Origin of the sequence: Pseudomonas azerbaijanorientalis (assembly GCF_019139795.1) — a bacterium.
Taxonomy (GTDB): domain Bacteria; phylum Pseudomonadota; class Gammaproteobacteria; order Pseudomonadales; family Pseudomonadaceae; genus Aquipseudomonas; species Aquipseudomonas laurylsulfatiphila.
This window is the reverse complement of sequence record NZ_CP077078.1, coordinates 492,732-550,402: the sequence shown is the minus strand read 5'-3', so window position 1 is coordinate 550,402 and position 57,671 is coordinate 492,732. Positions and strand designations below refer to the sequence as shown.

The following is a 57,671-nucleotide window of genomic DNA, read 5'->3' as shown; positions in this document are numbered from 1 at the left end:
CCTGAGCCCCCACAACAGTTTCGTCCAGTACGCCCTGAAAAACGGCCTGCAAACCTTCATGATCAGCTGGCGCAACCCGGATGTGCGTCACCGCGAATGGGGGCTCTCGACCTACGTCGAAGCCGTGGAAGAAGCGATGAATGTCTGCCGGGCGATCACCGGCGCACGCGAGGTCAACCTGATGGGCGCCTGCGCCGGCGGGCTGACCATTGCCGCGCTGCAAGGCCATTTGCAGGCCAAGCGGCAGCTGCGCAGGGTGTCCAGCGCGACGTATCTGGTGAGCCTGCTCGACAGTCAGCTGGACAGCCCCGCTACGCTGTTCGCCGACGAGCAGACGCTGGAGGCTGCGAAGCGCCGCTCCTACCAGAAAGGTGTGCTGGATGGCCGTGACATGGCCAAGGTCTTCGCCTGGATGCGCCCCAACGATTTGATCTGGAGCTACTTCGTCAACAACTACCTGTTGGGCAAGGAGCCACCGGCGTTCGACATCCTCTACTGGAACAACGACAACACGCGCCTGCCGGCCGCTCTGCACGGCGATCTGCTGGACTTCTTCAAGCACAACCCGCTGACCCACCCGGGCGGACTGGAAGTGTGTGGCACGCCGATCGACTTGCAGAAGGTCACCGTCGACAGCTTCAGCGTCGCCGGCATCAATGATCACATCACACCGTGGGACGCTGTCTATCGCTCGACGTTGTTGCTCGGCGGCGAACGGCGCTTCGTGCTGTCCAACAGCGGTCATGTGCAGAGCATCCTCAACCCGCCGAGCAACCCGAAAGCCAACTACATCGAGAACGGCAAACTGAGCAGCGATCCCCGTGCCTGGTACTACGACGCCAAGCATGTCGACGGTAGTTGGTGGACCCAATGGCTGAGCTGGATACAGGAACGCTCCGGCGCGCAGAAGGAAACCCACATGGCGCTCGGCAACCAGAACTACCCACCGATGGAGGCAGCACCCGGTACTTACGTGCGCGTGCGCTGACGTTCAACGAGCCACGGCCGCTGCCGGCCGTGGCAAGACCCGATCATTAAGAAGACTGGATGAAAACCCGCGACCGGATCCTCGAATGTGCCCTGCAGTTGTTCAATCAGAAGGGCGAACCGAATGTCTCCACCATGGAAGTTGCCAATGAAATGGGCATCAGCCCGGGCAACCTCTACTACCACTTCCACGGCAAGGAACCGCTGATACTCGGGCTGTTCGAGCGCTTTCAATGTGAACTGCAACCGCTGCTCGACCCACCGTCCGACGTCGAATTGGGCCCCGAAGATTACTGGCTGTTCCTGCATCTGATCGTTGAGCGCCTGTCCCACTACCGGTTTCTGTTCCAGGACCTGTCGAACCTCGCCGGACGCTTGCCGAAACTGGCCAAGGGCATTCGCAACCTGCTCAATGCACTCAAGCGCACACTGGCGTCGTTGCTCGCACGATTGAAAGCTCAAGGGCAATTGGTCAGCGACACCCAGGCGTTAGGGCAACTGGTGGAACAGATCACCATGACCCTGCTGTTTTCTCTGGATTACCAGCGGATTCTCGATCGCGAAGGCGAGGTGCGGCTGGTGGTTTACCAGATCATGATGCTGGTGGCGCCGCATCTGTTGCCACCTATCAAAGTGGCGACGGAGCAAATGGCGATGCAGTACCTGGAAGCACACGAGTAAGCCTGACACCCGCCAACCCTTGTGGGAGCGAGCTTGCTCGCGATGGCGTCTGTTCAGCCAACCTGGATGTCGACTGATACACCGCTATCGCGAGCAAGCTCGCTCCCACAGTGGGCTTGTGTCGCTCAGAAATTCGCGCACAAACAAAAACGCCCGACCTTGGCAGGCCGGGCGTTTTTTTGAGCCCTGAAAATCAGGACTGACTGGTTGGCGTTGATGGAGCTGGCGCGACAGTCGGGGTGACAGCAGGAGTTGGCGCGGTCGCGGAGTTCGAGGCGCTGACCGGAGCGGCTGCCGGGGTTGCCGGCTTGGCAGCTGCTACTGCTGGTTTTGGCGCGGCGGCTTTTGGAGCTGCCGGCTTTTTCACTGCAGGTTTTTTCGCAGCAGCAGGTTTGGCTGCAGCTGTTTTAGCCGCAGGCTTGGCCGCTGCTGGCTTGGCAGCCGGTTTGGCAACAGCTTTCGCCGCAGCCGGTTTGGCCGCTGGCTTGGCCGCTGCAGGTTTGGCGGCTGCAGTTTTCGCGGCTGGCTTGGCAGCTGGTTTAGCCGCGGCTTTTGCCAGTGGCTTGGCAGCAGTTTTCGCGGCTGGCTTGGCGGCGGCAGTCTTGGCTGCCGCGGTTTTCGCCGCAACAGGCGCAACCTTGGCCCCGGTCAGTTTTTCGATTTGCTTGGTCAGGGTCTCGACCTTGCTGTGCAGTGCCTTGACTTCGTTGCGGCTCGGTACACCCAGACGCGAGATGGCGCTGTTCAGACGCTTGTCGAAAGCACCTTCCAGCTCATCCCACTTGCCCAGTGCGCGATCTTTCACGCCGCTGATGCGCGATTTGGCCGAAGAAGCGGAGTCCTTGGCGGCCTCGACTGTCTTGCCAACAGCGCTCTTGGTGAGTTTCTCGGCTTTCTCGCCGTCCTTAACCAATGCATCGAAGAGTTTGCTGCCGTCAGTGTCGATCTTCGAGTACACGCCTAAACCAGCCAGCCAGATTTTTCGGGAGTAATCTTCAACCTTCCCGATCCACGAGCTGCCTTCTTTTTCGGTTTTCTTTTTAACAGCCATCCCGTTCTCCTTAAGATTTACGCGCGACACGTTCGAGCAATGCCGTCAGCTCATCGAGCTTAGCAGAGAGTGTCTCAACGTCATGTTTAGACGGAATGCCGATACGATTCAAGGCACTTGCGACACGCGTGTCGAACACCTTCTCGACCTTGTCGAGTTGAACTTCGACACGGCCTTTGAAAGTGCTGACTTCACTCTTGACTTCATCGATCTCGGCATTGGCCGCTTCAAGTTTCTCAGCAACTACTTTTTTGCCTTTCTTTTCAACAACCTGACCAGCCTTGATCAGCTCTTGAAAGTATTCGCTGCCCTCTTGGCCGACCTTGGCGTAGGCGCCCAGGCCTGCCAGCCAGATCTTGCGGGCATAGGATTTGACGTCGCCCAGCGTGCTGGTCGATGCGTCGATTTTTTTCTTCAAAATAACTTTGGCCATGGTGCACCTCACGCGCAGAAGGTTTGAGGAACTGCCCGGATAAGTGTCGGGCTCTGGCACAAAGTAGGGAGAAAAATTAGAAACGGCACCCTAACAAATGACATAAACCTTTGAGAGCACCGCAAACTAAATGTGGGAGCGGGCTTGCTCGCGAAGGCGTCGTGTCAGTCAACATCCTGGTCAACTGACAGACTGCCTTCGCGAGCAAGCCCGCTCCCACAGGGGATCTCATTTCAACCAGAAAATCAGACCAGGGCCTTATCCAGCGCCTTTTCGATTTCCGCTTTGATCATGCCGCTCATGGCCGACATCATCAGACCCAACTCCACATCGACCTTGATCGAATCTTCACTGACATGCACCGCACCCTTCACACCCGAGCGCTTGAGGTTCAGGGTGTCGCCGGACCACTGCGGCTCCAGGCCATACTGATCGGAAAGTTTCTGCGCCAGCTTGTCGGCCTTCTCGCGAGCCGCTTCCTTACCCAGGCCGTGGGCACGTTCAACACTAATACGGGCCATTGAATGACTCCTGCTTTATGGATGCTTTCCCGGAGCATCTTGACCTCTGCTGCGTCAAAACGTCCCGATGGTTGCCCATCTTACCTTCAGCCTTGCCAAGACAAAGCATGCCTTGGGGATTAGAATGTCGCGCATTCTCTTTTGGTGACAGCGATATGACTGATCAGCGCAAAGGCAGCGATGCCGAACCCACCACTCACTTCGGCTTCAAAAACGTTCCGGAAAGCCAGAAAGCGGAAAAAGTCGCTGAGGTTTTCCACTCGGTAGCCGCCAAGTACGACCTGATGAACGACCTTCTGTCGGGCGGCATGCACCGTCTGTGGAAGCGTTTCGCGATCGAACTGTCGGGTGTTCGCGCCGGCAATCGCGTGCTCGACATCGCCGGCGGCACCGGCGACCTGACCAGGAAGTTCTCGCACCTGGTAGGCCCGACCGGCCAGGTCGTACTGGCCGACATCAACGAGTCCATGCTCAAGGTTGGCCGTGACCGCCTGCTGGACCTCGGTGTGGCCGGCAACGTCGAATTCGTCCAGGCCGATGCGGAAAAACTGCCGTTCCCGGACAACCATTTCGACTGCGTGACCATCGCTTTCGGCCTGCGCAACGTGACCCACAAGGAAGACGCCCTGCGCTCGATGCTGCGCGTGCTCAAGCCGGGTGGCCGTTTGCTGGTGCTGGAATTCTCCAAGCCGACCAACGCGCTGATGTCCAAGGCCTACGACGCCTATTCGTTCGCCTTCATGCCGCTGATGGGCAAGCTGATCACCAACGACTCGGAAAGCTATCGCTACCTGGCCGAATCGATCCGCATGCACCCGAACCAGGAAACCCTGAAGTCGATGATGGTCGAGGCCGGCTTCGACCGCGTGACCTATCACAACATGACCGCAGGCATCGTTGCCCTGCACCGCGGCATCAAGCCCTGATGCTGCTCGCCGGCCTGCTCGCCAGCGTTGAACTCGGCCTGAACCGGGTGCTGCGCCTCGACAGCACGGCGCTGCCGCGGCTGGCGCATCTGACCGGCAAAGTGATTGCCGTCGATTGCCGCAGCCCTGCGCTGCACCTGTTCATCCTGCCCAGCGACGAAGGCCTGATGCTCGCCTCCCAGTGGGAAACCGGAGCCGACTGCACCTTGCGTGCACCGGCCTCAAGCCTGTTGAAACTGGCCACGAGCAAGGACAAGACTTCCGTCCTGCACGCCCCAGAAGTCGAACTCGATGGCGACAGCGGCGTGCTGCTGGAGCTGGCGGCGATCCTCCAGGACCTGGAGCTGGACTGGGAGTACGAGCTCTCGCGCTGGCTCGGCCCGGTCGCCACACAACTGGTCGGCGGCCACCTGCGCAGTCGCGCCCGCTGGTACCAGCAAGGCTTTGCCAGCCTGGGCCAGAACCTGGGCGAATACCTGGCCGAAGAATCGCGTACCCTTGTCGGTCAGCGCGAAGCCGAAGCCCGATTCAGTGAACTGGACCAGATCAAGCTCGATCTGGAACGTCTCGAGGCGCGTTTCGAGCGCCTTTCCCGATCCCTCGACCCAAGCGATAACGCATGAAGCTGCTTGCCGTCCGCCGTTTGTTGCGCATCCAGCGCGTCGTGATCCGCTACCGCCTCGATGACCTGCTGTTCGCCCTGCCACTACCGTGGTTTCTGCGGGCGCTGCGTTACGCGTTGCCGTGGCGCTGGTTCCCGCGCAAGACCCTGGACCTGAGCCGTGGCGCGCGCCTGCGCCTGGCGTTGCTGGACCTGGGGCCGATATTCATCAAGTTCGGGCAGATCCTGTCCACTCGCCGCGACCTGTTGCCCGAGGACATCGCCGATGAACTGATGAAGCTGCAGGACCGCGTGCCGCCGTTCGACTCGCAAGTGTCGGTCAAGCTGATCGAAGAACAGCTTGGCAAGAAAATCAGCGACGTGTTCAGCCGTTTCGATGTCGAGCCGCTGGCCTCGGCTTCGGTGGCGCAGGTGCATGCCGCGCAACTGAAAACCGGCGAAGAAGTGGTGGTCAAGGTGATCCGCCCCGGTCTCAAACCGGTGATCGCCCAGGACCTGGCGTGGCTGTTCATCCTCGCCCGCGCCGCCGAAAAACTCTCCGCCGATGCGCGCCTGCTGCACCCGGTGGACGTGGTCAGCGATTATGAAAAAACCATCTACGACGAACTCGACCTGCTGCGCGAGGCGGCCAACGCCAGCCAGTTAAAGCGCAACTTCGACGGCTCGCCGCTGCTGTACGTGCCGCAAGTCTATTGGGACTGGTGCCGGCCGAAAGTATTGGTGATGGAGCGCATCTACGGTATCCAGGTCACCGATCTGGCGACCCTGGCCGACCAGCGCACCGACATGAAAATGCTCGCCGAGCGTGGCGTGGAGATTTTCTTCACCCAGGTGTTCCGCGACAGCTTCTTCCACGCCGACATGCACCCCGGCAACATCTTCGTCAGCACCGTGAATCCGTGGAGTCCGCAGTACATTGCCATCGACTGCGGCATCGTCGGCAGCCTGACCCCGGAAGACCAGGACTACCTGGCACGCAACCTGTTCGCCTTCTTCAAGCGCGATTACCGTCGCGTGGCGCAGTTGCACATCGATTCGGGCTGGGTGCCGGCAGAAACCAAACTCAACGAATTCGAAGCGGCGATACGTACTGTGTGCGAGCCGATCTTCGAAAAACCGTTAAAAGATATTTCCTTCGGTCAGGTGCTGATGCGCCTGTTCCAGACCGCTCGGCGCTTCAACATGGAGGTTCAACCGCAGTTGGTTCTGCTGCAAAAAACCTTGTTGAACATCGAAGGCCTGGGCCGTCAGCTATACCCGGACCTGGACCTGTGGAACACCGCGCAGCCGTTCCTCGAACGCTGGATGCGCGAGCGGGTCAGCCCCAAAGCCCTGCTCGGCAACGTGCACAGTCAGTTCGAGCAGATCCCGCACCTGGCCAACATGGCCCGCGACCTGCTCGAACGCATGTCCCAGCCCCACGCCTACGACCCGCCGCCAGCGTGGCACCGACGCCGGGACGACTGGTTCCTGCGCCTGCTCGGCACGGCGCACCTGGCCGGTGGAGCGATCCTCGCCGCGGGCGGACCGCTGAACCAGTTGGCCTATTGGCCGGCCGGCATCATGATGGCCGTCGGTTTGTATCTGGTCGTGCGCCGATAGCCAGTTGTGCTGCGCACTGGCACACTGTTTCAACGTTGAGCCTGACTAATGAAGTGTCGGGCTCGCTGTCGGAGTCGAAGATGAAAAACTGGCTGGACGAGATCAAATGGGATGCCGACGGCCTGGTGCCGGCGATTGCCCAGGACTACAAGACCGGGCGCGTCCTGATGATGGCCTGGATGAACCGCGAGGCACTGGAACTGACGGCGGCCGAGAACCGCGCCATCTACTGGTCGCGCTCGCGTGGCAAGCTGTGGCGCAAGGGCGAAGAGTCCGGCCACGTGCAGACCCTGCATGAGATGCGCCTGGACTGCGACGCCGACGTCATCATCCTGATGGTCGAGCAGATCGGCGACATCGCCTGTCATACTGGCCGCCAGAGCTGCTTCTATCGCGTCTACGAGAACGGCGACTGGACAACGGTCGACCCGGTCCTTAAAGATCCGCATGCCATCTATTGCGCAGGGCACAAACATGAGTGACACACTGACCCGCCTGGCCGAGGTGCTGGAAGAGCGCAAAGGCGCCGCCGCCGACAGCTCGTATGTCGCCAGCCTGTATCACAAGGGTTTGAACAAGATTCTGGAAAAAGTCGGCGAAGAGTCGGTCGAGACCATCATTGCTGCCAAGGACGCCGCCGTCAGCGGCGACTGCAGCGATGTGATCTACGAAACCGCCGATTTGTGGTTCCACAGCATGGTCATGCTCGCCCAATTGGGGCAGCATCCGCAGGCTGTACTCGATGAACTGGACCGTCGTTTCGGTCTCTCCGGACACGCCGAGAAAGCCTCGCGCCCGTCCGCCTGAATAACTATTAGAGAGGAGCAGCAGCATGGGCATTTTTGACTGGAAACATTGGGTCGTCATCCTGGTTGTCGTGGTACTGGTATTCGGCACCAAGAAATTGAAAAACCTTGGCACCGACGTCGGCGAATCGATCAAGGGCTTCAAGAAAGCCATGAACGACGACGAAAAACCGGCCGACCCGAATGCGACCCCGGCCCAACCGGTTCCACCGGTCCAGCCACAGACCACTGTGAACCAGCCGCACACCATCGACGTGCAGGCACAGAAAGTCGAAGAGCCGATCCGCAAAGACGTGTGAGCACTGACTAATGTTTGGTATCAGCTTCTCTGAACTGCTGCTCGTCGGCCTCGTCGCCCTGCTGGTGCTGGGTCCCGAGCGCTTGCCGGGCGCTGCGCGCACCGCTGGCCTGTGGGTCGGACGCCTGAAGCGCAGCTTCAACGCAATCAAACAGGAAGTTGAACGTGAAATCGGTGCCGACGAGATTCGTCGGCAACTGCACAACGAACACATCCTGTCGCTTGAGCAGGAGGCGCGGAAAATCTTCACGCCGACCCAGCAGGAGCCGACGCCGCTCGAGCATGTGGGTGCGCAGACGATTCAAGCAACTGCCCCCGCTGCCGCGACAACGCCTGCTGTTGCGGCTGTCGAGCCTGCGCCGATTGTTGCTGCAACCACTGCGGTTGAACCCGTTACACCTGCGGCTGCGCCCGTTGCGCCGGCCCCTCATGACCCAACACTGCCGCCGCGAGCCCCATGAGCGATCTTCCTGAAAACGACCAGCACATGCCGCTGGTTTCGCACCTCACCGAGTTGCGTACCCGACTGCTGCGCTGCGTAGCGGCGATTTTCATCATCTTCGCCGGCCTGTTCGCCTTCACCCAGCAGATCTACACCTTCGTCTCGACTCCGCTACGTGCGTACCTGCCCGCCGGCGCGACGATGATTGCCACCGACGTGTCGTCGCCATTCCTGACGCCGCTGAAGCTGACAATGATGGTCTCGCTGTTCCTGGCGATCCCGGTGATCCTGCACCAGATCTGGGGCTTCATCGCCCCGGGCCTGTACAAGCATGAAAAGCGCATTGCCGTGCCCTTGCTGGTCTCCAGCATCTTTCTGTTCTACGCCGGCATGGCCTTCGCCTACTTCCTGGTGTTCCCGCTGATCTTCAAGTTCTTCGCCGCCGCCACCCCGGCCGGCGTGGAAATGATGACCGACATCACCAGCTACCTCGATTTCGTCATGACGCTGTTCTTCGCCTTTGGCGTGGCGTTCGAGATCCCGGTGGCCGTTGTGCTGCTGGTTTGGATCGGCGTGGTCGACGTCAAATACCTGAAGAAGATCCGCCCGTACGTGATCATCGGCTGCTTCGTGGTCGGCATGATCCTGACGCCGCCGGACATCTTCTCGCAGACCCTGCTGGCCGTGCCGATGTGGCTGTTGTTCGAAATCGGCATTCTGTTCAGCAGCCTGATCAGCAAACGTGGCGACCATCCGGAAGACCAACCGGCTGACGATCACAACGACCAGCCGCCAGCGACCCAAGCGTGAACCTGCTGCTCCTTGAAGAGGCCGACTTCATTGCGACCGACCGGGTGATCCTGCGTGATCGCCGGCTGACACACATGCAGGAAGTCCACCGCTGCGAAGTGGGTGACAGCATGCGCGTCGGGCGGATCGGCGGGCTGATGGGCTCAGCCGAAGTGCTGCGCCTGGACGCCGACGAAGCGGAATTGCGCGTCACCCTCGACCAACCGCCACCGGCCAAGCTGCCATTGACCCTGGTATTGGCCCTGCCACGCCCCAAGATGCTGCGCAGGGTGTTCCAGACCGTGGCGGCCATGGGTGTGCCACGTATCGTGCTGGTCAACAGCTATCGCGTCGAGAAGAGCTTCTGGCAGACCCCCTTCCTGGAGCCCGAGGCCATTCGCGAGCAATTGATCCTCGGCCTCGAACAGGCCCGGGACAGCGTGCTGCCGGAAGTCGTCATCGAGAAGCGCTTCAAGCCGTTCGTCGAGGACCGTTTGCCGGCGATCACCGACGGCACCCTTGGCCTGGTGGGGCATCCCGGCAATTACCCGCCCTGCCCTCGCGCACTCAGCGAACCGGTGACCCTGGCCATCGGCCCCGAGGGTGGCTGGATTCCCTACGAGATCGACCTGCTGGGCAAATCCGGCCTGCAACCGGTACAACTGGGCGAGCGCATCCTGCGCGTCGAAACCGCCGTGACCGCGCTGCTGGCCCGCCTTTTCTAATCCCGGACACAATCCCCTGTGGGAGCGGGCTTGCTCGCGAAGGCGGTGTATCAGTCGGCATTGAAGTGACTGACACTCCGCTTTCGCGAGCAAGCCCGCTCCCACAAGTCATCATCCGTCCGTACATCGGGCAGCGCCTACAGATTCAGGTTCCCCTGCCGATACATCCCCCATAAAACCAAATTGTGGTCCGGGGAGTTTCAGCATGTACCAATGGCTAGCCGAGAATCTGGGAAACGTCAGCGTCAAACGCAAGCTGGGGATCGGCTTCGGCCTGGTGCTGTTACTGACCCTGCTGATCACCTTCACCGGCTGGAGCGGCCTGAGCGGCGTCACCAGCCGTGGCGATAAACTGGGATTCATCGCCAGTCTCAACGACCTGACCAAGGACCTGCGCATTGCACGCCTGGATTACGAGATGCGTCGTGGTGAACAAGGCCCCGGTGCCGTCAACGATCTGCTGGGCAAACTCGAAAGCGGGCTGCAGACCGCCCGCAGCCTGATCGAACAACCGGCCGACACAGCCATGGTCGATCAACAACTGGCCGCTGTCGCCGAATACCGTCGTGCCTTCAACGACATGACCCAGGCCGGCGCCCAGCGTGAAGATGCCCGCAGCAAACTCGGCGCCACCGCCGACAACGCCGTGGCCCGTGTCGCCGAAGTGGAAAAATCCATGCTGCAAGGCGACAGCGTCGCAGCATTCAATAGCGTGATCGACCTGAGCAAACTGATCCAGCAGGCGCGCTTCCAGGTTCGCGGCTACACCTACAGCGGCAAGAGCGAAGCCGAACAGCCAGCCTTCGACGCGATCGATAACGCCCTGAAGAACCTCGAGAGCCTGCCGGCCAAACTGCCTGAAGAACACATCGCCAACCTGCAACAGGCGACTGATTCACTGAAGGCCTACCGCGCCGCCGTCAGCCAGTTCCGCGACTCCCAGGTGGCCAGCGCCAAGGCCCTGGTACGCATGTCCGCCCAAGGCGACATCCTGTTGGACATGAGCCAGAAACTCACCGTCTCGCAAACCGTCGTGCGTGACACCGACGCCGCCCACGCCAAGAACATGCTGACCCTTGCCACCGTTCTGGCCATCGCCTTCGGCCTGCTGGCCGCCTGGACCATCACCCGGCAGATCATCATTCCGTTGAACCAGACCCTGGCTGTCGCTGAGCGCGTTGCCAGCGGCGACCTGACCCACAACCTGACGTCGCAGCGTCGCGACGAACTCGGCCAGTTGCAGCGCGCCATGCAGAGCATGACCCAGGGCTTGCGCGAACTGATCGGCGGCATCAGCGATGGCGTCACGCAGATTGCCAGCGCCGCTGAAGAGCTGTCCGCAGTCACCGAGCAGACCAGCGCCGGGGTCAACAGCCAGAAAGTCGAGACCGATCAGGTCGCCACCGCCATGAATGAAATGGCCGCCACCGTGCAGGAAGTGGCGCGCAACGCCGAAGAGGCCTCCGAAGCCGCCGTCGCCGCCGACCAGCAGGCCCGTGAGGGTGACAAAGTGGTGGGCGAAGCCATCGCCCAGATCGAGCGCCTGGCCGCGGAAGTCGGCCACTCCACCGAGGCCATGGGCGAACTCAAGCGCGAAAGCGACAAGATCGGCAGCGTGCTCGACGTGATCAAGTCCGTGGCCCAGCAAACCAACCTGCTGGCGCTCAACGCCGCGATTGAAGCAGCCCGAGCCGGTGAGGCCGGACGTGGGTTTGCCGTGGTCGCCGACGAAGTCCGCAGCCTGGCCCAGCGCACCCAGAAATCCACCGAAGAGATCGAAGAGCTGATCGTCGGCCTGCAAAGCGGCACGCAGCAAGTGGCGACCATCATGGACAACAGCCGCACCCTGACCGACAGCAGTGTCGAACTGACCCGCCGCGCCGGTGGCTCACTGGAAAGCATCACCCGCACCGTTTCGGCAATTCAGGCGATGAACCAGCAGATCGCCGCTGCCGCCGAACAGCAAAGCGCCGTGGCCGAAGAGATCAACCGCAGCGTGCTGAACGTGCGGGATGTGTCGGACCAGACCTCGGCAGCCAGTGAAGAGACGGCAGCGTCCAGCGTTGAGTTGGCACGACTGGGAACGCATTTGCAGATGCTAGTGGGCAAGTTCAGGGTTTGAGGTGATCTGCAGAGCTCGGCTCACTCAGGACCGAGGTGATGCCTTCGCGGGCAAGCCCGCTCCCACACTGAAATGCGGTCCCCTGTGGGAGCGGGCTTGCCCGCGAAAGCGATCGACCAGACACCGCTGTTACAGAATCTGGTGCAGCTCAAAAACAAACTTCAAGCCATAAAAAAACCCGCTTTCGCGGGTTTTTTTATCATGCCAACTGAGGCTGTTCGCTCATTGGCTTGAGCGGCAGCAACGGTGCATGGGGATCAGCCTTCACCGACTTGCGCCAGGCACCCAGCCAATCCGGGTGACCTTCGCTCCAGACCTGTTCATGCAAGCGAGCCAATGCCACCGGGTCGCTCAGCAGTTGCACACGCTCGTTGTTGGTCAGGCCTTCAGGTCCAACCTTCATCGCGTGCCGCACCCGCTCGATCCGCAACCACTCAATCGGCTCAGCCTGATTGTGCCGCGAGGTCGCCAGCGAGCACGCCAGGGCGTTCTGCTGCGGGTCGACCACCGAACGGACAAAGCCGTCGCTCAGCGCGTGCCAGCGGTTTTCGTGGGTGTACTGGTCGGTGGCCAGCAAGGCCTGTGGCGGATTGTATTCCTCGGGAATCAGGAACAGGCTCTCGTCACGGGACTTCAGGCCCAGGCCCACGCGGCTGGAGATCACCGACACCGGTATCGACAGCATCAACGAACCGACGATCGGCACCAGCCACCACAGGAAGCTCGGGTTCAGCCAGATCACCAGCAGGGCCCAGAAGAAGCCCAGCAGGGTTTGCGGACCGTGGCGCTTGATCGCTTCGCTCCACGGCGTGGAGTCGTCGTCACGCTGCGGCGAGTTCCAGGTCGCGGCCCAGCCGAGGAACGCGGCGAGGACGAAACGGGTGTGGAAGATCATCCGCACCGGCGCCAGCAGCATGGAGAACAGCATCTCCAGCAGCATCGACAGGGTCACCTTGAACTTGCCGCCGAACTCTTTCGCGCCCTTGGCCCAGATCAGGATGATGCTCAGCAGCTTCGGCAGGAACAGCAGCACGATGGTGGTCGAGAACAGCGCAATCGCCTTGTCCGGGTGCCATTGTGGCCACAGCGGATAGAGCTGGCGCGGTTCGAGGAAGTACTGCGGCTCCATCAGCGTGTTGACCGCCAGCAGCGCGGTCGACAGCACCAGGAAGAAGAACCACAGCGGCGCCGACAGGTAGGACATCACGCCGGTCAGGAACACCGCGCGATGCACCGGGTGCATGCCTTTTACCAGGAACAGGCGGAAGTTCATCAGGTTGCCATGGCACCAGCGACGGTCACGCTTGAGTTCGTCCAGCAGGTTCGGCGGCAGTTCTTCATAGCTGCCCGGCAAATCGTAGGCAATCCACACGCCCCAACCGGCACGGCGCATCAGCGCGGCTTCAACGAAGTCGTGGGACAGGATCGAACCGGAGAACGCGCCTTTACCGGGCAACGGCGCCAGGGCGCAGTGATCGATAAACGGCTTCATGCGGATGATCGCGTTGTGACCCCAGTAGTGCGACTCGCCCAGTTGCCAGAAGTGCAGGCCGGCTGTGAACAACGGGCCATACACGCGAGTGGCGAACTGCTGCATGCGCGCATACAGGGTGTCCATGCCCGACGCCCGTGGCGCGGTCTGGATGATCCCGGCGTCCGGCGTGGCTTCCATCAGGCGCACCAGACTGGTCAGGCACTCACCACTCATCACGGAGTCGGCGTCGAGTACGACCATGTACTTGTAATCACCGCCCCAACGTCGGCAGAAGTCGTCGAGGTTGCCGCTCTTGCGTTTTACGCGACGACGACGGCGGCGATAGAAGATCTTGCCGAAGCCACCGGCTTCGCGGCAGACGTCCAGCCAGGCCTGTTGCTCGGCAACACAGATATCGGCGTCGTTACTGTCGCTGAGAACGAAGAAATCGAAGCGGTCCAGGTCACCCGTGGCCGCAACCGACTCGAAGGTCGCCCGCAGGCCGGCGAACACCCGAGGCACGTCTTCGTTGCAGATCGGCATCACCAGTGCGGTGCGCGCATCCTTTGGAATCGGCTCGTTACCGGCACTTTTACCGGAGATACGGTATTTATCGTGGCCGGTCAGCAATTCGAGGAAGCCCATCAGCGCGGTCCAGAAACCGGCCGATACCCAGCAGAACAGAATCCCGAACAGGATCAGGATGCTGGTCTGCAAAGCGTACGGCAGCACTTGCGTGGCGGTTTGCAGCAGCGGTTGGTGCAGCACTTCGTTGAGGTCGACGAACGACCAGCCCTGGTACGGCATGATGCCTTTCATGTACCAACCGGCGACGATGGTCTGGCCGAGCATCAGCAGCAACAGAATGTAGCGACGGATCGAACCGACAGTACGCCAGCGCGCAGCCGGCAGTACACGCTCGTCCTTCGGCGGCTTCGGCGGGTTGGTACGACCGGTCATCCGCCGCCAGCCACGCACCAGAATGTTGGTGCGCCACGGCTCCGGCACGACCTTGGTCCGCCGGATCGGCGGGGTCGCCTTGAGGCAGACCCGGCCGTTGGCGTCGAGCACCAGCATTTCCGCGTCCTGCAGCTCTTCGGCGGTGCTCAGGGTCAGGCGTTTGCCGACCGAAGCCTGGGCGGCTTCGGTCGGGGCGTCGAACGTCGAAGACGACAGGCGTTCGTGCAATTCGCTGAAAGACTGGCAGCCCGCGAGTTCCGCGCGCTGCTCGTCGGTCATCGGCAGATGCGCCAGATACTCGGAAAGAGTTTCTGGCCGTACTTGAGAGTTACTCATCGGCAGGCAACTGATAGCTCCAGGTCTCGGTCAGGACTTCTTCAGTCGGCGCCGATTCCGGTGTGGCTGGGGCCGCGTCGGCAGCGACAGGCTGCTTGGCGTCTTTATTGGCCTTGTCCTTGGCATCTGCAACAGGCTTGGCTTCAGCCTGCTTGGCCTCTGCTTGCCTGGCTTCCTTGTCCGCTTTCTCTTGTTGCTTGGCGGCAACCTTGTCGGCCTTGGCAACCGACGAGTTGGACGACGGAATCGACGTCTTGGCCAGGTCCGCCGGCACGATGTTCTGCACCAGCGCAGCACGCATCTCGGTGGACTTGCCCGGATCCTTGATCTTCATCCGCAGGGTCAGGCGCCAGCCCTTGGTTTCAGGGTTGTAGCGCACGCTGTTTTCTACCAGCTCGGCGTTGTCGCCGATGCTGACCTGACTGCGAACCTCGGCATCGGCCGGCAATGCCGCCAGGGATGGACCTTCGAAGTCCACCAGGTAGGCAACGCTGCCATCGGGCTGACGAATCAGGTTGGACTGCTTGACGTCACCGGTCGAACGCAGAGTTTGCTTGACCCAGGCACTGTCCGGCGCGTGAATCGCCGCTTCGTCCATGGTCCAGTGCATACGATAAGCGACATCGAGCGGCTGGCCAGGTTCCGGCAATTTTTCCGGGTTCCAGAAGGCCACGATATTGTCGTTGGTTTCGTCGGCGGTCGGAATCTCGACCAAGTCGACAGTGCCCTTGCCCCAGTCCCCCTTCGGCTCGATCCAGGCGCTTGGGCGCTTGTCGTAGCGGTCGTCGAGGTCTTCGTAGTGGCTGAAGTCGCGGCCACGTTGCAGCAGGCCGAAGCCGCGCGGGTTTTCCACGCTGAAGTTGCTCACCGCCAGGTGTTTCGGATTGTTCAGCGGACGCCAGATCCACTCGCCGTTGCCGGCATGGATCGCCAGGCCGCTGGAGTCGTGCAGTTCGCGGCGGTAGTTCAGTACTTTCGATGGCTGGTTGGCGCCGAACAGGAACATGCTGGTCAACGGCGCGATGCCCAGTTTGCCGACCTTGTCACGCAGGAACATCTGAGCCTTGACGTCGACGATGGTGTCGCTGCCCGGACGCAGGGTCAGGCGATAGGCACCGGTGGCACGCGGAGAGTCCAGCAGGGCGAAGATCACCAGGTGCTTGTCGCCCGGCTTGGGCTGTTGAATCCAGAATTCGCGAAAACGCGGGAATTCTTCGCCGGACGGCAAGGCGGTATCGATGGCCATGCCGCGAGCGGACAAGCCATAGACGTGACCCTTGCCGACGACGCGGAAGTAGCTCGCGCCGAGCATGGTCATGATTTCGTCTTGCTTGTCGGCCTTGTTGACCGGGTACAGCACACGGAAACCGGCGTAGCCCAGTTGCTCGGTGGCTTTCGGGTCGAACTTCACATCGCCGAAGTCGAAACGACTTGGATCGTATTTGATCTCTTCGACGGTGTTCGCCGTGATTTCGTTGATTTTCACCGGCGTATCGAAGTGCATGCCCTGGTGATAGAAGGACAGCTTGAACGGCGTCTTCTGATCAGCCCATTCGGCTTTTTCCGTCAGAAAACGAATTTTCTGGTAGTCCGCGAACTTCATTTCGCGGAACTCGTTCGGCAGGTTACTGCGCGGCGCTTCGTATTTCTGCGCGGCCAGCTCTTTTGCCTTGGCCGATACATCATCCAGACTGAATGCCCAAAGCTGGCCGGCGCTGAGCAGGCAGAGCAGTGCAGAGCCCGCTACCAGGGCGCTGCGTAACCGTTTGACAGACAATTTTGGTGCGTTACAGGGACTAACAATCACGAGCAACCCTCGCCGAAAACAGATCAAAAAACCAACGGCCAGTTAAAGGGTCTGCACGGTGTACGGTCTGAAAAAACCGCCCTTGCAAACCACTCTTGCCAAGTTGGCGAGCATTGTTCCGACTCCGCTGGGGCGAAATGATTCCCCAATCGGATCCAGACAAGTCTCTACCTAAGTCAAAATGGACCAACGAACGCTGATCCCCGTAGCGCGCGATTATCTAGTAGGCCGCGTTACAACGCATCAGGGGTAACAAAGTATTTATCGCGATAAAGCCCTGTTTTCAGTCGAAATGAGCGTAAAAACTTGTTTCAAGCGCTTTCAGGTCTGTAACAGGAAGGTGACCGGGCCATCATTGACCAGGTGCACCTGCATATCCGCGCCGAATCTACCTGATGCCACAGTGCCATGCACCTGTTTCGCTTTGCTTAATAGATAGTCGAACAATTCCTCACCCAAGGCCGGAGGGGCCGCAGTCGAGAAACCCGGACGCAGCCCGCTTCTGGTATCGGCAGCCAGGGTGAACTGAGAGACCAGCAGCAGCCCTCCGCCCACATCCGCCAGGGACAGATTCATCTTGCCCTCAGCGTCACTGAACACCCGATAGTTAAGCAGTTTATTAAGAAGTTTGTCGGCGCTGGCCCGCGTATCGTCTGGCTCAACGGCCACCAGGACCAGCAATCCCTGATCAACGGCACCCACGACTTCGCCGGCAACCTCGACTCGCGCGCCACGCACCCGTTGCAGCAGGCCCTTCATGCCTCGTCAGGCGCCAGGTCGAGCAGACGCCGGGCCATCTGATCGGCGGCGCGGACCAGCGCGTCGGTGATGCCCGGTTCGGAAGCGGCATGACCGGCATCGCGGATGACCTGCAGTTCGCTGTTCGGCCAGGCTTGATGCAATTCCCAGGCGTTATCCAGCGGGCAGATCACGTCATAGCGGCCATGGATGATCACGCCGGGCAAATGGGCGATCTTGCCCATGTCGCGGATCAACTGGTTCGGCTCCAGGAAGGCGTGGTTGCTGAAGTAGTGGCATTCGATGCGGGCAATCGACAATGCACGCTGTGGCTCGGAGAAGCGATCGACCACCAGCGGGTTAGGACGCAGGGTCGCAGTACGACCCTCCCAGGTGGACCAGGCCTTGGCCGCGTGCATCTGGGCAATCTGGTCGTTGCCGACCAGACGCTTGTGGAACGCGGTAAGCAAGTCGTCGCGCTCATCCAGCGGGATCGGTGCGATGTAGTCCTGCCAGTAATCGGGGAACAGACGACTCGCGCCAGCCTGATAGAACCATTCGATTTCCTGCGGACGGCACAGAAAAATCCCGCGCAGGATCAGACCGTGTACACGCTCAGGATGGGTTTGCGCATAGGCCAGCGCCAGGGTCGAACCCCAGGAGCCGCCAAACAGCACCCATTTGTCGATGCCCAGGTGCTGGCGAATCCGCTCCAGGTCGGCGACCAGATCCCAGGTCGTGTTGTTTTCCAGGCTGGCGTGGGGAGTGGAGCGACCACAGCCGCGCTGGTCGAAGGTAACGATGCGATACAGGTTGGGATCGAAGAAGCAACGACTCTGGGCATCACATCCGGCACCGGGGCCGCCGTGGATGAACACCACCGGCAAACCTTCCGGTGAACCGCTTTCGTCGACATACAGCGTGTGGGTCTCGTCGACGGCCAGATCGTGCCGGGCGTAGGGTTTGATCTGCGGGTACAAAGTCTGCATTGCGCACTCCGTAAGGGGTCGAGGTCATCCCTGGGGGGACTTCTATTATTCTGCCGTCCGGCATCATAAACCCGAATTACGTCAATGAGCATGCCCCTGGGGAGTCAGAGTTTAGCCGCCAGGTATCCGAACAGGGTCTGGTACAGCTCATCGACCTCGGCCACCTGCCCGCGGGCCCGCAAACAGCCATGAACCAGGCCCTCGCCGACATACAGCGTGGCAGTCCCGCCCGCAGCGTTCAGTCGCTTGGCATACCGCACGCCGTCATCACGCAACGGGTCGAATTGCGCCACGGCGATCCATGCCGGTGGCAATCCCCTGAAATCCGTGGCGAGCAACGGCATGGCGTAGGCGCTCGGATGGCGGGTGCCCTGCAGGTAAAGGGCGTGATAGCAATCGACGTCACTGCTGCTGAGTAACGGCGCGTCGATGCACTCGCTGCGCGATGGCAGCCGGTGATCGCCACCCAACCCCGGATAGATCAGAACCTGCGCGCACGGCAACGGCTCGCCGGCATCGCGCAGTGCCAGGCACAACGCTGCTGCGAGATTGCCACCGGCACTGTCACCGGCCACCAGCATGCGCTCCGGATCGAGTTGAAACGGCCCGGTGCGCAGCGCTCGCCAGACCTTCAGGCAATCATCGAACGCAGCGGGAAACGGATGCTCCGGTGCCCGGCGATAGTCGACGGCGATCACCAGCACACCGAGTGTCGATGCCAATTCGGCGCAGATGAAATCGTGGGAGTCCAGGTCCCCCACCACCCAGCCGCCACCATGCAGGTAAACGATGCACGACGTACCGCTGGCCGGTGGCTGATAGGAACGGACAGCAACGCCGGACAACACGAAGTCGACCACATACAACCCGGCGGGACGTGCCGGAGTAAACGCCCGGCACATCTCGCTGTAGGCCTGGCGCAATCCGGCGAGGCTGCTGTCGGTGCTGTTGAAACTGACGGTTTTCTCGACGAATGCCGTCATTTGCTCGGAAAGCGGGTAAGAAGCCATGAGCCTGGTGTCAGCCTTTCAGAGGTGCATGGAAAGAACAGTTTCCTGTGGGAGCGGGCTTGCTCGCGAAGGGGCCAGCACATTCAACCTCTATGTCGACTGTCAATCCGCCTTCGCGAGCAAGCCCGCTCCCACAGGTTTTGGGGTCAGTTCTTCAGGCTGGCCTGAACCGCCGCCACGCCGTCCTTGCCATCGAAACTGCTGACACCCGCCAGCCAGCGCTGCAGGTCTTCGGGATGCTCGCGCAGCCATTTTCTGGCGACATCCTGAGCCGTTTGGCGCTCCATGATCGGTACCATCAGCTGGCTTTCCTGGGCAGCGGTGAACGTCAGGTTCTCCAGCAACCGATTGACGTTCGGGCAGCGCTCGGCGTAATCCGGGGCGGTGACGGTGGATACGGTCGCCGCACCTTCGTTCGGCCCGTACACGTCTTCGCTGCCGGTCAGGTAGTCGATCTTCATGTTGATGTTCATCGGGTGCGGGGTCCAGCCGACAAATACCACGAACTCCTTGCGATTCACCGCCCGCTGCACGGCTGCCAGCATCCCGGCCTCACCGGACTCGATCAGTTTGAAGTCCTTGAGGCCGAAGTGATTGGTCTCGATCATCGTCTTGATCGTGGTGTTGGCACCGCTGCCCGGCTCGATACCGTAGATCTTGCCGCCGAGCTGGTCTTTGAACCTGGCGATATCGGCGAAGGTTTTCAGGCCGGCCGCTGCCACGTAGTCAGGGACCGCGAGGGTGGCCTGGGCATCGGCCAGGCTCGGCTTGTCCATGACCTTCACCTGATTGGCAGCCAAGAAGGGTGCGATGTTCTTGTCCATCGCCGGTTTCCAGTAACCGAGGAAGATGTCGAGGCGCTTGTCACGGATGCCGGCGAAAATGATTTGCTGCACAGCGCTGGTTTGCTTGCTTTCGTAGCCCAGACCGTTGAGCAGCACATCGGCCATGCCACTGGTGGCAATCACATCGGTCCAGTTGACCACGCCCATGCGCACGGTCTTGCAGGAGGGATCGTCAGCGGCCAGGACGCTGGTGCTCAGGAGAGCGGTGCCGCAGAAGATTGAGAGACAGCGGGCGAACAGTCTTTTCATCAGGATGATCTCGTGCGGCAGGATTATTGTCGGGCCGGTGTCTTTGTGCACCGTGGCCAGAACAATACGCAGCAGACGAGCGGTAAAAGCGACCTGTGACGACCGTGTTTTGCACGGTGGCGACTGTTCCGACGCGCTTTCAAGATAAACACATACCTGTGGGAGCGAGCTTGCTCGCGATGGCGGTGGATCAGTCGACATAGATGTAACTGACAGACAGCTATCGCGAGCAAGCTCGCTCCCACAGGGTTATATACCAAGCATTAAGCGTTGTAGTGCTTCTCGCCCCAGGCCAGCAGCCCTTGCAGCAACTCCTTCAACACCACCTGCGTCGGCTCCGCCAGATCGGCGCGATAACGGAACGGCTCGAACTCTTCCATATAGGTGCACTGCCCGAGTTCCAGTTGCACTGCGTGGATGTTCTCGCCCGGGTTGCCGTAATGACGGGTGATGTGGCCGCCCTTGAAGCGTCCGTTCAACACATGGGTGTAGTTGTCGTGGCGTGCGCAGATGGCTTCCAGTCGGGTCGCCAGCTGAGGATCGCAACTGGCGCCATTGAAGGTGCCGAGGTTGAAGTCCGGCAGCTTGCCATCGAACAAGTGCGGGATGATCGAGCGGATCGAGTGTGCATCGAACAGCAGCGCGTAGCCGAACTCGGCCTTCAGTCGCGCCAGTTCCTGCTGCAGGGTGCTGTGGTACGGCGTCCAGATCTTTTCCAGATAGGTCGCACGCTCTTCTTTCGAAGGCTCCAGCCCTTCACGGAACAACGGCACGCCGTCGAACAGCGTGGCCGGATACAGGCCGGTGGTCGCGCCCGCGTACAGCGGCTTGTCGTCAGACGGACGGTTCAGGTCTATGACGAACCGCGAGTATTCGGCTGCCAGGGTACTGGCGCCCAGTTCAGCGGCGAAGTCATACAACTGCGGAATGTGCCAGTCGGTGTCCGGCAGGCTTTTCGCCTGGGGGATCAGGCCGGCCTCGACTGTCGGGGTCAGACGCACACCGGCGTGGGGCATGCTGATCAGCAGCGGTACGCGGCCTTGTTTGAAGTTAAGTACCTTATCCACAACGGCTCTCCTACAGATTTGTCTCGACGCCGTGGCGCACGACGCGTTTTTCCAGGTCGCCGCCCAGCCAGTACGACAGGTCGGCCGGGCGATCGATTTGCCAGGCGACGAAATCCGCGACCTTGCCGGCCTCGAGCGAGCCGTGGGTATCGGCCATGCCCAGCGCGGTAGCGGCGTGAATCGTGGCACCCGCCAAGGCCTCTTCCGGGGTCATGCGGAAGCAGGTGCAGGCCATGTTCAGCATCAGGCGCAACGACAGTCCCGGTGAGGTGCCCGGGTTGAGGTCGCTGGCGATGGCGATTTTCACGCCGTGCTTGCGCAGGGCATCCATCGGCGGCAATTGGGTTTCGCGCAGGAAGTAAAAGGCTCCGGGCAGCAACACCGCGACGGTACCGGACTCAGCCATGGCGATGGCGTCGTCTTCGGTCATGAATTCCAGGTGATCGGCGGACAACGCGTGGTAACGCGCCGCCAGGCTAGAGCCGTGCAGCGACGACAATTGCTCGGCGTGCAGCTTCACCGGCAAGCCCAGTTCCCGGGCGGTGATGAATACGCGCTCGACCTGCGCCGGCGAGAACGCCAGGTATTCACAGAATGCATCCACCGCGTCGACCAGCCCTTCGGCCGCCAGGGCCGGCAGCATGTCAGCGCAGATGTGATCGATGTAGTCGTCGGCGCGATCGGTGTATTCCGGCGGCAAGGCGTGAGCGGCCAGACAAGTGCTGCGCACGCTGACGGGCAGTTCGGCGCCGAGGCGACGGGCCACACGCAGCATCTTGCGCTCGTTGGTCAGGTCCAGGCCGTAGCCGGACTTGATTTCGATGCTGGTAACGCCGTCGCGCATCAGGCTTTTCAGGCGCTTGGCGGCACTGGCGAACAGTTCGTCTTCACTGGCCGCGCGGGTGGCGCGCACGGTGCTGGCGATGCCACCACCGCTGGCGGCGATTTCCGCGTAGCTGACGCCTTGCAGGCGCTTTTCGAATTCACCGCTGCGGTTACCGCCGAACACTGTGTGGGTGTGGCAGTCGATCAGCCCCGGGGTGACCCAGGCGCCTTCAAGATCGTTGACGGCCGGGTAATCCCCCGCCGGCAGTTCAGCGCGCGGGCCGATCCACTCAATGAGCGCGCCTGACGTCACGATGGCCGCATCCTCGATGATCGAGTAGACGCCTTGCGCCATGGTTGCGACGTGACAGTGTTGCCAGAGCGTTTTCATCCTTGGCCTCCGTTAGGTTATCGATGAGAAAAAGTCGGCAGAGAGCCCGCGTTTCAAACCCTTTGCTGGCTGTTGCATTGCTCGTCCTTGATTATTTTTATGCGACGCAAAACCGAATCGCCTCCTGTAGGAGCTGTCGAGTGCAACGAGGCTGCGATCTTTTAAAAAACAAGATCAAAAGATCGCAGCCTGCGGCAGCTCCTACATTGGAACCTTTACAGGCTCGGCAGCAACTTCGCCGAAACCAGCTCGTTCAGGCAACGCGAAGCCAACAGCTCGGTCGCGGCATTGATGTCCGGCGCAAAGAAGCGGTCCTTCTCATAGAACGGCACTTCGTTGCGCAGGATGGCGCGGGCCTTTTCCAGTTTTGGCGAAGTCTTCAGACCGTTGCGCAGGTCCAGGCCCTGAACCGCGGCCAGCCATTCCACGGCGAGAATGCCACGGGTGTTTTCGGCCATTTCCCACAGACGCTTGCCAGCCGCCGGCGCCATCGACACGTGGTCTTCCTGGTTGGCGGAGGTCGGCAGGCTGTCCACCGAGTGCGGATGGGACAGCGCCTTGTTTTCGCTGGCCAGTGCCGCGGCGGTCACCTGGGCGATCATGAAGCCGGAGTTCACGCCGCCGTTGGCCACCAGGAACGGCGGCAGTTGCGACATGTGCTTGTCCATCATCAGCGAGATGCGGCGTTCGCTCAGGGAGCCGATTTCGGCGATGGCCAGGGCCATGTTGTCGGCGGCCATGGCCACCGGTTCGGCGTGGAAGTTACCGCCGGAAATCACGTCACCTTCCGCGGCGAACACCAGCGGGTTGTCCGATACGGCGTTGGCTTCGATCGCCAGCACTTCGGCGGCCTGACGGAACTGGGTCAGGCAGGCGCCCATGACTTGCGGCTGGCAACGCAGGGAATACGGGTCCTGGACCTTCTCGCAGTTTTCATGGGAATCGGAGACTTCGCTGCGCTCGCCGAGCAGATCGCGATAAGCGGCGGCCGCGTCGATCTGGCCTCTCTGGCCACGGGCCGCGTGGATGCGGGCGTCGAACGGCGAGCGCGAACCCAGTACCGCTTCCACGGTCAGGCCGCCCAGTGCCAGGGCACCGGCGAACAGGTCTTCACCTTCGAACAGGCCGCGCAGGGCGAAAGCAGTGGACACCTGGGTACCGTTGAGCAGCGCCAGGCCTTCTTTCGCGGCCAGGGTCAGCGGGGTCAGGCCGGCAACTTTCAGCGCTTCGGTGGCTTCCATCCACTCGCCTTTGTAGCGTGCCTTGCCTTCGCCCAGCAGCACCAGCGACATGTGGGCCAGAGGCGCCAGATCACCGGAGGCACCCACCGAACCTTTCAGTGGAATGTGCGGGTACACCTCGGCGTTGATCAGGGCGATCAGCGCGTCGATCACCACACGGCGGATGCCGGAGAAACCACGGCTCAGGCTGTTGACCTTGAGCACCATGATCAGGCGCACCAGTTCGTCGCTGATCGGCTGGCCGACACCGGCGGCGTGGGACAGCACCAGCGAGCGCTGCAGGTTTTCCAGGTCTTCGCTGGCGATGCGGGTCGAGGCCAGCAGGCCGAAACCGGTGTTGATGCCGTAGGCGGTGCGGTTCTCGGCTAGGATCTGCTCCACGCAAGCCACGCTGGCTTCGATCTGAGCTGCAGCGCTGTGATCGAGGGTCAGTTTGACCGGTTGCTGATAGACATCACGCAGTTGGGCAAGGCTCAGTTGGCCGGGAATCAAATTAAGCGCAGTCATGTTCATTCTCCTTTTGAGAGTTTGTTGTTAACTACCAGACGCTCCGGAAATATCCGTTGTCCGTCGCTTCCCCCCTTTTAAGGGGGCTGGCGCCTTGGCACGCTGGTCTTGTATGGAAATCAGTTCAAGTTCGGTAAGGTTTTTTTCAGCAAAGCAGGGTCTTTCAGAACGCCGGCAGCGGCGGCAATGTCCGGCGCCAGCCAACGGTCCTGGTCGTAAGCCGGAACGCGCTCGCGCAGCAGACGCCAAGCGGCATCGGTGCCCGCGCCGAAGCGTTGTTCTTTCAAGAATTCAAACGCCTGGGCCGCCAACAGGTACTCGATGGCGAGGATCTGCGTGCAGTTTTCCAGGGCGCGATGCAGCTTCAGCGCTGCGTTGGTGCCAAGGCTCAGGTGATCTTCCTGAAGGCCCGACGTCACGTAGTTATCCAGCACCGCCGGTTGCGCCAGCTGGCGGTTCTCCGCGCACAGGGAAGCGGCCACGTATTGCACGATCATCATCCCGGAGTTCACCCCCGGGTTGGCCACCAGGAACGCCGGCAAGCCGCTGACGTGCGGGTTGATCAAGCGGTCCAGGCGACGTTCGGCAATCGAGCCGATTTCCGCCATGGCAATCGCCAGCAGGTCCGCGGCCATGGCCACGGACTGGCCGTGGGGGTTGGCCTGGGACACCACTCGATAGTTGTCCGCAGTGCCCAGCACCAGCGGGTTGTCGGTGGCGCCGTTGAGTTCGGTTTCGATCTGCCGGGTCGCGTGCACAAGTTGATCGCGCGCAGCGCCGTGCACTTGCGGGATCGAACGAATACTCAGGGCATCTTGCGTGCGAATGCCTTTGCTCTGGGCAATCACTTCACTGCCGTCCAGCAAGGCGCGCAGGTTGATCCCGACCTGTTGCATGCCAGGGTGCGGCTTGAGTGCGATGATCTCGGCATCGAACGCGTCGATCTGCCCGCGCTGGGCTTCGAAGCTCATGGCGCCGATCACGTCGGCCCATTCCAGCAGGCGCGTAGCGTCGGCAATGGCCAGGCAGCTCAGGCCGGTCATGCACGGCGTGCCGTTGACCAGGCACAAACCGTCCTTGGCACCGAGCTTGACCGGTTGCAGGCCTTCTTCGGCCAGCGCCTGTTGCGCGGCAACGATCTGCCCGCGATAGCTGACATTGCCCACGCCCAGCAGCGCGATGCCGATGTGGGCCATGTGGGTCAGGTAGCCCACGGAACCCTGGGACGGCACCTGCGGGGTGATGCCGCGGTTGAGCAGCGCCAGCAGCGCTTCGACGACCTGACGGTGCAGGCCGGATTTGCCGTGGCTGTAGTTGACGATGGCGGCGCACATGATCGAACGGGTCTGCTCGTCGGCCAGTGGTGCACCAACGCCGCAGGCGTGGCTGAGCAAGGTATTGCGCGACAACTGGCTGAGTTGCTCGTCCTGCAGCGAGACGTTGCACAGCGCGCCCAGGCCGGTGTTGATGCCGTAGGCACGTTGGCCGCTGGTGACGATGCGCTGGACGATGGCCTGGGCGTTTTCGATGCGCGCCCAGATCGGCGCCGACAGCTCAAGCTGCGCGCCATGACGAGCGACGGCGACCACATCCTGCCAAGTGACCTGCGCTTGGGTGATAACGATTTTTTCAGCCCGGGACATCTTCAACCTCATCCAAATATTGATGCAGCTTCACCGCCGCCTTCGCGAGCAGGCTCGCTCCCACATTGGAATGCATTTCCCTGTGGGAGCGAGCCTGCTCGCGAAGAGGCCAGCTCACTCACTGCAAATCTCTTAAACCACCGCCGCCCGACGCTGCACAAAGCGGTCGACATACTCATCCGCCGGCGAGTGCAGGATCTCTCTCGGCGTGCCGACCTGGATCAGGCGGCCGTCCTTGAGGATTGCGATGCGGTTGCCGATGCGCACGGCCTCGTCGAGGTCGTGGGTGATGAAGACGATGGTCTTGTGCAGGGTCTTTTGCAGTTCCAGCAGCTGGTCCTGCATCTCCGCGCGAATCAGCGGATCGAGGGCACTGAAGGCTTCGTCCATCAGGATGATGTCGGTGTCCGCCGCCAGGGCGCGAGCCAGGCCCACACGCTGGCGCATGCCACCGGAAAGCTGATGCGGGTATTTGTTTTCGTAACCCTTGAGGCCCACGGTATTGATCCAGTGCAGCGCACGCTCGGCGCACATGGCTTTGCTTTCGCCACGGATTTTCAGGCCGTAGGCGACGTTGTCCAGCACGCTCTTGTGCGGCAACAGGCCGAAGCTCTGGAAGACCATGCTGATCTTGCGCCGGCGAAATTCGCGCAGGGCTTCCATGTCGTATTGCAGGATGTCCACGCCGTCCACCAGGATCGCACCGCTGGTCGGGTCGATCAGGCGGTTGAAGTGGCGTACCAGGGTCGACTTGCCGGAACCCGACAGGCCCATGATCACGAAGATCTCGCCGCTGCCGATGCTCAGCGACAGGTCGTTCACGCCGACCACGCAGCCGGTTTCGGCCAGCACCTGATCCTTGGTCTTGCCCTGGCCGACCATGGCCAGCGCGTCCTTGGAACGGTTGCCGAAAATCTTGAAGACGTTTTTGACTTCGATCTTGCTCACGGTTGCGTTGTTCATTTGCTCACCTCATGCCGTGCGCGACCATACGCCTGTGTAATGCGGTCGATCACCACAGCCAGAATCACGATCGCCAGACCGGCTTCGAGGCCACGTCCGACGTTGAGGGTCTGAATCCCCACCAGCACGTCTTCACCCAGGCCACGGGCACCGATCATCGAGGCAATCACTACCATCGACAGGGCCATCATGGTGGTCTGGTTGATGCCCGCCATGATGCTCGGCAGGGCCAGCGGCAGTTGCACGCCGAACAGTTGCTGCCAGCGGTTGGCACCGAAGGCGTTGATCGCTTCCATCACTTCGCCGTCGACCTGGCGAATGCCCAGGTCGGTCAGGCGGATCAGCGGCGGCGCGGCGTAGATCACGGTGGCGAAAATCGCCGGGACCTTGCCCAGGCCAAACAGCATCAGCACCGGGATCAGGTACACGAAGCTCGGCATGGTCTGCATGATGTCCAGCAACGGCATCAGCACCGAACGCAGGCGATTGCTGCGTGCCGAGAGAATGCCCAGTGGTATGCCGATCAACACCGAAATGATCGTCGCCACCATCATCAGCGCCAGGGTCTGCATCAGCTTGTCCCAGAGGCCGACCGCCCCCACCAGGAACAGCAGGCCGACGATCACTGACGTGGTCACGACTTTACGGGTCGCGTGCCAGGCCACGCCCGCCACGATCGCCAGCATCAGCCACCAGGGCGCTGCACGCAGCAGCCCTTCAAGATTGACGATGGCCCACAGGAGGGTGTCGGAGATGCTGCGAAATACGTCGCCGTAGTTGGTGACCAGCGAATCGACCCAACTGTTGACCCAGTCGGCGATGGAAAAGGTAAAGCTTTCGGGAAACATAAGAGACTCTCAATCAAGGGGTTGCGATCAAGCGTCCGACTGCCGTTGCCAGCAGTCGGAGAAGCCCAACCTACAAGGCCGCGTCGATTTTCTTGGCTGCGTCTTCGCTCACCCACGCGTGCCAGACTTCAGGATGTTCCTTCAGGAAGATCTTGGCCAGTTTTGGTGATTCGATCCGCTCTTTGCTCATGCGCCCAAGGTTCTGGTTCAGCAGGTCGATTGGCACGTTGACCTTTTCCAGCACGGCCACCAGTTCCGGGGCTTCGTCGTGGAAAGTCTTGGATAGGCCGACCTTGATGGTCACAGTCTTGTTCACGCCTGGTTTCTCTTCGAGTTTCACCGCGTCGATCTGGCCCATCAGCGGCGTTGGCGACCAGTAGTAGAACAGGATCGGCTCGCCACGCTTGTAGCTCGACAGCACCGCGGCATCCAGCGCCGGGCCGGTGCCTGGGCGGAAGTTGGTGTAGGTGCTTTCCAGGCCGTAGCTTTTCAGCATTTCGCTGTTGTCCAGCTCGCAGGTCCAGCCGGCCGGGCAGTTGTAGAAACGGCCCTTGGATGGCTCTTCGGCGTCCTTGAACACCGCCGAGTATTTGCCCAGGTCAGCGATGTTTTTCAACTCCGGCGCCTTGGCTTCCAGCTTGCGCTTGGCGTCGCCTTCGATCACGTAGCGCGGCACGTACCAGCCCTCGACAGCACCCACGACAGGTGCGCCGACACCGACGACCTTGCCGGCTTTCTCAGCCTTGTTCCAGACTTCGCTGCGGCCGACCCACTCTTCGGCAAACACTTGAATATCGTTGCTGCTCAGGGCGTTTTCCATGGTGATGGAGTTACCCGGCAGGCTGTCAGTCTTGCAGTCGTAGCCTTTCTCCAGCACGACTTGCATCACGTCGGTCAGCAACATGGCGCTTTCCCAGTTCAAACCGGCGAATTTCACCGGTTTGCCCGACTCGCACCAACCCGCCGCCTGAGTGGCGCCAGCGCTGGCCAGCAGGCCCATGGAAAGCAATGTGGTCAGCAGGGTCTTGTTCGATTTCATTGTTGTGACGCTCCTAATCATGAATTGGCTTACGGCAGTCAAGAGGCATCCAGCCCTGTCCACGTCCAATCAGGCCTGCGCCGCAGCGCGACCGACATTCAGCTTTTGTTCGGTGACAGCGTCCTGCTCGAAACGGCAGGATCAAACGGTCTGGTGTTGCGCTATGCCGCTGCCTGGCCAGTGAGAGCGAGCGGGCTCGCTCTCACATAAAAGCAGCTCCCACGGATCAGGTGTTACTTGCCGGTAATCATCGGCAGGTTCAGCCCTTGCTCCTTGGCGCAGTCGATGGCGATCTGGTAACCGGCATCGGCGTGACGCATAACGCCAGTGGCCGGGTCGTTGTGCAGCACGCGAGCGATACGCTCGGCCGCTTCGTCAGTACCGTCGCAGACGATCACCATGCCCGAGTGCTGGGAGAAGCCCATGCCGACGCCGCCGCCGTGGTGCAGGGACACCCAGGTCGCGCCGCTCGCGGTGTTGAGCAGGGCGTTGAGCAGTGGCCAGTCGGACACGGCGTCGGAACCGTCTTGCATCGATTCGGTTTCGCGGTTCGGGCTCGACACCGAACCGGAGTCCAGGTGGTCACGACCGATCACGATCGGGGCGGACAGCTCACCGCTGCGCACCATTTCGTTGAACGCCAGGCCCAGTTTGGCGCGCAGGCCCAGGCCAACCCAGCAGATACGTGCCGGCAGGCCCTGGAAGCTGATGCGCTCGCGCGCCATGTCCAGCCAGTTGTGCAGGTGGGCGTCGTCCGGGATCAGCTCTTTTACTTTAGCGTCGGTCTTGTAGATGTCTTCAGCGTTGCCTGACAGCGCAGCCCAACGGAACGGGCCGATACCGCGGCAGAACAGCGGACGGATGTAGGCCGGTACGAAGCCTGGGAAGTCGAATGCGTTTTCCACGCCTTCTTCCTGGGCCATCTGACGGATGTTGTTGCCGTAGTCGAAGGTCGGCACGCCCATTTTCTGGAAGTCCAGCATCGCTTTGACGTGAACGGCCATCGATTGCTTGGCGGCCTTGATCACAGCGGCAGGTTCAGTCTTGGCGCGAGCACGGTACTGGTCCCAGGTCCAGCCAGCCGGCAGGTAGCCGTTCAGTGGATCGTGGGCGCTGGTCTGGTCGGTGACCATGTCCGGGCGCACGCCGCGCTTGACCAGTTCCGGCAGGATTTCAGCGGCGTTACCGAGCAGCGCGATGGAGATCGCCTTGCCTTCTTTGGTGTACTTTTCGATACGCGCCAGCGCGTCGTCGAGGTCTTTGGCTTGCTCATCGACATAGCGGCTTTTCAGACGGAAATCGATGCTGACCTGCTGGCATTCGATGTTCAGCGAGCAGGCACCAGCCAGGGTTGCCGCCAGAGGCTGGGCACCGCCCATGCCGCCCAGGCCAGCGGTCAGGACCCACTTGCCCTTGAGGTTGTCGTTGTAGTGCTGGCGACCGGCTTCGACGAAGGTTTCGTAGGTGCCCTGGACGATGCCCTGGCTGCCGATGTAGATCCAGCTGCCGGCGGTCATCTGGCCGTACATGGCCAGGCCCTTGGCGTCCAGTTCGTTGAAGTGTTCCCAGCTCGCCCAGTGCGGCACCAGGTTGGAGTTGGCGATCAGTACGCGCGGGGCGTTGGCGTGAGTCTTGAACACGCCGACCGGCTTGCCGGATTGCACCAGCAGGGTTTCGTCTTCGTTGAGGTTGGTCAGGCTTTCGACGATCTTGTCGTAGCATTCCCAGTTACGGGCGGCGCGACCGATACCACCGTAAACCACCAATTCCTTAGGGTTCTCGGCAACTTCCGGGTCGAGGTTGTTCATCAGCATGCGCAGCGGCGCTTCGGTCAGCCAGCTCTTGGCGGTCAGCTTGTTACCGCGGGCAGCGCGGATTTCAACGTCACGAAATTTAGTCACGAAAAGAACTCCTCAGCAATCAATCCAAAACCAACCCAGGCAGTGGGCGAGCAAGCCAATGGGCATCAGTGCACACCGGCGAATCAGTGGACGATGGTTGAGTCCTCGTGACTCATACGCATACGTCTTTACTTGTACATACAAGCATATGCAATCAGGCGGCCAACTTATTGGATGAGAATTCAAGAAAAATCATGAAACGGCTGGAGAGCGCCTGGAACAAGGGTTCCGGACAAGATGAAATTTTTCTGGGGGGATTTTTGTAGCGAGAGGGTTTTGTTACTTGAGCGGGGTTCTGCGCCACGCTGGGGCGTTCGGTAACACCTGATGCCCAATTGAGCGCATTCCAGAAACACCCTACAACATCATCAGAAACATCCGACTCCACCTCCATCAATCCTCGCCGACTTCACGAGCAAGCCCCCCCTGATGTCACTTCTGCGAGGAACCCGTAATGAAACAGTGGAAAGTCCAAACCCACCTGCTCCTGCTTGCCGGCATTCTCCTGAGCAGCCTGACCGGCATCGGCGCACTCGGCCTGTACGGCATGCGCGCTACGGTCCAGGGACTGGAGACGGTTTACCTGGACCGGGTCATTCCGCAACAGGATCTGAAGAAAATCTCCGAGCTGTATTCAGTCCGGATCGTCAACGCTATCCACAAGGCCCGCGATGGCATCCTCAGTGGCGTCGATGCAGCGCAGCAGATACGGCAAGCGATGCTTGAAATCGAACCGCTCTGGCGCACCTACCTCTCGACTCGCCTGGTTGATGAAGAGGTGCGACTGATCAACGAAATCACACCGCTGATGCAGGCGACCAAAGTACCGCTCCAGCGTTTGCAGGCGGTCTTGAACCGCAACAACGCCGCCAGTCAGAGCCTGGAGCAGTTCGCCACACACCAGCTTTACCCCTTGATCGACCCGCTGACCTCACTGTTCTCGCAGCTGACGGATGCTCAACTGAAAGAAGCTCGCCATCAGTTCGAGCACAGCCAGGCACTCTATGAGACCAATATGAGGCTGATGGCCGTGATCCTGGCTCTGGCACTGTTGTTTGGCAGTCTTTACGCCCTGCTGTTCAGCGCCAGGCTGGCGCGATACCTGGGCGCCGAGCCTCACGAGCTGGCCAGTATCAGCACAAGGATTGCCCAGGGCAGGCTCGGCGCTCCGGTGAACAGTAACGCGAAGTCAACGGGTGTCATGCAATCGGTCGAGGCCATGCGACGCAGCCTGGCCAGCATGATCGGCAAGGTGCGCGAAGCCTCGCAGCATATCGAGTCCTCGACCCTGAACCTGAGCATCTCGTCTGAACAAGGCCTGAAACAGGCGGCCGAGCAAAATGGCGCGGCCTCTTCCATTGCCGCCGCCGCGGAACAGATGTCAGCCAACATTACACACATCGCCGAGAACGCCGCGCAGGCACACGACACCACCCTAAAGGCCGAGCAGATCACCGCTTTCGGCATTGCCACCATGGAGCGCTCTATCCTCGAGATGCAGCAGATCGCCCAACTGGTGACCCAGTCGTCGGATGAGATCGACCAATTGACCCTGCACTCCAACGCCATCGGGAAGATTGTCGGCATGATCCACAGCATTGCCGAACAGACCAATCTGCTCGCACTCAATGCCACCATCGAGGCGGCGCGGGCCGGTGAACAAGGACGCGGGTTTGCCGTGGTGGCTGACGAAGTGCGGGAGCTGGCAACCCGCACGACCCGCTCTACCGCCGAGATTGTGGTGCTGGTGAGCACAATTCAAAGCGGCATGAGAAAGGCCAACAGCAGCATGAACACTGGGCGCGAGCGCGTACTTCAGGGCCAACAACTGATCGACAGCGCCGGAGCGTCGATGAATGACGTCAAGACCGCGCTCAACGCGTCACTCAATGCAGTCAGCCAGATCTCCAACGCCTTGCAGGAACAGCGTGAAGCCAGCGAAGACGTGGCGCGCAATGTGGAAAACGTGGCGCAGCGGGTCGAGGAAAATGTCGCGGCGCAACAGCAGGCGGTGCAAACCATCCAGGCACTCAAGCAGATGTCGAGTGAGCTGGAGGCGACCGTTCGAGGTTTTACCCTCGAACGGGAATGACCGGGATCAGTCGCGCGAGGTCAGTTCGATCACGCAGCACAGCCCATTGATGGCGACATCCAGTAATCCGGCATCAGCCTCCAATTGCAGGCAATCATGACGGCCCAATTGCCGGGCGTTGTTATCGACCGACACCTCAACCTGCTCACTCACGCTGAACACCAACACCGTGCCCGCCGAACTGAAAAACCGCTGCTCGCCCGACAACCACTGCAACCGCGCGCTGTAACGCTGCGGCGCGTAAATCAGGTTGAAATCGCGAATCGGCCCACCCAGCAATGTGCAAGTCACCTTGCTTTCACCATTGAAGGCAAACGGGTCCAGCGGTAACAGTGGCCGTGTGGTCTGGCCATCCACCGTCAGGGTCATGCCGTCGCCCTGCAAAACGGTGATCACTCGCTCATAACCGGCAAAAGTGGAAAAACCGCCCGATTCGCCAATGTCGGCAATCGACAGGCGCCAGCCAAAGCCATCCAGGCCGGTGCCGGCATCGCGGGTGATTTCTTCGGTGCTGCCGCCGCCGTTTTTCCACGGCATGCGCGGGTAATCTTTGGCGCGTAAAACCTTTGCGTTACTCATTTATGGCTCTCTATTTATGAAACCGACCTTCCAGACGATGACGGGAACCGGGGTGGATCAAGCGAGCGGCGGTCACCGGCTGGCGGCCGGACCAGGTGCGGCGACGGATCAGCAGGCACGGCTCGCCCTTTTCAATCTGTAGCAATTTGCATTCGGACGGCTCGGCCAGGATCGCCTCGACCACGTGCTCGCCTTCGGTCAGCGGCGCGACCTGGTTCAAATAGGCATAGGGCGTTTGCAGGGTGAAGTCCTGCTTGAGGTAATCCGGCGCCACCAGCGCGTTGACGAAACGGTCTTCGATCTGCACCGGAATATCGTTTTCGAAATGCACGATCAGTGAATGGAACACCTTCTGCCCTTCGCGCATGTCCAGGGCAAGGGCGCGCTCGGAGCCGGCGGCCTCTTCTTCAAGGGTGATGACCTTGCAGGTGTGGCGATGACCGCGGGAGGCGATTTCGTCGGCGATGTTGTGCACTTCGAACAGGGCCGATTGGCTTTTCGGCTCGGCGACGAAGGTGCCGACGCCTTGCATGCGCACCAGCAGGCCATCGGCGGTCATCTCGCGCAGCGCGCGGTTGATGGTCATGCGGCTGAAGCCTAACTGGCTGACCAGCTCACTTTCCGACGGAACGCGGTAGTGCGGCGGCCAGTTTCCACTGTCGATTTGCTGGGTGATCATTTGTTTGACGCGGGCGTACAAGGGCGCCGGACTGTCGCCCATGTTCGCGGCCAACGGAGAGACTGGAGGCGGAGTCGGCACGGTTAATCCTTGGTCGTTTGGATAGGGTTGCTAGCTTGCCGGAGTTTACCGGGCAGGCAAACGTCTGTATATGTATATACAAATAACACACGATGGGGTGCTGAACCATGTCCGCCTTCTTTGCCGAACGCGCGCTGCTGCCTAGTGGATGGGCCAACAATGTACGTCTTGAGGTCAGCGCCGATGGCGTATTGACCCATATCCAGGCCGATTCTCATGCAGATGGCGCCGAGCGGTTGAGCGGTCCGCTGCTGCCTGGCATGCCGAACCTGCACTCCCACGCCTTCCAGCGGGCCATGGCCGGGCTGGCGGAAGTGGCGGGAAATCCGAACGACAGTTTCTGGACCTGGCGCGACCTGATGTATCGCCTCGTCGGAAAAATCAGCCCGGAGCAACTCGGCGTCATCGCCCGTCAGCTGTACATCGAAATGCTCAAGGCCGGTTACACCTCGGTCGCGGAATTTCATTACGTACACCACGACTTCAGCGGCCAACCTTATGCCGACCCGGCTGAACTGGCCCTGCGTATCAGCCAGGCAGCAGGTTCCGCGGGCATCGGCTTGACCCTGTTGCCGGTGCTCTACAGCCACGCAGGTTTCGGTGGTCAGTCCCCGAACGAAGGCCAGCGCCGCTTCATCAACAGCACCGAAAACTACCTCAAGCTGCAGTCGCGCCTGCAACCGGTCCTGGCGCAGCAACCGGCGCAAGCCCTGGGCCTGTGTTTCCACTCGCTGCGCGCGGTCACGCCGCAGCAGATCAGCGAAGTGCTGGCAGCCAGCGACAAGCAGTGCCCGGTGCATATCCACATCGCCGAGCAGCAGAAAGAAGTCGACGACTGCCTGACCTGGAGTGGCCGTCGTCCGCTGCAATGGCTGTACGAAAACGTCGACGTCGATCAACGCTGGTGCCTGGTCCACGCGACTCACGCCAACCCGGAAGAAGTCACGTCGATGGCCAAGAGTCGCGCCATCGCCGGCCTGTGCCTGACCACCGAAGCCAACCTCGGCGACGGGATCTTCCCGGCGGTGGACTTCCTCGCCCAGGGCGGCCGCATGGGTATCGGTTCCGACAGCCATGTATCACTGAGCGTGGTGGAAGAGTTGCGCTGGCTGGAATACGGCCAGCGTCTGCGCGACCAGCGGCGAAATCGCCTGTATGGCGCGGAGCAGCCGATGGTCGGGCGCACGCTGTTTGATGCCGCGCTGGATGGCGGCGCCCAGGCACTGGGTCAGCCGATTGGCGCCCTGGAAGTCGGCAAGCGCGCCGACTGGCTGGTGCTCGACGGCAACGATCCGTACCTGGCAACAGCCAGCGGCGACGGGATTCTCAACCGCTGGCTGTTTGCCGGTGGCGATCGTCAGGTGCGGGATGTGCTGGTCAATGGCCAGTGGGTAGTGCGTGATGGGCGCCATGCTGATGAAGAAGAAAGCAGCCGCGCCTTCGCCCAGGTCCTGCGCGAATTGCTGGGCTGACATCAAACAAAAATGTGGGAGCGGGCTTGCTCGCGAAGGCGGACTGTCAGTCAACATCTCTGTTGAATGTGACACCCTCTTCGCGAGCAAGCCCGCTCCCACATTTGGATATGTGCTGACGGTTAGTTCGAGGTCTTGGCCATCTGCTGTTCCGACGCCCGCCAGATCAACCGGGTAGTGTCGTAACCCTGCTGACGCGCCCTGCTCAGCAGCTCCTCGCGCACCACTCCATTCACGGTCGGCGTGCGCGACAACAGCCACAGATACTTGCGGCTCGGGTCACCGACGATGGCGGTCTTGTAGTCATCGCTGACGTACAGCACCCAGTAATCGCCCTTCGCCGTACCCGGGATCAGCCTGGAAAACCAGGTATCGAACTCGACCTTCAGCTTGTCGTTCTTGCCCGGCACCTCCGGATAGGCCGTGCCCTTGACCTCTTCCCATTGCCATTGCGCTGTCAGGCAGCGGTTCAATACCGCGACGTTGCCGTCGGGTTTAAGCGTGTAATGGGCTTCGGATTGCGCACAGTCGCGCTGGAAGTACATCGGCAGACGGGCCAACTCGTACCAGGTGCCCTGGTAGCGCTTGAGGTTGACGCTGTTGGCCGTCTTGGGCGCCAAAGGGTCCGGGCCAGACGTGGCACAGCCAGCCAACACCAGGCCGGCAAAAAGGATGATCAATAACCGCTTCATTATTTTTCTCCCGTGGGCGATCGCCCCGGTTTACTTCAGGCCTTGGCCGGAAAACATCAGCACTTTGTCACCGGCGAACTGCACGCTGATAAAGCTGTTCTTGTCGCCCCAGGTGCAACTGGACATGCCGAGCGCGCCTGAACAATCGGCGGGTTTGCCCAACAGGGTTTCCACATCGGCCTTGGCCATACCGGCCGAGAGCTTCGAGTAGTTTTCCTGATTGACCTTGCTGCAGGCAGCGAGCAATACGCAGAATGAAAGCAGGGCGATGGAACGCAGCGACATGGTGAAACTCCGGGGGGGCGTAGGGGATTGGCATGGCTGCCAAGCTGAAGCTTAGAAGAGAAAACCCCTGTCTGGTTCCCTGCCCGGCAGGCTATTTATCGGGCCATTCGTCTGCCTTTTGCCGAAAATCATTCACTTTCCTCGTTCACCGGGCATTTCGTCGTTTTTCAGGAAAATCCGCCTAATCTTTGGCGCCGTTCAGTCGACATAAATGCAACGCAATGCCACGTCGGTGGCATTTGCTCCCCCATTTTGTAGAACAGCCCCTCTGCGGTAGCTCATCCCATGACCAGAAACATGAAGTTCAGCCACAAGATCTTGCTGGCTGCCGCCCTCGTGGTGGCCGTCGCATTCGCTTGTTTCATCCTGTTCAACGACTATCGCCAGCGCGAAACCCTGCGCAACAGTACCGAGGCCTCGATGCAGGAACTCGGCAGCCTGACCACCAGCAACATCCAGACCTGGCTGGAAAGTCGCATGCAATTGCTGCAGTCGATGGCCCAACAGGTCAGCGCCGATGGCAATGCACCCGCCAGTCTGAAACGGATCATCGACCTGCCCGCCTACACCGGCAACTTCCAGCTGAGCTACTTCGGTGGCGCCGATGGCGTGATGTTCTCGGTCCCGGCCGGCAACCGCGCGGCGGACTACGACCCACGCGCCCGCGGCTGGTACAAGGCGGCCAATAGCGCACAACAAACCATCGTCACCGAACCCTACATCGCCGCCTCCTCCGGCAAACTGGTGATCACCGTGGCCACCCCGGTGCAGCACCAGGGCCAGATGATCGGCGTCGCTGGCGCCGACATCGATCTGTCCAGCGTCAGCGCGATCATCAACTCGCTGAACTTCGGCGGCCACGGCCATGCGTTCATCGTCGGTGCCGACGGCAAGATCCTGATTCACCCGGACAGCAAGCTGGTGCTCAAGAGCCTGGCCGAAGCCTATCCGAGCGACACGCCGAAAGTCAGCCCGGGCCTGAAAGAAGTCGAGATCGACGGCAAGCGCCAGTTCATCTCCTTCACCCACGTCAACGGCGTGCCATCGGCGAACTGGTACGTGGCACTGGTGCTCGACCAGGAAACGGCGTTCTCGATGCTCAGCGAATTCCGCACCTCGGCGATCATCGCCATGGTGATCGCCGTAGTGATCATCATCGCGTTGCTGGGTATGCTGATCAGCCTGCTGATGCAGCCGCTGCTGACCATGGGTCGCGCCATGCACGACATCGCCGAAGGCGAAGGTGACCTGACCAAACGCCTGACCATTCACGGCCACGACGAATTCGGCGCGCTGGGGCTGTCGTTCAACCGCTTCGTCGAACGCATTCACACCTCGATCATCGAAGTGGCCTCGGCCACAGGGCAGGTCAACGAAGTAGCGCTACGTGTAGTGGCCGCGTCGAACTCGTCGATGTTCAACTCCGACCAGCAAGCCTCGCGCACCAGCAGCGTGGCCGCGGCGATCAACCAGCTCGGCGCCGCCGCGCAGGAAATCGCGCAGAACGCCGCCCTCGCCTCGCAGCACTCCAGCGATGCCCGCAGCCTGGCCGAAGACGGCCAGCAGGTGGTGGATAAAACCATCGCGGCGATGCAGCAGTTGTCGGCGAAGATCAGCGACTCGTGCGGCAACATCGAAACCCTCAACAGCAACACGGTCAACATCGGGCAGATCCTGGAAGTGATCACCAGCATCTCCCAGCAGACCAACTTGCTGGCGCTCAATGCCGCCATCGAAGCGGCCCGCGCCGGTGAGGCCGGTCGCGGTTTTGCCGTGGTGGCCGATGAGGTACGCAACCTCGCTCACCGCACCCAGGACTCAGCGCAGCAAGTGCAGACGATGATCGAAGAGCTGCAAGTCGGCGCCCGCGCAGCGGTGGGCATCATGACCGACAGCCAGCGCCAGAGCGAAAGCAGCGTCGGCATCGCCAACCAGGCCGGCGAACGCCTGGGCAGCGTGACCCAGCGCATCGGCGAGATCGACGGCATGAACCAGTCCGTGGCAACAGCGACCGAAGAGCAGACCGCCGTGGTGGAGTCGATCAACGTCGACATCACCGAAATCAACACGCTGAACCAGGAAGGCGTGGAGAACCTGCAGGCGACCTTGCGTGCGTGTGCCGATCTTGAGCAGCAGGCGGCGCGGTTGAAGCAGCTAGTGGGAAGCTTCAGGATCTAAGGCGCACTCACCGGCCCCTTCGCGAGCAAGCCCGCTCCCACAGGGATCAAGGACGGGCACAAATTTTGTGTCCGACCAAATCAACTGTGGGAGCGGGCTTGCCCGCGAAGGCGGCATCAGCCGCCATGAAGATCTAGAACCTCGACCCAGGCCTCGACAGAAACTCCAGTTCCTCAGCCGTACTCTCGCGCCCCAACACTGCATTCCTGTGCGGAAACCGCCCAAACTGCGCAATCACTTGCTGATGCCGCTCGGCATAGTCCAGATAATCGCTGAACAGTGCCCGATCGCTCTCCGGCTGCTGCGCCACCAATTCGATATAGCGCGAGACGCCTTCGTTCTGCACCGCCAGGTTCTCGCTATGCTCGAACACCAGGTAGATGAACACCCGCTGAATCGGTTGCAACTGCCGGTCGAAATCCGCGGCAATGCCTTGCGCCACCAGTGCCTGAGCCCTGATGTCACCGGAAAAAGCCTTGGGAGAATCACGAAAGATCATTCGCGGGAGTTGATCGAGCAACAGCACCAGGGCCAGCCAACCTTCGGGACGTTGCATCCACTCGGTCAAACCGCCGGCCAGTGCCTGCTCGACCCAGTCCCCGAAACGCTCACGCGCTTCGAGGTCCTGGCTGTCGCGCTTGCCGAACCATAACCTGCCCTTCTGCGCCGCCACTTCACTCGCTGATCCGGAGCTCCCGAACCACCAATCAAGCAACGGCTGCCAGGGCGCGGTCATGGTTTATTCCTTGTGGTAAGCCGTGACGCGGGCCACTTCTTCTTTCGAACCGAGGAACACCGCCACACGCTGGTGCAGGCCTTCCGGCTGGATGTCGAGGATGCGCTGGTGGCCATCGGTGGACGCGCCGCCCGCCTGCTCCACCAGGAACGACATCGGGTTGGCTTCGTACATCAGGCGCAGCTTGCCCGGCTTGGACGGCTCGCGGCTGTCACGTGGGTACATGAACAGACCGCCGCGGGTCAGGATGCGGTGCACGTCGGCCACCATCGCGGCGACCCAGCGCATGTTGTAGTTCTTTTTCAGCGGGCCTTCATCGCCTGCCAGCAATTCGCCGACGTAGCGCTGTACCGGTGCTTCCCAGTGACGCTGGTTGGACGCGTTGATGGCAAATTCCTGGGTGGCTTCAGGAATGGTGATGTTTTCGTGGGTCAGCACGAAGCTGCCCATTTCACGGTCCAGGGTGAAGCCTTTCACGCCGTCGCCCAGGGTCAGGATCAGCATGGTCTGCGGACCGTAGATCGCGTAACCGGCGGCTACTTGCTGGGTGCCTGGCTGCAGGAAGGCCTTTTCATTCAAAGGTTCGTTCTGGCTCAGGTATTCGTTCGGGCAACGCAGTACCGAGAAGATGGTGCCGACCGGGGCGTTGATGTCGATGTTCGACGAACCGTCCAGCGGGTCGAATACCAGCAGGTACGCGCCTTTCGGGTATTTGCCCGGGATCTGGTAGGCGTTGTCCATTTCTTCGGACGCCATGCCGGCCAGGTGACCGCCCCATTCGTTGGCTTCGAGCAGGATTTCGTTGGAGATCACGTCGAGCTTTTTCTGCACTTCGCCCTGGACGTTTTCAGTGCCCATGCTGCCCAGTACACCACCCAGGGCGCCTTTGGACACGGCGTGGTTGATCTCCTTGCAGGCACGCGCCACCACTTCGATCAGGAAGCGCAGATCGGCAGGAGTGTTGTTGCTGCGGGTCTGCTCAATCAAATAGCGACTCAAGGTAACGCGGGACATGGAAGGCTCCGGTGGAATGGGGGGCTAAAAACCCGCGCAGTTTAACGCGAGTCGGGGCGCATTTCCTCCTATCAGACGTGATCCGCCGAAGAGAGTTCATGCGCGGGGTTGAGCGTAGATGGAAATGGGCGGGGTGTGAGCCTGGAAAGGGTGGCTTGTTTCAATATTTTGGGTGTCTGGCTGACCGCTTTCGCGAGCAAGCCCGCTCCCACAAGAACGGCGCTGTACCTGTGGGAGCGGGCTTGCTCGCGAATGGCGCGTAGCGCCAGCCATTCTCAGGATTTGGCAGAAGGCTTGCGCAACAGACTGAACGCCATCGCCACCAGGAACACCACGCAGAGCAACAACACCGCCCACAAACCGAATTTCTTCCAGTGGGTGCCGACCGGTGCAGACGTGGCGCCTGCCGACGGCTGCGTAGTCACCGCCCCGACATCCACCAAGGCTCGGCCCAGGGTCGCCAGCTTCTGCGGGCTGTAATCCGGAATCAACGTCGATAGCGGCAAGTTGGCTGCCTTCGCCGCGGCATTCCCCACCACCAGCGTGTATGGCCCCGGCCCACGTGCCAGAAACACCAGTTGCGTGGCGCGCATGGCAAACTTCAGCGTCGGTGCCTGATCACCCAGGCCACCACCGCGTTCGTCCACGGTCAGTTTCAATTGCTGGACGATTTGCCCAGACAACTGCAATTGGTTTTTCACCACGTCCTGACCATTCTGCGTCAGGCGATAGAGCAAACCGCTGCCCAACGACTGCCATGGCAGGCTGCTGTCGCGCCGACCGGCCAGGCTCACTGGCGCCAGGCTGTTGGGCTGGCTCAACTCGACCTGCACCCGCTCGACATTAAGCCCCATCGGCAACTGCCAGGTGTATTCACCCGCCTTCACGCTGCTGCCGGCCAATGCCTGGGACCAGACCAACGGCAGTGGCAGGCTGCGGGTATTGGCGCTTTGCAGTTGCGCCGAAGTCAGTGTCGGCGCCGAATGCGGAGTGATCCACAGCAACCGCAGGTAGCGCGCCGACTGGCCCGGCAGGTTGACCTCATGCTGTTCGACCCGCTCGTCGGAAAAGGTCAGGCGCGCCACCTGCCCTTCGCCCCAGGACTGCCAATGCTGCAGATCATCGCTGGCTTCGATGGTGAAACGCTGGAAGCCGTCGCGTTCGCTGGTCCAGTCGAGAATCAATTGCTGCAATGGCGCCTTGATAGCGGACGCGTCGAGCAACCAGCCGCGCAACTCCTCCTCACCTGCCTCCAGCTGACTGGAGGGCTGCACCTCGACCAAGGTGCCGTTGGTGCTCGATTGCACCCGCACGCTCGGCGCGGTTTCAGTGGCGTCCACCGAGTTGTACAGCGCAAACCATTTCACCTCGGTCAAGGTACGCGTTTCATTGCTCCGCGCCGACTCCCGGGCCAAGGCATAAGCCTGAGCTTCACCCACGGCGTTGAATACACGCACATCGCTCAGGTCAGCCTGCCGTGCATTCAGTTGTACGCTCAGGGGCAGTTCAAGACGATACCAAGGTCCTTCGCCCGTTACCGACAAAGGCACTTGGGTGGTGAAATCCGCCGGTTTTTCCTGGGCAACCGCCGACAACACCACACCCATGGCAACAATGCCCAGCCAACCCAGGTTCAGCTTCTGACTCAAGACGACACTCCTTGTGATTCCGGGACCGGTTTGCCGCTATCCGGCACGGCTTCGGCACGTTTGGGCGGTAGCGGAGCGAAATAACCCACCACCAGCAACAACACGCCGACACCAATGAACGACACGATTCGCGCCAGCCCGCCGCGATTGCTCAATTCGACAAAAAACAGCTTGGCCACGACCACGCCAATCAAAGCCGCACCGATCAGCCAGACTTCACGACGGCGACGCAAATGGCCGCCGATCATCAGGCTCAGGGCCATCAAGGTCCAGACAATGGACAGGCCGGCTTGTACTCGCATCGACTCCAGCAACAGATCCAGCTCGAACGGCACCGCGCTCCAATGGTGCGCCGTGCGCATCACCAAGGCCGTAAAGAACACGAACAGCGAGGCACCTGCGACCCCTTGCGTGGCAATGGCGGCGTAATCCTTGTGGACAGCCAGTTGGGGCATGGCGCTGCGGGACCAGACGTAGACGCCGAACAACGCAAACAACAGGCCCAGCTCCAGCGGGTTGATCAATGGCACGTAAGGCAGTGGCTCGGCGTTGCCCTCACTGGCGATATTCGCCAGCCAGAACCAGCCGAGCATCAGCAAGGCCAGCGGCGCAGCGGCGTACACGCGGTATTCCCGAGGATAGGCCGACACCGGCCAAGGCCATGCGCGAGGTGCTGCCATCAACACCAGATACAGGCTTGGCAGAATCGCCCAGCCCAACCAGCGCCAGGCGTTGTATTGCTCGGACAACACCAGCAAGGCGTAACGCAGTTCCAGCGCCAGCACACCCATCAACAGCCAGCAGCCGAGCACATGAGCGACGCTCAGCACGGGCGCTGGCAGCATGGGCGCCAGGCGTCGCAGGGACATGAAATGCACGACGAACACGGCGGCCCACGCCAGCCAGCCAAAGTTGGCCGCCGGGTGATAACGCGAGTGCCAGGCCGCGAGCAGCACCAGCGCCGCAGCGGGTATCAGCACCGTGCCGAGCCCCCCCAGTGACGGCCATTTCAGGCGCAGCGCCAATACCGTCCACAGCGCAACACTCACGGCAGCGATGCCCAACAACAAGGTCGCCTGCATCGACTGCGGCGCAAAATGCAGCACTTCGATAACCCAGGCCAGCGCCCACCAACCCGCGCCCCACACCAGCAACGCCTGGGACAATCGCAACAGACTCAGCCCTTCGAACGCGGTGAACGAATGACCGATCTGCAAACGCCAGGCCCCGACCATTGCGGCCAGCCCCAGCAGCAGCGGCGCCCAGAACCCGCCATGGGCCAGGGGCTGCAGACCGTCACTGAACTGCGGCCCAGCCGTCAGGAACAGCGCGCCACCCAACAGCTGCACAGCGAGCGCGGTGAACACGAACGTGCGCGATTGCAGGTGCAAGCCAACAAACAACGTGAGCGCCCCGGCCAAGGCCCAGCTGATCACCGTGCCGTGGCTGAAGAAAAACAAGGGCGCCAGCAAATAGAGAAACGCCAGCCCGAGACAGGCCAATACCGGCAGGCCTTTGAGCTCCCATGGCCTGATCTGCTCCGGCAAGGCTTTACGCAATTGGTAGAAGCTGAACAGCAAGGCGACGCCCAGTAACAGCGCGCCCAACGGTACACCGCCGAGCAGGCTGCTCTCGCTGTCGTGCAGCTCGCGGAGAAACGCCAGCGCCGCCCCCAGTTGCAGCAGCAAGGCAAAGGCCCGGCCCAAGGGCCTTTGTTGGCGCAGACCGAGCCAGAAAATCCCCGCGCCTTCCACCGCCCATGCCGCCGTCGTCCAGCGCGCATCGAGCCCCAGCGGTATCGCCAGGCTGGCGAAGATCACGCCCAAGGCCAGGCAGGTTTCGCCCAACAACAGCGTGCGCCCGGCCATCAGCCAACGGGCAAGCCCCATATAAATGATGCCCAGTGCCAAGGCACTGAATGCAGCAGCGAATTCCAGATGCTGCACCAGCACGAACTGCAAGCCGAAACCCACCAGTGGCGGGCCGAACAGCAGTGTGCCGTCGACGTAGTCACCCTTGCGCGCCGACCAGCGCAGCAGTGCTTCGCGACTGCCGTCTGCGGGTGTATCGCCCATCTCCATCAATCTGCGCCGGGCGAACAGAAGACCAATGGCCAGGTACATCAGGAAAAACAAAATCAGAAACGGCTCGGTGCTCCACAACAGCTCCGGCGAGTAGGAGCGCAGGCCCCAGGCGAATCCGATGCCAAAGGTGCCGGTGAAGCCGATGACATTCAACAGCCGCCAGGCCTTGAACCAGGCGATGGCGAAGATACCGGCGTTGAGCAGGGTAAAGTAACTGAACAGCGCGACATGGCTGCCGGTGCCGGTGGAGGCCAGGATGGGCGCGGCGAATCCGCCCAGTGCGGCCGCGGCGGCCAGCCCCAGGGAATCCTGGGCAATGGCGAGAATCGCCGAGCAGACTGTCACCGCCACCAGCAGGCCAAACCCCGCCGAGGGCTCGAGCAGCGGATGCAGGCGCATCGCGGCAAACACCGTCAGGTACAACACGGCAATCCCGGCACCCTGCAGGATCAATGCGTAACTGCTGTTGCGGGCCCTCAACCACCAACCCAGCCCGAGCAACCCCAGTGCTGTGGCAGCCACGCCTGCGTAGCGCAACTCAACCGGCACCACTACGCCTTCAGTGGCATAGCGCAGCAGAAAGGCCAGGCCGAGGAACAGCAGCACCACGCCGACGCGCAACACGGTATTGCCACCGAACAACCAGGCGCGGGCGCGACCTATGGCGCGGTCGATGAGATTCGGGCCACGCGGGGAGCCAGGCGATTGCGCTTCGCGAGCGGTCGGCTCGGGCTTCCAGGCATCGGTGGCCGGACGCCTGATTTCGCTGGCCGCAGCCTGGATTGGCTCAAGTTCGGGCGGCAGCTCCCAGATCAATTCCGTGGTTGCGGCAGGGGCTTCATCAAGGAAGGTTTCAGGTGCGACAAGCGGTTCGCCGGTTTGCGGCGTCTTGACGCCCGATGCTTCGAGCAGCGCCAGCCGTTGCTCGACCGCTTGCAGGGCTACCTGCGCCTGCTCCAGCAAACGCTGCTGTTCGACGGCCTGCGAGTCCATGCGAGCCAAGCGAAGGGCCTGGCCGATACCCAACCCGAGTAACGCGCCCAGCAGCGCATCGCTGAATGACTCGTCGAGTATCCAGCCGAGCACCAGCCCTATCAGCATGAACATCCATTGCATGGTCGATATCCCTAAGCGCATTAGCCAATCCGGAAAGATTAGCTCAGCCGTATCCATAAAGATCGCAGCCTTCGGCAGCTCCTACAGGATGGGTGTAGGAGCTGCCGAAGGCTGCGATCTTTTCCGGCGCGCCAGTATATCCACCTGCCTGAAGACTTACTCCAGCGCCTTCCAGATTTCCGTGGCGTACTCGCGAATGGTCCGGTCCGACGAGAACCAGCCCATCCGCGCCGTATTCAACACCGCTGAACGCCACCACTCCTTCGAATCGTGCCAATGGGCTTCGACGCGCATCTGCGCGTGCCAGTAGGAATCGAAGTCGGCGCAGACCAGGAAGCGGTCGTAGTCCACCAGCGAATCGATCAACCCGGTGTAACGGGACGGATCATCCGGCGAGAACACCCCACCACGAATCGCTTGCAGCACATCGTTCAGGCGATGGGACGCGGCGATGTCCGGTACGGCACTGAACTCATGGTTCTGCTTGCGCGCCTCCACCTGCTGCGCGCTGAGGCCGAAGATGAACATGTGCTCGGCACCGATGCGGTCGCACATTTCCACGTTGGCCCCGTCCAGGGTGCCGATGGTCAGCGCGCCGTTCAGGCCGAACTTCATGTTACTGGTGCCTGACGCTTCGAAACCGGCGGTGGAGATCTGCTCGGACAAATCCGCCGCCGGAATGATGCTCTCCGCCAGGCTGACGTTGTAGTTGGGCAGGAACACCACTTTGAGCAAGCCGCGCACGGTGGGGTCGTTGTTCACCACCCGGGCGATGTCGTTGGTCAGCTTGATGATCAGTTTGGCCTGGTGATAACTCGCAGCTGCCTTGCCGGCGAAGATTTTCACCCGTGGTACCCAGTCGATTTCAGGTTCGGCGCGGATCGCCTGGTACAACGCCACGGTGTGCATCAGGTTGAGCAACTGGCGTTTGTACTCATGGATGCGCTTGACCTGCACGTCGAACATCGCCGCCGGGTTGACCGCCACGCCCAAGCGCTCATGAATCAGGTACGCCAGGGCTTTCTTGCTGTGCAGGCGTTGCTCGGCGAACGCCTTGCGGAACGCGTTTTTCTCGGCGAACGGCTCGAGGGCGAGCAACCGCTCTTCCGGGTTGTCCAGCACCTCGGGGCCCAGGGCATCGACCAGCATCGAGGTCAGCTCGGGGTTGGCCTGGTACAGCCAGCGGCGGAAGGTAATGCCATTGGTCTTGTTGTTGATTCGCTCCGGATAGAGCTTATGCAGTTCGGAGAACACCGTCTTGCGCATCAGTTGCGTGTGCAAACCGGACACACCGTTGACGCTGTGGGAGCCGAGAAACGCCAGGTTGCCCATACGTACCCGGCGACCGTTGTCTTCCTCGATCAGTGACACCGCGCGCAGTACGTCGAAGTCGTGGATGCCTTTGGCCCGCAGGGAGTCGATGTGGTGGGCGTTGATCAGGTAAATGATCTGCATGTGCCGCGGCAACATGCGCTCCATCAAGCCGACCGGCCAGGTTTCCAGCGCTTCGGGCAACAAGGTGTGGTTGGTGTAGGAGAGCGTATCGACGGTGACCTGCCACGCCGCATCCCACGCCACGTCATAGACGTCGACCAGTTGCCGCATCAGTTCAGCCACGGCAATCGAGGGGTGAGTGTCGTTGAGCTGGATCGAGGCGTGATCGCCCAGGGTCAGCACCGAGGTGTGCATGTTGCGATGGCGGCGCAGCAGATCCTGCAACGAGGCGGCGACGAAGAAATACTCCTGGCGCAGGCGCAACTCCTGGCCGGCCTCGGTGCTGTCCGCCGGGTACAGCACCCGGGAGATGCTTTCGGCCCGGGCCACTTCGGCCACGGCGCCCAGGTGATCGCCGGCGTTGAAACGCTCCAGGTGCAGATCTTCCATGGCGCGGGCGCGCCACAGGCGCAGCGTGTTGACGCTCGCCCCGCGCCAGCCGACCACCGGCGTGTCGTAGGCAATCGCCCGCACGGTTTCCGCCGGGGACCAGACTTGCCGGGATTTGCCGGTGTCGTCGGTCAGGGTCTCGACACCGCCGCCGAAACCGATGGTGTAGACCACTTCCGGCCGCTCGAACTCCCACGGGTTGCCGAAATCCAGCCAGTGTTCGGTCTGCTCCTGCTGCCAGCCGTCGACAATCGCCTGGCGGAACAACCCGTGTTCATAGCGGATGCCATAGCCATGACCGGCGATGCCGAGGGTCGACATGCTTTCCAGGAAACACGCCGCCAGACGCCCGAGGCCGCCGTTGCCCAGGGCCGCATCGGGCTCCAGCAGACGGATGCGCTCAAGGTCGACGCCGAGCTCGGTCAGGGCTTCGCGCGCCACGTCGAGCAGGCCGAGGTTGCTCAGGCTGTCGAACAGCAGCCGGCCGATGAGGAATTCGAGGGAAAGGTAATAAACGCGCTTCTGACCTTTGCGGTAGATCTGCCGCGTGTGGTCCATCCAGTGCTCGACCATGTGATCCCGCGCGGCCAGGGCAATGGCTTCGAACCAGTCATGGTCGAAGGCGTGATCCGGGTCTTTACCCACTGCATAAGTGAGTTTGGTCAAGACGGCGTCGCGGAATGCGGCCACCTCTGCTTCGCGAACAAGTGGTTCTTGAGTCATCGATAGGACCTCGAGCGAGCTTGGAGTTGTCTGAGCCTAGACGGTCTGACAGGCGGTACAGGCTCTGGTTCGGCAGTTTTTCCTGTAAGTGCGAATCGGGTCGGCAATACATTGTCGAGTACCAGATTCAATGCAGGGGCCGTGCCGGATTAGCGGCTTATTGGTCGGCCGTGAAAAAATCTGGCGAAAGGTTGTTCAAAATTCCACCAGTCCCGGTATGATCGCGCGCCCTGATGCACACGCTGGTAACAAACGATGATGAAGCCGAACCTGATCGCTGCCGCAGAGATCGACCGCCTCGATACCTGGGCCAAGTACTCTGCCCCGATGTGCGGCTCGTGCATGTCCAGCTGCTGCACCCTGCCCGTCGAGGTCAAGATCAAGGACCTGATCCGCATCGGCGTGGTCGACGAATTCGAGCTGGGCGATCCGCCGAAGAACATCGCCAAACGCCTGCAAAAGGAAGGTCTGGTCGAGCGCTTCAACCAGAAGTCGGGAATCTTTACCCTCCAGCGCATGAGCAACAACGATTGCCTGTACCTGGATCGTAAGAGCCGTCTGTGCACTATTTATGATAAGCGCCCGGATACTTGCCGCAACCACCCGAAAATCGGCCCGCGGCCGGGGTATTGCGCGTACAAGCCGAAGGAAGTGGAGCGCGAGCGGAATTCGCGCAGTATCGAGCGGTTCTGATATTTCCTGAAATTTTCGGTGGCTGATTGGCCGCCTTCGCGAGCAAGCCCGCGAAGGGGCCCTGACAAACACCACACAAATCCCAGACAAACAAAAACGCCCCCGGCCTTTCGACCGGGGGCGTTTTCGTTCAGCCGGGGCTAAATCTTATGCCTTGGCTTTCTTGGCAGCGCGGGTACGCTCGCTTTCGTCCAGGATCTTCTTGCGAAGACGGATGGACTTAGGAGTCACTTCACACAGCTCGTCGTCCTGGATGAATTCCAGAGCCTGTTCCAGGGTGAAGCGAACAGGTGGAACCAGAGCGATGGTTTCGTCTTTACCCGAAGCACGCATGTTGTCGAGCTTCTTGCCCTTGGTAGGGTTGACGCCCAGGTCGTTGTCACGGCTGTTCAGACCAACGATCTGACCGTTGTAGATTTCCTGACCGTGTTCAACAAACAGCTTGCCACGCGCCTGCAGGGTTTCCAGGGAGTAGGTCAGTGCCTTGCCGGTTTCAACCGAAACCAGAACGCCGTTCTGACGGCCGGACATGTCGCCGGACTTCATCACGTCGTAACGGTCGAAGATCGAGGTCAGGATGCCAGCGCCGTTGGTCAGGGTCAGGAACTGGTTACGGAAACCGATCAGACCACGAGCAGGGATGTTGTATTCCAGACGCACACGGCCCTTGCCATCCGGCACCATGTTGGTCAGGTCGCCCTTACGCAGGCCCATCTCTTCCATCACCTTGCCCTGGGATTCTTCCGGCAGGTCGATGGTGACGTTTTCGAACGGTTCGTGCTTCACGCCGTCAACCAGACGGATGATCACTTCCGGACGGCCTACAGCCATTTCGAAGCCTTCGCGACGCATGGTTTCGATCAGTACCGAGAGGTGCAGTTCGCCACGGCCGGAAACCTTGAACTTGTCAGCCGAGTCGCCTTCTTCAACGCGCAGTGCAACGTTGTACAGCAGCTCTTTGTCCAGACGTTCCTTGATGTTACGGGAAGTCACGAACTTGCCTTCTTTACCGCAGAATGGCGAGTCGTTTACCTGGAAGGTCATGGAAACGGTTGGCTCGTCGACGGTCAACGGCTTCATCGCTTCAACGGTGTCCGGGTGGCACAGGGTGTCGGAGATGAACAGCGAGTCCATACCGCTGATGCACACGATGTCGCCTGCAGCAGCTTCTTCAACGTCTACACGGTGCAGACCGTGGTGACCCATCAGCTTCAGGATACGACCGTTACGCTTCTTGCCGTCGGCGCCGATAGCCACAACCGGGGTGTTCGGCTTGACGCGACCGCGAGCGATACGGCCAACGCCGATAACACCCAGGAAGCTGTTGTAGTCCAGTGCGGAGATCTGCATCTGGAACGGACCGTCACGGTCGACTTTCGGCGCAGGTACGTTGTCGACGATCGACTGGTACAGCGGGGTCATGTCTTCAGCCATTTCGGTGTGGTCCAGACCGGCAATACCGTTCAGGGCCGAGGCGTAGACGACTTTGAAGTCCAGCTGTTCTTCGGTGGCACCCAGGTTGTCGAACAGGTCGAAGATCTGGTCCAGAACCCAGTCCGGACGCGCGCCTGGACGGTCAACCTTGTTGATGCACACGATTGGACGCAGGCCGGCTTCGAAAGCCTTCTTGGTCACGAAACGGGTTTGCGGCATAGGGCCGTCTTGAGCATCAACCAGCAGCAGAACGGAGTCGACCATCGACATTACGCGTTCAACTTCGCCGCCGAAGTCGGCGTGGCCCGGGGTGTCCACGATGTTGATGTGGTAGCCGTTCCAGTTGATGGCGGTGTTTTTCGCCAGAATGGTAATACCGCGCTCTTTTTCCTGGTCGTTGGAGTCCATCACGCGCTCGTCGTTGAGCTCGTTGCGCTCCAGGGTGCCGGATTGACGCAGGAGTTTGTCTACCAGGGTGGTTTTACCATGGTCAACGTGGGCAATGATGGCGATGTTGCGTAGATTTTCGATCACTTGTGTATCTCGATCAGAGGATTCGGTGTGCTGACAAGTCTTGGCAGCGATTAACAGTAGCGTCCGTGAAAGCCGTTACAGCTTGACGGTGGCGTCGGGGGGCCGGTGACGCAGGCCACAGGCAAACAGCCCCGGGCACTTAGCTCGGTCGATAAACGCGCACATTGGCATGCCCCTCACTGAGCAAATGGTGGGCATGCAGGCGACTCATCACGCCTTTGTCGCAATACAGCAGGTACTGGCGAGTAGGGTCCAGTTCCTTGAAACGAGCGTTCACTGCATAAAACGGCATCGTTTGTACCTCGATGCCAGCAAGCTCCAGCGGGTCATCTTCAGCGGCATCCGGGTGACGGATGTCGATGACGATCTGACCGGCCAGCGCTTCGCTGACTTCTTCAATCTGCAAGTCCTGGCCCAATTCGTCGATCACGCGATCGATCGGCACCAGCTTGGCGTTTTCGAGCGCACGCTCGAGCACCGCCATATCGAATTCTTTCTCTTCGTGCTCGACACGGTAGCGCTTGGCGGCCGTCTTCGGATTGACCGAAATGACGCCGCAGTACTCCGGCATGTGCCGGGCGAAATCGGCGGTGCCGATCTCGTTGGCCGTGTCGATGATGTCCTGCTTGTGGCTGGCGATCAGCGGGCGCAAGACCAGTTTGTCGGTCACGCAATCGATCACTGACAGGTTCGGCAGCGTCTGGCTCGACACCTGGGAGATCGCCTCACCGGTGACCAGGGCTTCGATGTGCAGTCGATCGGCAATCCTGGACGAAGCGCGCAACATCATACGCTTCAATACTACGCCCATATGACTGTTATCGACTTTGCCGAGAATTTCGCCCAACACTTCCTCGAACGGCACACTGACAAATAGCACGCGTTGGGAGCTGCCGTACTTCTTCCAGATGAAATGCGCGACTTCCATGACGCCCAGTTCGTGGGCACGTCCGCCCAGGTTGAAGAAGCAGAAATGCGCCATCAGGCCGCGGCGCATGATCTGGTAGGCCGCCACGGTGGAGTCGAAGCCGCCGGACATCAGCACCAGCGTCTGCTCCAGGGCGCCCAGCGGATATCCGCCGATGCCGTTGTGCTGGCTGTGGATCACGAACAACCGTTGGTCGCGAACTTCGATGCGGACTTCGATTTCAGGCTTTTTCAGGTCGATCCCGGCGGCACCACACTGACGGCGCAACTGGCTGCCGACATATTTCTCGATATCGATCGAGCTGAACGGGTGCTTGCCGGCACGCTTGCAACGCACCGAAAAAATCTTGCCGGCCAGTGCATCACCGTAGTGCTGCTTGCACTTTTCAACGATGTCGTCGAAATCACCCAGCGGGTATTCGTCGATTTGCAGGAAGTGCGCGACGCCCGGCATGCAGCTCAGGCGCTCGCCCATCTCCTTCAGGGCCTTGGGATCGCTGACGCGGGTTTCCAGCTCGAGGTTGTCCCACACGCCGTTCACCACCACAGCCGGGTCCAGATCGCGGAGCACGGCACGGATGTTCTTGGCCAATTGGCGGATGAAACGCATCCGTACCGGGCGGCTCTTGATGGTGATCTCGGGGAAGACTTTTACGATTAATTTCATGGAAACAGCGCGCGCAGGGCCTGCCGAAAAAGGGGGGCGCGGATTATAGCGGAAATTGCTCAAGGTTTAACCAGTTAATGTGCAGAAGGTTTTGCTCGCACCAAAACAGGTCATTTATTGAAATTAACGCCACATTACGGGGCGGCATTTTCGACTTTAAAGCGCATTAATGGCTGATAAGCGTGTTTTTGGGGCAAAAAACCCATGCTGGGGCACTGGCATGCAATTTGCTCCCTTGTGAGGCAGGTTGCCTTGGCAGAGTATTCGCGCCGGCATCACCCACATTTAAGGGCATCCACTACTAGCCCGAAGCCACCCGGAGGACACTATGTCGAAGTCGGTTCAACTCATCAAAGATCATGACGTCAAATGGATTGATCTGCGCTTCACGGACACCAAAGGCACTCAGCACCACGTGACCATGCCGGCTCGCGATGCGCTGGATGACGACTTCTTCGAAGTCGGCAAAATGTTCGACGGTTCCTCCATCGCTGGCTGGAAAGGCATCGAAGCCTCCGACATGATCCTGATGCCGGACGACTCCACCGCCGTTCTGGACCCGTTCACCGAAGAACCGACCCTGATCCTGGTCTGCGACATCATCGAGCCTTCGAGCATGCAAGGCTACGACCGCGACCCACGTGCGATCGCCAAGCGCGCCGAAGAGCACCTGAAAGCCACCGGTATCGGTGACACCGTATTCGCAGGTCCAGAGCCAGAGTTCTTCATCTTTGACCAGGTGAAGTTCAAGTCCGACATTTCCGGCTCCATGTTCAAGATCTACTCCGAACAAGGTTCCTGGATGTCCGACCAGGACATCGAAGGCGGCAACAAGGGCCACCGTCCAGGCGTCAAAGGCGGCTACTTCCCGGTTCCACCGTTCGACCACGACCACGAAATCCGTACCTCCATGTGCAACGCACTGGAAGAAATGGGCCTGACCGTCGAAGTTCACCACCACGAAGTGGCAACTGCCGGCCAGAACGAAATCGGCGTCAAGTTCAACACCCTGGTGAAGAAAGCCGACGAAACCCAAACCCTGAAGTACGTCGTGCACAACGTTGCCGATGCCTACGGCCGCACCGCGACCTTCATGCCTAAGCCTCTGTACGGCGACAACGGCTCGGGCATGCACGTGCACATGTCCATCTGGAAAGATGGCAAGAACACCTTCGCAGGCGAAGGCTATGCCGGCCTGTCGGACACCGCCCTGTACTTCATCGGCGGCATCATCAAGCACGGTAAGGCCCTGAACGGCTTCACCAACCCGGCGACCAACTCCTACAAGCGTCTGGTTCCAGGCTTCGAAGCGCCAGTGATGCTGGCCTACTCGGCTCGCAACCGTTCCGCTTCGATCCGCATTCCTTACGTGTCGAGCCCGAAAGCCCGCCGTATCGAAGCACGCTTCCCGGATCCGGCTGCCAACCCGTACCTGTGCTTCGCCGCACTGTTGATGGCTGGCCTGGACGGCATCCAGAACAAGATCCACCCTGGCGACGCTGCTGACAAAAACCTGTACGACCTGCCGCCTGAAGAGGCGAAAGAGATTCCACAAGTTTGCGGCAGCCTGAAGGAAGCCCTGGAAGAGCTGGACAAAGGTCGTGCATTCCTGACCAAAGGCGGCGTTTTCAGCGACGACTTCATCGACGCTTACATCGCCCTGAAAAGCGAAGAAGAAATCAAGGTACGTACCTTCGTACACCCACTGGAATACGAGCTGTACTACAGCTGCTGATCCGGTAGCGCTGCGGCACGCGGCGTGACAAAAAGAGGCCTCCTTCGGGAGGCCTTTTTATTGCCCACGATTTAGCGGCCTACGAAGAACCCTGTGGGAGCGGGCTTGCCCGCGAAGACGTCAGTACACTCCACATCTGCTTATCAGACAGACCGCTTTCGCGAGCAAGTCGAATCGTCGCACCGCCGCTCCCACAAGGGGTTTTCTGTGTTCAGGCGGCCTCGGCAAATCATGCCTAGATGTTAACGGCTTGGGATAACCGCCACGCCTGACCTATGCTACAACCCAACGCTTTCGCTTCCGGTAGATTCCATGGGTCGTGGTTTTCTGTTCATCCTGCTGCTGATCGCCCTGCCCGCCATGGCGCAGATCTACAAATACACAGACGCCAACGGCGCCACTGCGTACAGCAATCAACCGCCTGACGGCACCAGCGTCCAACCGGTCCACCTGCCGCCCCTCAACAGCATTGAGCGCCAGACTCCTGGCGAAGCCGTGCCTGTTACTGAAGCCGCCCCGAATGAACAGCCCCAAAAACCCTATGAAGTGCTGGAGCTGACCGGCCTGCCCAATACCGAAGCGCTGCGCGCCAACAATGGCACCTTCACGATAAACGTGCTGATCAAGCCGCGCCTGCAAGGCCCCCACCGGATGCGCCTGCTGCTGGACGGCCAGCCCTACGGCCAGCCAGTCAATGTGCCGATCCTGCAATTGGTGAATATCGATCGCGGCGAGCATCGCCTCGCCGTGCAAGTGATCGATGGCGAAAACGTTGTGCAGCAGAGCCCCACCGCAACCTTCACCTTGCAACGCGTGCACACGCGCTGAAGGCCTGGCTGCTGATTGCCGGCTTCATTGCACTGCTCATGTCGGCACGAAAAACCCCATTCCTGCGACTTTTCTAACCTCATTCAGGTTTGCGCACTATATTGGTGCAACTGCTTGCACCGTACTCAGATTCCAACCCATTTTGGTTCGAAATTACCCGCGAAAGCTGGCAGAACGCTACGCAAGCGAGCGTCGAACGCCCGTTTCAGGCCTTTGGCGCTTCTTTTCGGAGCCTTGGTTTACTTTTTGCAACTTCTAATTACCAACACTTGTTTCTTGCGCATGCTCCGCCCCAAAAGAGGTCCCGATGACCATTAGCGACGCACTCCACCGTTTGCTACTCGACAACCTCACCACCGCCACCATTCTGCTCGATGCCGAACTGCGCCTCGAGTACATGAATCCGGCGGCGGAGATGCTGCTGGCCATCAGCGGTCAGCGCAGCCATGGACAATTCATCAGCGAGTTGTTTACCGAATCGACCGAAGCGCTGAACTCCTTGCGCCAGGCTGTCGAACAGGCCCACCCGTTCACCAAGCGCGAAGCCATGCTGACCGCCCTCACCGGCCAGACCCTGACCGTCGACTACGCGGTAACGCCGATTCTGAGCAATGGCGACACGATGCTGCTGCTTGAGGTCCACCCTCGCGACCGCTTGCTGCGGATCACCAAGGAAGAAGCACAGCTTTCCAAGCAGGAGACCAGCAAGATGCTGGTGCGCGGGCTTGCCCATGAAATCAAGAACCCCTTGGGCGGGATTCGTGGCGCGGCGCAGTTGCTGGCCCGGGAACTGCCGGAAGAAAGCCTGCGCGACTACACCAACGTCATCATCGAAGAAGCCGACCGCCTGCGTAACCTGGTCGATCGCATGCTCGGCTCCAACAAGCTGCCGTCACTGGCCCTGTGCAATGTCCACGAAGTGCTGGAGCGCGTCTGCCATCTGGTGGAAGCCGAAAGCCAGGGTTGCATCACGCTGGTGCGCGACTACGACCCTAGCATTCCCGACGTTTTGATCGACCGCGAACAGATGATTCAGGCCGTACTGAACATCGTGCGCAACGCAATGCAGGCCATCAGCAGCCAGAACGAGCTGCGCCTGGGCCGAATCAGCCTGCGCACCCGCACCATGCGCCAGTTCACCATCGGCCATGTGCGCCATCGCCTGGTGACCAAGATCGAGATCATCGACAACGGCCCCGGCATCCCTGCGGAGCTTCAGGAAACCATCTTCTTTCCCATGGTCAGCGGTCGCCCGGACGGTACCGGGCTCGGCCTGGCCATTACCCAGAACATCATCAGCCAGCACCAGGGCCTGATCGAATGTGACAGCCACCCCGGCCACACCACTTTCTCGATCTTTCTGCCACTGGAACAAGGAGCCACATCGACATGAGCCGTAGTGAAACCGTGTGGATCGTCGATGACGACCGTTCTATCCGTTGGGTCCTGGAAAAAGCCTTGCAACAGGAAGGCATGACCACGCAAAGCTTCGACAGCGCCGATGGCGTGATGAGCCGCCTGGCACGCCAGCAACCGGACGTGATCATTTCCGACATCCGCATGCCCGGCGCCAGCGGCCTGGACCTTCTGGCGCGGATTCGCGAACAGCATCCACGGCTGCCGGTCATCATCATGACCGCTCACTCCGATCTGGACAGCGCTGTCGCGTCCTATCAGGGCGGCGCCTTCGAATACCTGCCCAAACCGTTCGATGTCGACGAAGCGGTTTCCCTGGTCAAGCGCGCCAACCAGCACGCCCAGGAGCAGCAAGGCCTGGAAGTCGTCCCGACATTGACCCGCACCCCGGAAATCATCGGCGAGGCGCCGGCGATGCAGGAGGTGTTCCGCGCCATCGGCCGCCTGAGCCACTCCAATATCACCGTGCTGATCAATGGCGAATCCGGTACCGGTAAAGAGCTGGTGGCCCACGCCCTGCACCGTCACAGCCCGCGCGCCGCTTCGCCGTTCATCGCGCTGAACATGGCGGCGATCCCCAAAGACCTGATGGAATCCGAACTGTTCGGCCACGAGAAAGGCGCGTTCACGGGCGCGGCCAACCTGCGTCGCGGGCGTTTTGAACAGGCGGACGGCGGCACGCTGTTCCTCGATGAAATCGGCGACATGCCCGCCGACACCCAGACCCGCTTGCTGCGGGTGCTGGCCGATGGCGAGTTTTACCGCGTCGGGGGTCATGTGCCGGTGAAGGTCGATGTGCGCATCATCGCCGCGACTCACCAGAACCTGGAAACCCTGGTGCATGCCGGGAAATTCCGTGAGGACTTGTTTCATCGCCTCAACGTGATCCGCATCCATATCCCGCGCCTGTCGGATCGTCGCGAAGACATCCCGACCCTGGCCAAGCACTTCCTCAGCCGCGCAGCCCAGGAGCTGGCAGTCGAGCCCAAGCTGCTGAAAAACGAAACCGAGGAATACCTCAAGAACCTGCCGTGGCCGGGCAACGTGCGTCAACTGGAGAACACCTGTCGCTGGATCACGGTGATGGCTTCGGGTCGCGAAGTGCACATCGGCGACCTGCCGCCGGAGTTGCTGAGCCTGCCGCAGGATTCGGCACCGGTCACCAACTGGGAGCAAGCCCTGCGCCAATGGGCAGACCAGGCGCTGGCCCGTGGTCAATCGAGCCTGCTCGACAGCGCTGTGCCGGCCTTCGAGCGGATCATGATCGAGACCGCCCTCAAACACACCGCCGGTCGCCGCCGCGATGCCGCCGTTTTGCTGGGTTGGGGGCGTAAC

The 57,671-nt window shown here is 60.9% G+C and carries 48 protein-coding genes and 2 pseudogenes (2 of these 50 cut by a window edge); 22 read left to right on the top strand and 28 right to left on the bottom strand.

Annotation, left to right across the window (positions count from 1 at the left end):
- Both phaC and KSS91_RS02445 read left to right on the top strand, forming a co-directional pair.
- On the top strand, positions 1 to 988 hold the 3' portion of the coding sequence (gene phaC / locus KSS91_RS02450; protein WP_217836952.1) for a class II poly(R)-hydroxyalkanoic acid synthase. The gene continues 695 nt to the left of window position 1, outside the view; the window shows 988 of its 1,683 coding nt (coding positions 696-1,683); its start codon lies beyond the left edge, outside the window; the stop codon is at positions 986 to 988.
- Positions 989 to 1,047: 59 nt separating this feature from the next.
- Positions 1,048 to 1,668 (top strand): TetR/AcrR family transcriptional regulator, encoded by a 621-nt coding sequence (locus KSS91_RS02445; RefSeq protein WP_007975574.1) that lies wholly within the window; start codon positions 1,048 to 1,050, stop codon positions 1,666 to 1,668.
- Between the two features lie 193 nt (positions 1,669 to 1,861).
- On the opposite strand, the gene KSS91_RS02440 is transcribed toward KSS91_RS02445, so the two are convergent.
- The 3 genes from KSS91_RS02440 to KSS91_RS02430 form a co-directional block, all read right to left on the bottom strand.
- On the bottom strand, positions 1,862 to 2,719 hold the full coding sequence (locus KSS91_RS02440) for a phasin family protein (protein ID WP_217836951.1): 858 nt from the start codon (positions 2,717 to 2,719) through the stop codon (positions 1,862 to 1,864).
- A gap of 10 nt (positions 2,720 to 2,729) precedes the next feature.
- Positions 2,730 to 3,152: a phasin family protein gene (locus KSS91_RS02435; protein WP_217836950.1), complete on the bottom strand. Its 423-nt coding sequence runs from the start codon at positions 3,150 to 3,152 to the stop codon at positions 2,730 to 2,732.
- A gap of 245 nt (positions 3,153 to 3,397) precedes the next feature.
- The gene (locus KSS91_RS02430; protein WP_015093124.1) at positions 3,398 to 3,673 is read right to left on the bottom strand and encodes a polyhydroxyalkanoic acid system family protein; all 276 of its coding nucleotides are present in this window, start codon (positions 3,671 to 3,673) and stop codon (positions 3,398 to 3,400) included.
- A 155-nt stretch (positions 3,674 to 3,828) separates the two neighbouring features.
- Here KSS91_RS02430 and ubiE point away from each other — a divergent pair, with 155 nt between their 5' ends.
- The 11 genes and pseudogenes from ubiE (at position 3,829) to KSS91_RS28665 (ending at position 12,005) form a co-directional block, all read left to right on the top strand.
- Positions 3,829 to 4,599 carry a bifunctional demethylmenaquinone methyltransferase/2-methoxy-6-polyprenyl-1,4-benzoquinol methylase UbiE gene (gene ubiE, locus KSS91_RS02425; RefSeq protein WP_007975568.1) on the top strand — a complete coding sequence of 257 codons (771 nt, stop codon included), beginning with the start codon at positions 3,829 to 3,831 and terminating at the stop codon, positions 4,597 to 4,599.
- Entirely contained in the window at positions 4,599 to 5,222 is a 624-nt protein-coding gene (locus KSS91_RS02420; protein WP_126048766.1) for a ubiquinone biosynthesis accessory factor UbiJ, read from the top strand. The genes ubiE and KSS91_RS02420 overlap by 1 nt, the downstream gene beginning before the upstream one ends.
- A complete protein-coding gene (gene ubiB / locus KSS91_RS02415; protein WP_015093122.1) occupies positions 5,219 to 6,823 on the top strand; it encodes a ubiquinone biosynthesis regulatory protein kinase UbiB in 1,605 nt (534 codons plus the stop codon). The genes KSS91_RS02420 and ubiB overlap by 4 nt, the downstream gene beginning before the upstream one ends.
- 80 nt (positions 6,824 to 6,903) lie before the next feature.
- Positions 6,904 to 7,305, top strand: coding sequence for a phosphoribosyl-AMP cyclohydrolase (hisI, locus tag KSS91_RS02410; protein ID WP_108230768.1), 402 nt, complete (start codon positions 6,904 to 6,906; stop codon positions 7,303 to 7,305).
- Complete coding sequence (locus tag KSS91_RS02405) at positions 7,298 to 7,630, top strand: phosphoribosyl-ATP diphosphatase (protein WP_007975564.1); 333 nt, start codon at positions 7,298 to 7,300, stop codon at positions 7,628 to 7,630. Before hisI ends, KSS91_RS02405 begins: the two co-directional genes overlap by 8 nt.
- Before the next feature lie 25 nt (positions 7,631 to 7,655).
- A complete protein-coding gene (locus KSS91_RS02400; protein ID WP_015093120.1) occupies positions 7,656 to 7,928 on the top strand; it encodes a twin-arginine translocase TatA/TatE family subunit in 273 nt (90 codons plus the stop codon).
- 10 nt (positions 7,929 to 7,938) lie between these two features.
- Positions 7,939 to 8,388, top strand: coding sequence for a Sec-independent protein translocase protein TatB (gene tatB, locus KSS91_RS02395; RefSeq protein WP_217836949.1), 450 nt, complete (start codon positions 7,939 to 7,941; stop codon positions 8,386 to 8,388).
- On the top strand, positions 8,385 to 9,179 hold the full coding sequence (gene tatC, locus KSS91_RS02390; protein ID WP_217836948.1) for a twin-arginine translocase subunit TatC: 795 nt from the start codon (positions 8,385 to 8,387) through the stop codon (positions 9,177 to 9,179). The genes tatB and tatC overlap by 4 nt, the downstream gene beginning before the upstream one ends.
- On the top strand, positions 9,176 to 9,883 hold the full coding sequence (locus KSS91_RS02385; RefSeq protein ID WP_217836947.1) for a 16S rRNA (uracil(1498)-N(3))-methyltransferase: 708 nt from the start codon (positions 9,176 to 9,178) through the stop codon (positions 9,881 to 9,883). Before tatC ends, KSS91_RS02385 begins: the two co-directional genes overlap by 4 nt.
- Positions 9,884 to 10,088: 205 nt before the next feature.
- A pseudogene (locus KSS91_RS28670) lies at positions 10,089 to 11,150 on the top strand (methyl-accepting chemotaxis protein); the annotation flags it as partial.
- Positions 11,133 to 12,005 carry a methyl-accepting chemotaxis protein gene (locus tag KSS91_RS28665; protein ID WP_420832649.1) on the top strand — a complete coding sequence of 291 codons (873 nt, stop codon included), beginning with the start codon at positions 11,133 to 11,135 and terminating at the stop codon, positions 12,003 to 12,005. The pseudogene KSS91_RS28670 and the gene KSS91_RS28665, both read left to right, overlap by 18 nt.
- A 199-nt stretch (positions 12,006 to 12,204) precedes the next feature.
- Here the strand turns inward: KSS91_RS28665 and mdoH are convergent, their stop codons facing one another.
- From mdoH to hutU, 14 genes are all read right to left on the bottom strand, one after another.
- Positions 12,205 to 14,775: a glucans biosynthesis glucosyltransferase MdoH gene (gene mdoH / locus KSS91_RS02375; protein ID WP_217836945.1), complete on the bottom strand. Its 2,571-nt coding sequence runs from the start codon at positions 14,773 to 14,775 to the stop codon at positions 12,205 to 12,207.
- Positions 14,768 to 16,582: a glucan biosynthesis protein G gene (locus KSS91_RS02370; protein WP_015093113.1), complete on the bottom strand. Its 1,815-nt coding sequence runs from the start codon at positions 16,580 to 16,582 to the stop codon at positions 14,768 to 14,770. The genes mdoH and KSS91_RS02370 overlap by 8 nt, the downstream gene beginning before the upstream one ends.
- A 321-nt stretch (positions 16,583 to 16,903) precedes the next feature.
- Positions 16,904 to 17,341 (bottom strand): D-aminoacyl-tRNA deacylase, encoded by a 438-nt coding sequence (gene dtd / locus KSS91_RS02365; RefSeq protein ID WP_015093112.1) that lies wholly within the window; start codon positions 17,339 to 17,341, stop codon positions 16,904 to 16,906.
- Positions 17,338 to 18,309 (bottom strand): prolyl aminopeptidase, encoded by a 972-nt coding sequence (gene pip / locus KSS91_RS02360; protein WP_217836944.1) that lies wholly within the window; start codon positions 18,307 to 18,309, stop codon positions 17,338 to 17,340. Before pip ends, dtd begins: the two co-directional genes overlap by 4 nt.
- Before the next feature lie 104 nt (positions 18,310 to 18,413).
- Positions 18,414 to 19,319 (bottom strand): alpha/beta hydrolase, encoded by a 906-nt coding sequence (locus KSS91_RS02355; protein ID WP_217836943.1) that lies wholly within the window; start codon positions 19,317 to 19,319, stop codon positions 18,414 to 18,416.
- A gap of 146 nt (positions 19,320 to 19,465) precedes the next feature.
- Positions 19,466 to 20,413 carry a choline ABC transporter substrate-binding protein gene (locus KSS91_RS02350; RefSeq protein ID WP_217836942.1) on the bottom strand — a complete coding sequence of 316 codons (948 nt, stop codon included), beginning with the start codon at positions 20,411 to 20,413 and terminating at the stop codon, positions 19,466 to 19,468.
- A 263-nt stretch (positions 20,414 to 20,676) separates the two neighbouring features.
- Complete coding sequence (gene hutG, locus KSS91_RS02345; protein ID WP_217836941.1) at positions 20,677 to 21,480, bottom strand: N-formylglutamate deformylase; 804 nt, start codon at positions 21,478 to 21,480, stop codon at positions 20,677 to 20,679.
- A gap of 10 nt (positions 21,481 to 21,490) precedes the next feature.
- Entirely contained in the window at positions 21,491 to 22,696 is a 1,206-nt protein-coding gene (hutI, locus tag KSS91_RS02340) for an imidazolonepropionase (RefSeq protein WP_217836940.1), read from the bottom strand.
- A 215-nt stretch (positions 22,697 to 22,911) separates the two neighbouring features.
- The gene (gene hutH, locus KSS91_RS02335; protein ID WP_217836939.1) at positions 22,912 to 24,444 is read right to left on the bottom strand and encodes a histidine ammonia-lyase; all 1,533 of its coding nucleotides are present in this window, start codon (positions 24,442 to 24,444) and stop codon (positions 22,912 to 22,914) included.
- 119 nt (positions 24,445 to 24,563) lie between these two features.
- Entirely contained in the window at positions 24,564 to 26,087 is a 1,524-nt protein-coding gene (gene hutH / locus KSS91_RS02330) for a histidine ammonia-lyase (RefSeq protein ID WP_217836938.1), read from the bottom strand.
- A 132-nt stretch (positions 26,088 to 26,219) separates the two neighbouring features.
- Positions 26,220 to 27,050, bottom strand: a complete 831-nt coding sequence (locus KSS91_RS02325; protein ID WP_015093103.1) for a quaternary amine ABC transporter ATP-binding protein — start codon at positions 27,048 to 27,050, stop codon at positions 26,220 to 26,222.
- Positions 27,047 to 27,898, bottom strand: a complete 852-nt coding sequence (locus KSS91_RS02320) for an ABC transporter permease (RefSeq protein ID WP_217836937.1) — start codon at positions 27,896 to 27,898, stop codon at positions 27,047 to 27,049. The genes KSS91_RS02325 and KSS91_RS02320 overlap by 4 nt, the downstream gene beginning before the upstream one ends.
- Before the next feature lie 70 nt (positions 27,899 to 27,968).
- Positions 27,969 to 28,937, bottom strand: coding sequence for an ABC transporter substrate-binding protein (locus KSS91_RS02315; protein WP_015093101.1), 969 nt, complete (start codon positions 28,935 to 28,937; stop codon positions 27,969 to 27,971).
- 233 nt (positions 28,938 to 29,170) lie between these two features.
- Positions 29,171 to 30,838, bottom strand: coding sequence for a urocanate hydratase (gene hutU, locus KSS91_RS02310; protein ID WP_217836936.1), 1,668 nt, complete (start codon positions 30,836 to 30,838; stop codon positions 29,171 to 29,173).
- Positions 30,839 to 31,292: 454 nt separating this feature from the next.
- Here hutU and KSS91_RS02305 point away from each other — a divergent pair, with 454 nt between their 5' ends.
- Positions 31,293 to 32,930, top strand: a complete 1,638-nt coding sequence (locus KSS91_RS02305) for a methyl-accepting chemotaxis protein (protein WP_217836935.1) — start codon at positions 31,293 to 31,295, stop codon at positions 32,928 to 32,930.
- 6 nt (positions 32,931 to 32,936) lie between these two features.
- Here KSS91_RS02305 and KSS91_RS02300 read toward each other — a convergent pair whose 3' ends face one another.
- Entirely contained in the window at positions 32,937 to 33,509 is a 573-nt protein-coding gene (locus KSS91_RS02300; RefSeq protein WP_217836934.1) for a HutD/Ves family protein, read from the bottom strand.
- Positions 33,510 to 33,519: 10 nt separating this feature from the next.
- Positions 33,520 to 34,230 (bottom strand): histidine utilization transcriptional repressor HutC, encoded by a 711-nt coding sequence (hutC, locus tag KSS91_RS02295; RefSeq protein WP_162135916.1) that lies wholly within the window; start codon positions 34,228 to 34,230, stop codon positions 33,520 to 33,522.
- Between the two features lie 146 nt (positions 34,231 to 34,376).
- Between hutC and KSS91_RS02290 the strand changes: the two genes are divergently transcribed.
- Complete coding sequence (locus KSS91_RS02290; RefSeq protein WP_217836933.1) at positions 34,377 to 35,741, top strand: formimidoylglutamate deiminase; 1,365 nt, start codon at positions 34,377 to 34,379, stop codon at positions 35,739 to 35,741.
- 122 nt (positions 35,742 to 35,863) lie between these two features.
- Here the strand turns inward: KSS91_RS02290 and KSS91_RS02285 are convergent, their stop codons facing one another.
- Entirely contained in the window at positions 35,864 to 36,433 is a 570-nt protein-coding gene (locus KSS91_RS02285) for a lipocalin family protein (protein ID WP_015093096.1), read from the bottom strand.
- A gap of 30 nt (positions 36,434 to 36,463) precedes the next feature.
- Positions 36,464 to 36,718, bottom strand: coding sequence for a hypothetical protein (locus KSS91_RS02280; protein WP_007975531.1), 255 nt, complete (start codon positions 36,716 to 36,718; stop codon positions 36,464 to 36,466).
- A gap of 285 nt (positions 36,719 to 37,003) precedes the next feature.
- On the opposite strand from KSS91_RS02280, the pseudogene KSS91_RS28660 reads away from it, so the two are divergent.
- Both KSS91_RS28660 and KSS91_RS28655 read left to right on the top strand, forming a co-directional pair.
- Positions 37,004 to 38,038: pseudogene (locus tag KSS91_RS28660) on the top strand (HAMP domain-containing protein); the annotation flags it as partial.
- A 93-nt stretch (positions 38,039 to 38,131) separates the two neighbouring features.
- The gene (locus KSS91_RS28655; protein WP_412071740.1) at positions 38,132 to 38,896 is read left to right on the top strand and encodes a methyl-accepting chemotaxis protein; all 765 of its coding nucleotides are present in this window, start codon (positions 38,132 to 38,134) and stop codon (positions 38,894 to 38,896) included.
- A 133-nt stretch (positions 38,897 to 39,029) separates the two neighbouring features.
- On the opposite strand, the gene KSS91_RS02270 is transcribed toward KSS91_RS28655, so the two are convergent.
- From KSS91_RS02270 to KSS91_RS02250, 5 genes are all read right to left on the bottom strand, one after another.
- Complete coding sequence (locus KSS91_RS02270) at positions 39,030 to 39,632, bottom strand: DUF924 family protein (protein ID WP_217836931.1); 603 nt, start codon at positions 39,630 to 39,632, stop codon at positions 39,030 to 39,032.
- A 3-nt stretch (positions 39,633 to 39,635) separates the two neighbouring features.
- Positions 39,636 to 40,646, bottom strand: coding sequence for a class 1 fructose-bisphosphatase (locus KSS91_RS02265; protein ID WP_015093094.1), 1,011 nt, complete (start codon positions 40,644 to 40,646; stop codon positions 39,636 to 39,638).
- Positions 40,647 to 40,921: 275 nt separating this feature from the next.
- A complete protein-coding gene (locus KSS91_RS02260) occupies positions 40,922 to 42,295 on the bottom strand; it encodes a DUF3999 domain-containing protein (protein WP_217836930.1) in 1,374 nt (457 codons plus the stop codon).
- Complete coding sequence (locus KSS91_RS02255; RefSeq protein ID WP_217836929.1) at positions 42,292 to 45,495, bottom strand: DUF2339 domain-containing protein; 3,204 nt, start codon at positions 45,493 to 45,495, stop codon at positions 42,292 to 42,294. The genes KSS91_RS02260 and KSS91_RS02255 overlap by 4 nt, the downstream gene beginning before the upstream one ends.
- Before the next feature lie 156 nt (positions 45,496 to 45,651).
- Positions 45,652 to 48,102 carry a glycogen/starch/alpha-glucan phosphorylase gene (locus KSS91_RS02250; RefSeq protein ID WP_015093091.1) on the bottom strand — a complete coding sequence of 817 codons (2,451 nt, stop codon included), beginning with the start codon at positions 48,100 to 48,102 and terminating at the stop codon, positions 45,652 to 45,654.
- A gap of 255 nt (positions 48,103 to 48,357) precedes the next feature.
- On the opposite strand from KSS91_RS02250, the gene KSS91_RS02245 reads away from it, so the two are divergent.
- Positions 48,358 to 48,795 carry a YkgJ family cysteine cluster protein gene (locus KSS91_RS02245; protein WP_007970630.1) on the top strand — a complete coding sequence of 146 codons (438 nt, stop codon included), beginning with the start codon at positions 48,358 to 48,360 and terminating at the stop codon, positions 48,793 to 48,795.
- Between the two features lie 147 nt (positions 48,796 to 48,942).
- Here KSS91_RS02245 and typA read toward each other — a convergent pair whose 3' ends face one another.
- Positions 48,943 to 50,763: a translational GTPase TypA gene (typA, locus tag KSS91_RS02240; protein WP_007970631.1), complete on the bottom strand. Its 1,821-nt coding sequence runs from the start codon at positions 50,761 to 50,763 to the stop codon at positions 48,943 to 48,945.
- A 139-nt stretch (positions 50,764 to 50,902) separates the two neighbouring features.
- Positions 50,903 to 52,357, bottom strand: a complete 1,455-nt coding sequence (gene thiI / locus KSS91_RS02235; RefSeq protein WP_015093090.1) for a tRNA uracil 4-sulfurtransferase ThiI — start codon at positions 52,355 to 52,357, stop codon at positions 50,903 to 50,905.
- A 328-nt stretch (positions 52,358 to 52,685) separates the two neighbouring features.
- On the opposite strand from thiI, the gene glnA reads away from it, so the two are divergent.
- From glnA to ntrC, 4 genes are all read left to right on the top strand, one after another.
- Positions 52,686 to 54,092, top strand: coding sequence for a glutamate--ammonia ligase (gene glnA / locus KSS91_RS02230; RefSeq protein WP_007970634.1), 1,407 nt, complete (start codon positions 52,686 to 52,688; stop codon positions 54,090 to 54,092).
- A gap of 312 nt (positions 54,093 to 54,404) precedes the next feature.
- The gene (locus tag KSS91_RS02225) at positions 54,405 to 54,920 is read left to right on the top strand and encodes a DUF4124 domain-containing protein (protein WP_217836928.1); all 516 of its coding nucleotides are present in this window, start codon (positions 54,405 to 54,407) and stop codon (positions 54,918 to 54,920) included.
- A gap of 307 nt (positions 54,921 to 55,227) precedes the next feature.
- On the top strand, positions 55,228 to 56,313 hold the full coding sequence (gene glnL, locus KSS91_RS02220) for a nitrogen regulation protein NR(II) (RefSeq protein ID WP_015093088.1): 1,086 nt from the start codon (positions 55,228 to 55,230) through the stop codon (positions 56,311 to 56,313).
- On the top strand, positions 56,310 to 57,671 hold the 5' portion of the coding sequence (gene ntrC, locus KSS91_RS02215) for a nitrogen regulation protein NR(I) (protein WP_015093087.1). Its footprint extends 75 nt past the window's final position; the window shows 1,362 of its 1,437 coding nt (coding positions 1-1,362); it begins with the start codon at positions 56,310 to 56,312; its stop codon lies beyond the right edge, outside the window. Before glnL ends, ntrC begins: the two co-directional genes overlap by 4 nt.

What these genes read in the sequence shown, in the direction of transcription:
- KSS91_RS02445 (WP_007975574.1), top strand. Translation starts at nt 1,048, where the DNA reads ATGAAAACCCGCGACCGGATCCTCGAATGTGCCCTGCAGTTGTTCAAT.
- KSS91_RS02440 (WP_217836951.1), bottom strand. Translation starts at nt 2,719, where the DNA reads ATGGCTGTTAAAAAGAAAACCGAAAAAGAAGGCAGCTCGTGGATCGGG.
- KSS91_RS02435 (WP_217836950.1), bottom strand. Translation starts at nt 3,152, where the DNA reads ATGGCCAAAGTTATTTTGAAGAAAAAAATCGACGCATCGACCAGCACG.
- KSS91_RS02430 (WP_015093124.1), bottom strand. Translation starts at nt 3,673, where the DNA reads ATGGCCCGTATTAGTGTTGAACGTGCCCACGGCCTGGGTAAGGAAGCG.
- ubiE (WP_007975568.1), top strand. Translation starts at nt 3,829, where the DNA reads ATGACTGATCAGCGCAAAGGCAGCGATGCCGAACCCACCACTCACTTC.
- KSS91_RS02420 (WP_126048766.1), top strand. Translation starts at nt 4,599, where the DNA reads ATGCTGCTCGCCGGCCTGCTCGCCAGCGTTGAACTCGGCCTGAACCGG.
- ubiB (WP_015093122.1), top strand. Translation starts at nt 5,219, where the DNA reads ATGAAGCTGCTTGCCGTCCGCCGTTTGTTGCGCATCCAGCGCGTCGTG.
- hisI (WP_108230768.1), top strand. Translation starts at nt 6,904, where the DNA reads ATGAAAAACTGGCTGGACGAGATCAAATGGGATGCCGACGGCCTGGTG.
- KSS91_RS02405 (WP_007975564.1), top strand. Translation starts at nt 7,298, where the DNA reads ATGAGTGACACACTGACCCGCCTGGCCGAGGTGCTGGAAGAGCGCAAA.
- KSS91_RS02400 (WP_015093120.1), top strand. Translation starts at nt 7,656, where the DNA reads ATGGGCATTTTTGACTGGAAACATTGGGTCGTCATCCTGGTTGTCGTG.
- tatB (WP_217836949.1), top strand. Translation starts at nt 7,939, where the DNA reads ATGTTTGGTATCAGCTTCTCTGAACTGCTGCTCGTCGGCCTCGTCGCC.
- tatC (WP_217836948.1), top strand. Translation starts at nt 8,385, where the DNA reads ATGAGCGATCTTCCTGAAAACGACCAGCACATGCCGCTGGTTTCGCAC.
- KSS91_RS28665 (WP_420832649.1), top strand. Translation starts at nt 11,133, where the DNA reads ATGCAGAGCATGACCCAGGGCTTGCGCGAACTGATCGGCGGCATCAGC.
- mdoH (WP_217836945.1), bottom strand. Translation starts at nt 14,775, where the DNA reads ATGAGTAACTCTCAAGTACGGCCAGAAACTCTTTCCGAGTATCTGGCG.
- dtd (WP_015093112.1), bottom strand. Translation starts at nt 17,341, where the DNA reads ATGAAGGGCCTGCTGCAACGGGTGCGTGGCGCGCGAGTCGAGGTTGCC.
- pip (WP_217836944.1), bottom strand. Translation starts at nt 18,309, where the DNA reads ATGCAGACTTTGTACCCGCAGATCAAACCCTACGCCCGGCACGATCTG.
- KSS91_RS02355 (WP_217836943.1), bottom strand. Translation starts at nt 19,319, where the DNA reads ATGGCTTCTTACCCGCTTTCCGAGCAAATGACGGCATTCGTCGAGAAA.
- KSS91_RS02350 (WP_217836942.1), bottom strand. Translation starts at nt 20,413, where the DNA reads ATGAAAAGACTGTTCGCCCGCTGTCTCTCAATCTTCTGCGGCACCGCT.
- hutI (WP_217836940.1), bottom strand. Translation starts at nt 22,696, where the DNA reads ATGAAAACGCTCTGGCAACACTGTCACGTCGCAACCATGGCGCAAGGC.
- hutH (WP_217836939.1), bottom strand. Translation starts at nt 24,444, where the DNA reads ATGACTGCGCTTAATTTGATTCCCGGCCAACTGAGCCTTGCCCAACTG.
- hutH (WP_217836938.1), bottom strand. Translation starts at nt 26,087, where the DNA reads ATGTCCCGGGCTGAAAAAATCGTTATCACCCAAGCGCAGGTCACTTGG.
- KSS91_RS02325 (WP_015093103.1), bottom strand. Translation starts at nt 27,050, where the DNA reads ATGAACAACGCAACCGTGAGCAAGATCGAAGTCAAAAACGTCTTCAAG.
- KSS91_RS02320 (WP_217836937.1), bottom strand. Translation starts at nt 27,898, where the DNA reads ATGTTTCCCGAAAGCTTTACCTTTTCCATCGCCGACTGGGTCAACAGT.
- KSS91_RS02315 (WP_015093101.1), bottom strand. Translation starts at nt 28,937, where the DNA reads ATGAAATCGAACAAGACCCTGCTGACCACATTGCTTTCCATGGGCCTG.
- KSS91_RS02305 (WP_217836935.1), top strand. Translation starts at nt 31,293, where the DNA reads ATGAAACAGTGGAAAGTCCAAACCCACCTGCTCCTGCTTGCCGGCATT.
- KSS91_RS02300 (WP_217836934.1), bottom strand. Translation starts at nt 33,509, where the DNA reads ATGAGTAACGCAAAGGTTTTACGCGCCAAAGATTACCCGCGCATGCCG.
- hutC (WP_162135916.1), bottom strand. Translation starts at nt 34,230, where the DNA reads ATGGGCGACAGTCCGGCGCCCTTGTACGCCCGCGTCAAACAAATGATC.
- KSS91_RS02290 (WP_217836933.1), top strand. Translation starts at nt 34,377, where the DNA reads ATGTCCGCCTTCTTTGCCGAACGCGCGCTGCTGCCTAGTGGATGGGCC.
- KSS91_RS02285 (WP_015093096.1), bottom strand. Translation starts at nt 36,433, where the DNA reads ATGAAGCGGTTATTGATCATCCTTTTTGCCGGCCTGGTGTTGGCTGGC.
- KSS91_RS02280 (WP_007975531.1), bottom strand. Translation starts at nt 36,718, where the DNA reads ATGTCGCTGCGTTCCATCGCCCTGCTTTCATTCTGCGTATTGCTCGCT.
- KSS91_RS28655 (WP_412071740.1), top strand. Translation starts at nt 38,132, where the DNA reads ATGTTCAACTCCGACCAGCAAGCCTCGCGCACCAGCAGCGTGGCCGCG.
- KSS91_RS02270 (WP_217836931.1), bottom strand. Translation starts at nt 39,632, where the DNA reads ATGACCGCGCCCTGGCAGCCGTTGCTTGATTGGTGGTTCGGGAGCTCC.
- KSS91_RS02265 (WP_015093094.1), bottom strand. Translation starts at nt 40,646, where the DNA reads ATGTCCCGCGTTACCTTGAGTCGCTATTTGATTGAGCAGACCCGCAGC.
- KSS91_RS02255 (WP_217836929.1), bottom strand. Translation starts at nt 45,495, where the DNA reads ATGCAATGGATGTTCATGCTGATAGGGCTGGTGCTCGGCTGGATACTC.
- KSS91_RS02250 (WP_015093091.1), bottom strand. Translation starts at nt 48,102, where the DNA reads ATGACTCAAGAACCACTTGTTCGCGAAGCAGAGGTGGCCGCATTCCGC.
- KSS91_RS02245 (WP_007970630.1), top strand. Translation starts at nt 48,358, where the DNA reads ATGATGAAGCCGAACCTGATCGCTGCCGCAGAGATCGACCGCCTCGAT.
- thiI (WP_015093090.1), bottom strand. Translation starts at nt 52,357, where the DNA reads ATGAAATTAATCGTAAAAGTCTTCCCCGAGATCACCATCAAGAGCCGC.
- glnA (WP_007970634.1), top strand. Translation starts at nt 52,686, where the DNA reads ATGTCGAAGTCGGTTCAACTCATCAAAGATCATGACGTCAAATGGATT.
- KSS91_RS02225 (WP_217836928.1), top strand. Translation starts at nt 54,405, where the DNA reads ATGGGTCGTGGTTTTCTGTTCATCCTGCTGCTGATCGCCCTGCCCGCC.
- glnL (WP_015093088.1), top strand. Translation starts at nt 55,228, where the DNA reads ATGACCATTAGCGACGCACTCCACCGTTTGCTACTCGACAACCTCACC.